Source organism: Bradyrhizobium sp. 170, from assembly GCF_023101085.1.
Lineage (GTDB): Bacteria > Pseudomonadota > Alphaproteobacteria > Rhizobiales > Xanthobacteraceae > Bradyrhizobium.
In genome coordinates this window covers 8,396,220-8,451,821 of the sequence record NZ_CP064703.1, presented here as the reverse complement: position 1 = coordinate 8,451,821, position 55,602 = coordinate 8,396,220, and the positions used below count along the sequence as shown (strand labels likewise).

At 63.5% G+C, this 55,602-nt stretch carries 54 protein-coding genes and 1 pseudogene (2 of these 55 running past the window's edge); 34 read left to right on the top strand and 21 right to left on the bottom strand.

Annotated elements, in window-relative coordinates; genetic code table 11:
• Positions 1-448: the 3' portion of a GNAT family protein gene (locus tag IVB05_RS39860; RefSeq protein WP_247781541.1), read on the top strand. It extends 131 nt beyond the left edge of the window; only the last 448 of its 579 coding nucleotides appear in the window; the start codon falls outside the window, past its left edge; the stop codon is at positions 446-448.
• Here the strand turns inward: IVB05_RS39860 and mbfA are convergent.
• The 5 genes from mbfA to IVB05_RS39835 form a co-directional block, all read right to left on the bottom strand.
• Complete coding sequence (gene mbfA, locus IVB05_RS39855) at positions 445-1,416, bottom strand: iron exporter MbfA (RefSeq protein ID WP_247781540.1); 972 nt, start codon at positions 1,414-1,416, stop codon at positions 445-447. The genes IVB05_RS39860 and mbfA overlap by 4 nt on opposite strands.
• Before the next feature lie 88 nt (positions 1,417-1,504).
• Positions 1,505-2,656, bottom strand: coding sequence for an alpha/beta hydrolase (locus IVB05_RS39850; RefSeq protein ID WP_247781539.1), 1,152 nt, complete (start codon positions 2,654-2,656; stop codon positions 1,505-1,507).
• Between the two features lie 253 nt (positions 2,657-2,909).
• Complete coding sequence (locus IVB05_RS39845; RefSeq protein WP_247787351.1) at positions 2,910-4,241, bottom strand: IS1182 family transposase; 1,332 nt, start codon at positions 4,239-4,241, stop codon at positions 2,910-2,912.
• A 163-nt stretch (positions 4,242-4,404) separates the two neighbouring features.
• Complete coding sequence (locus tag IVB05_RS39840) at positions 4,405-5,946, bottom strand: acyl-CoA synthetase (protein WP_247781538.1); 1,542 nt, start codon at positions 5,944-5,946, stop codon at positions 4,405-4,407.
• Between the two features lie 76 nt (positions 5,947-6,022).
• Positions 6,023-7,195, bottom strand: coding sequence for an acetyl-CoA C-acetyltransferase (locus IVB05_RS39835; RefSeq protein ID WP_247781537.1), 1,173 nt, complete (start codon positions 7,193-7,195; stop codon positions 6,023-6,025).
• A 150-nt stretch (positions 7,196-7,345) separates the two neighbouring features.
• Here IVB05_RS39835 and IVB05_RS39830 point away from each other — a divergent pair, with 150 nt between their 5' ends.
• The 8 genes from IVB05_RS39830 to IVB05_RS39795 all read left to right on the top strand — a co-directional run bounded on the left by IVB05_RS39830 (position 7,346) and on the right by IVB05_RS39795 (position 16,379).
• A complete protein-coding gene (locus IVB05_RS39830; protein WP_247781536.1) occupies positions 7,346-8,014 on the top strand; it encodes a TetR family transcriptional regulator in 669 nt (222 codons plus the stop codon).
• A gap of 63 nt (positions 8,015-8,077) precedes the next feature.
• Positions 8,078-8,836 carry an SDR family NAD(P)-dependent oxidoreductase gene (locus tag IVB05_RS39825; RefSeq protein ID WP_247781535.1) on the top strand — a complete coding sequence of 253 codons (759 nt, stop codon included), beginning with the start codon at positions 8,078-8,080 and terminating at the stop codon, positions 8,834-8,836.
• Positions 8,837-8,995: 159 nt separating this feature from the next.
• The gene (locus IVB05_RS39820; RefSeq protein WP_247781534.1) at positions 8,996-9,802 is read left to right on the top strand and encodes an enoyl-CoA hydratase-related protein; all 807 of its coding nucleotides are present in this window, start codon (positions 8,996-8,998) and stop codon (positions 9,800-9,802) included.
• 42 nt (positions 9,803-9,844) lie between these two features.
• Positions 9,845-11,716: an AMP-binding protein gene (locus tag IVB05_RS39815; RefSeq protein ID WP_247781533.1), complete on the top strand. Its 1,872-nt coding sequence runs from the start codon at positions 9,845-9,847 to the stop codon at positions 11,714-11,716.
• A 111-nt stretch (positions 11,717-11,827) separates the two neighbouring features.
• The gene (locus tag IVB05_RS39810) at positions 11,828-12,955 is read left to right on the top strand and encodes an acyl-CoA dehydrogenase family protein (RefSeq protein ID WP_247781532.1); all 1,128 of its coding nucleotides are present in this window, start codon (positions 11,828-11,830) and stop codon (positions 12,953-12,955) included.
• A gap of 116 nt (positions 12,956-13,071) precedes the next feature.
• Positions 13,072-14,319: an acyl-CoA dehydrogenase gene (locus tag IVB05_RS39805; RefSeq protein ID WP_247781531.1), complete on the top strand. Its 1,248-nt coding sequence runs from the start codon at positions 13,072-13,074 to the stop codon at positions 14,317-14,319.
• Between the two features lie 105 nt (positions 14,320-14,424).
• Entirely contained in the window at positions 14,425-15,669 is a 1,245-nt protein-coding gene (locus IVB05_RS39800) for an acyl-CoA dehydrogenase (RefSeq protein ID WP_247781530.1), read from the top strand.
• Positions 15,670-15,671: 2 nt separating this feature from the next.
• Complete coding sequence (locus tag IVB05_RS39795) at positions 15,672-16,379, top strand: nitroreductase (protein WP_247781529.1); 708 nt, start codon at positions 15,672-15,674, stop codon at positions 16,377-16,379.
• Positions 16,380-16,462: 83 nt separating this feature from the next.
• On the opposite strand, the gene IVB05_RS39790 is transcribed toward IVB05_RS39795, so the two are convergent.
• Positions 16,463-16,609, bottom strand: a complete 147-nt coding sequence (locus tag IVB05_RS39790; protein WP_247781528.1) for a hypothetical protein — start codon at positions 16,607-16,609, stop codon at positions 16,463-16,465.
• Between the two features lie 322 nt (positions 16,610-16,931).
• Here IVB05_RS39790 and IVB05_RS39785 point away from each other — a divergent pair, with 322 nt between their 5' ends.
• From IVB05_RS39785 to IVB05_RS39775, 3 genes are all read left to right on the top strand, one after another.
• A complete protein-coding gene (locus IVB05_RS39785; protein ID WP_247781527.1) occupies positions 16,932-17,201 on the top strand; it encodes a hypothetical protein in 270 nt (89 codons plus the stop codon).
• 13 nt (positions 17,202-17,214) lie between these two features.
• The gene (locus IVB05_RS39780) at positions 17,215-17,421 is read left to right on the top strand and encodes a DUF6494 family protein (protein WP_247781526.1); all 207 of its coding nucleotides are present in this window, start codon (positions 17,215-17,217) and stop codon (positions 17,419-17,421) included.
• Positions 17,422-17,571: 150 nt separating this feature from the next.
• Positions 17,572-17,790: an alkylphosphonate utilization protein gene (locus IVB05_RS39775; protein ID WP_247781525.1), complete on the top strand. Its 219-nt coding sequence runs from the start codon at positions 17,572-17,574 to the stop codon at positions 17,788-17,790.
• A 207-nt stretch (positions 17,791-17,997) separates the two neighbouring features.
• Here IVB05_RS39775 and IVB05_RS39770 read toward each other — a convergent pair whose 3' ends face one another.
• A complete protein-coding gene (locus tag IVB05_RS39770) occupies positions 17,998-18,696 on the bottom strand; it encodes a cell cycle transcriptional regulator TrcR (RefSeq protein WP_247781524.1) in 699 nt (232 codons plus the stop codon).
• Between the two features lie 217 nt (positions 18,697-18,913).
• Here IVB05_RS39770 and ispH point away from each other — a divergent pair, with 217 nt between their 5' ends.
• The 3 genes from ispH to rnhA are packed head-to-tail and all read left to right on the top strand — an operon-like array spanning position 18,914 to position 21,329.
• Positions 18,914-19,882, top strand: a complete 969-nt coding sequence (gene ispH / locus IVB05_RS39765) for a 4-hydroxy-3-methylbut-2-enyl diphosphate reductase (protein WP_247781523.1) — start codon at positions 18,914-18,916, stop codon at positions 19,880-19,882.
• A gap of 5 nt (positions 19,883-19,887) precedes the next feature.
• Positions 19,888-20,868, top strand: a complete 981-nt coding sequence (locus IVB05_RS39760) for a homoserine kinase (protein ID WP_247781522.1) — start codon at positions 19,888-19,890, stop codon at positions 20,866-20,868.
• Positions 20,865-21,329, top strand: a complete 465-nt coding sequence (gene rnhA, locus IVB05_RS39755; RefSeq protein ID WP_247781521.1) for a ribonuclease HI — start codon at positions 20,865-20,867, stop codon at positions 21,327-21,329. Before IVB05_RS39760 ends, rnhA begins: the two co-directional genes overlap by 4 nt.
• 244 nt (positions 21,330-21,573) lie before the next feature.
• On the opposite strand, the gene IVB05_RS39750 is transcribed toward rnhA, so the two are convergent.
• The 6 genes from IVB05_RS39750 to IVB05_RS39725 all read right to left on the bottom strand — a co-directional run bounded on the left by IVB05_RS39750 (position 21,574) and on the right by IVB05_RS39725 (position 29,292).
• Positions 21,574-22,059 (bottom strand): peroxiredoxin, encoded by a 486-nt coding sequence (locus IVB05_RS39750; RefSeq protein ID WP_108512187.1) that lies wholly within the window; start codon positions 22,057-22,059, stop codon positions 21,574-21,576.
• Between the two features lie 109 nt (positions 22,060-22,168).
• Positions 22,169-22,720 (bottom strand): DUF924 family protein, encoded by a 552-nt coding sequence (locus tag IVB05_RS39745; RefSeq protein WP_247781520.1) that lies wholly within the window; start codon positions 22,718-22,720, stop codon positions 22,169-22,171.
• 22 nt (positions 22,721-22,742) lie between these two features.
• Entirely contained in the window at positions 22,743-24,425 is a 1,683-nt protein-coding gene (locus IVB05_RS39740) for a long-chain fatty acid--CoA ligase (RefSeq protein WP_247781519.1), read from the bottom strand.
• A gap of 175 nt (positions 24,426-24,600) precedes the next feature.
• The gene (locus IVB05_RS39735) at positions 24,601-25,947 is read right to left on the bottom strand and encodes a D-alanyl-D-alanine carboxypeptidase family protein (protein ID WP_247787349.1); all 1,347 of its coding nucleotides are present in this window, start codon (positions 25,945-25,947) and stop codon (positions 24,601-24,603) included.
• 284 nt (positions 25,948-26,231) lie between these two features.
• The gene (locus IVB05_RS39730) at positions 26,232-28,010 is read right to left on the bottom strand and encodes a glucan ABC transporter ATP-binding protein/ permease (protein WP_247781518.1); all 1,779 of its coding nucleotides are present in this window, start codon (positions 28,008-28,010) and stop codon (positions 26,232-26,234) included.
• 193 nt (positions 28,011-28,203) lie between these two features.
• Positions 28,204-29,292, bottom strand: coding sequence for an ABC transporter substrate-binding protein (locus tag IVB05_RS39725; protein WP_247781517.1), 1,089 nt, complete (start codon positions 29,290-29,292; stop codon positions 28,204-28,206).
• A 241-nt stretch (positions 29,293-29,533) separates the two neighbouring features.
• On the opposite strand from IVB05_RS39725, the gene IVB05_RS39720 reads away from it, so the two are divergent.
• The 5 genes from IVB05_RS39720 (at position 29,534) to IVB05_RS39700 (ending at position 33,081) form a co-directional block, all read left to right on the top strand.
• Positions 29,534-29,941 carry a hypothetical protein gene (locus tag IVB05_RS39720; RefSeq protein WP_247781516.1) on the top strand — a complete coding sequence of 136 codons (408 nt, stop codon included), beginning with the start codon at positions 29,534-29,536 and terminating at the stop codon, positions 29,939-29,941.
• Positions 29,942-30,064: 123 nt separating this feature from the next.
• Complete coding sequence (gene hisE / locus IVB05_RS39715) at positions 30,065-30,547, top strand: phosphoribosyl-ATP diphosphatase (protein ID WP_247781515.1); 483 nt, start codon at positions 30,065-30,067, stop codon at positions 30,545-30,547.
• A 63-nt stretch (positions 30,548-30,610) separates the two neighbouring features.
• Positions 30,611-31,192: a YqaA family protein gene (locus tag IVB05_RS39710; RefSeq protein ID WP_247787347.1), complete on the top strand. Its 582-nt coding sequence runs from the start codon at positions 30,611-30,613 to the stop codon at positions 31,190-31,192.
• Positions 31,193-31,345: 153 nt separating this feature from the next.
• Positions 31,346-31,858, top strand: a complete 513-nt coding sequence (locus IVB05_RS39705; RefSeq protein ID WP_247787341.1) for a hypothetical protein — start codon at positions 31,346-31,348, stop codon at positions 31,856-31,858.
• A 254-nt stretch (positions 31,859-32,112) separates the two neighbouring features.
• Complete coding sequence (locus tag IVB05_RS39700) at positions 32,113-33,081, top strand: nitronate monooxygenase family protein (RefSeq protein WP_247781514.1); 969 nt, start codon at positions 32,113-32,115, stop codon at positions 33,079-33,081.
• An 81-nt stretch (positions 33,082-33,162) separates the two neighbouring features.
• Here IVB05_RS39700 and IVB05_RS39695 read toward each other — a convergent pair whose 3' ends face one another.
• Positions 33,163-34,650 (bottom strand): aldehyde dehydrogenase family protein, encoded by a 1,488-nt coding sequence (locus tag IVB05_RS39695; RefSeq protein ID WP_247781513.1) that lies wholly within the window; start codon positions 34,648-34,650, stop codon positions 33,163-33,165.
• A gap of 114 nt (positions 34,651-34,764) precedes the next feature.
• On the opposite strand from IVB05_RS39695, the gene IVB05_RS39690 reads away from it, so the two are divergent.
• From IVB05_RS39690 to IVB05_RS39680, 3 genes are all read left to right on the top strand, one after another.
• Positions 34,765-35,853: a substrate-binding domain-containing protein gene (locus IVB05_RS39690; protein WP_247781512.1), complete on the top strand. Its 1,089-nt coding sequence runs from the start codon at positions 34,765-34,767 to the stop codon at positions 35,851-35,853.
• A 97-nt stretch (positions 35,854-35,950) separates the two neighbouring features.
• Positions 35,951-36,688, top strand: a complete 738-nt coding sequence (locus IVB05_RS39685) for an SDR family NAD(P)-dependent oxidoreductase (RefSeq protein WP_247781511.1) — start codon at positions 35,951-35,953, stop codon at positions 36,686-36,688.
• 113 nt (positions 36,689-36,801) lie between these two features.
• Positions 36,802-37,575 (top strand): thioesterase family protein, encoded by a 774-nt coding sequence (locus tag IVB05_RS39680; protein WP_247781510.1) that lies wholly within the window; start codon positions 36,802-36,804, stop codon positions 37,573-37,575.
• A 53-nt stretch (positions 37,576-37,628) separates the two neighbouring features.
• Here the strand turns inward: IVB05_RS39680 and IVB05_RS39675 are convergent, their stop codons facing one another.
• The 3 genes from IVB05_RS39675 to IVB05_RS39665 form a co-directional block, all read right to left on the bottom strand.
• Complete coding sequence (locus tag IVB05_RS39675; protein ID WP_247781509.1) at positions 37,629-39,119, bottom strand: ABC transporter substrate-binding protein; 1,491 nt, start codon at positions 39,117-39,119, stop codon at positions 37,629-37,631.
• Positions 39,120-39,305: 186 nt separating this feature from the next.
• Positions 39,306-40,838, bottom strand: a complete 1,533-nt coding sequence (locus IVB05_RS39670; protein ID WP_247787339.1) for an ABC transporter substrate-binding protein — start codon at positions 40,836-40,838, stop codon at positions 39,306-39,308.
• Between the two features lie 100 nt (positions 40,839-40,938).
• On the bottom strand, positions 40,939-41,490 hold the full coding sequence (locus IVB05_RS39665) for a hypothetical protein (RefSeq protein WP_247781508.1): 552 nt from the start codon (positions 41,488-41,490) through the stop codon (positions 40,939-40,941).
• A 598-nt stretch (positions 41,491-42,088) separates the two neighbouring features.
• On the opposite strand from IVB05_RS39665, the gene minC reads away from it, so the two are divergent.
• The 3 genes from minC to minE are packed head-to-tail and all read left to right on the top strand — an operon-like array spanning position 42,089 to position 43,918.
• Positions 42,089-42,790 (top strand): septum site-determining protein MinC, encoded by a 702-nt coding sequence (gene minC, locus IVB05_RS39660; RefSeq protein ID WP_247781507.1) that lies wholly within the window; start codon positions 42,089-42,091, stop codon positions 42,788-42,790.
• Positions 42,791-42,809: 19 nt separating this feature from the next.
• Positions 42,810-43,625, top strand: coding sequence for a septum site-determining protein MinD (gene minD, locus IVB05_RS39655; RefSeq protein WP_247781506.1), 816 nt, complete (start codon positions 42,810-42,812; stop codon positions 43,623-43,625).
• Positions 43,622-43,918 (top strand): cell division topological specificity factor MinE, encoded by a 297-nt coding sequence (gene minE / locus IVB05_RS39650; RefSeq protein ID WP_247781505.1) that lies wholly within the window; start codon positions 43,622-43,624, stop codon positions 43,916-43,918. Before minD ends, minE begins: the two co-directional genes overlap by 4 nt.
• A gap of 70 nt (positions 43,919-43,988) precedes the next feature.
• Here the strand turns inward: minE and IVB05_RS39645 are convergent, their stop codons facing one another.
• Entirely contained in the window at positions 43,989-45,551 is a 1,563-nt protein-coding gene (locus tag IVB05_RS39645) for an AMP-binding protein (RefSeq protein WP_247781504.1), read from the bottom strand.
• A 98-nt stretch (positions 45,552-45,649) separates the two neighbouring features.
• Here IVB05_RS39645 and IVB05_RS39640 point away from each other — a divergent pair, with 98 nt between their 5' ends.
• Positions 45,650-46,630 (top strand): nitronate monooxygenase, encoded by a 981-nt coding sequence (locus IVB05_RS39640; protein WP_247781503.1) that lies wholly within the window; start codon positions 45,650-45,652, stop codon positions 46,628-46,630.
• Positions 46,631-46,861: 231 nt separating this feature from the next.
• The gene (locus IVB05_RS39635) at positions 46,862-49,204 is read left to right on the top strand and encodes a mechanosensitive ion channel domain-containing protein (protein WP_247781502.1); all 2,343 of its coding nucleotides are present in this window, start codon (positions 46,862-46,864) and stop codon (positions 49,202-49,204) included.
• A 25-nt stretch (positions 49,205-49,229) separates the two neighbouring features.
• On the opposite strand, the gene IVB05_RS39630 is transcribed toward IVB05_RS39635, so the two are convergent.
• Positions 49,230-50,684, bottom strand: coding sequence for a PLP-dependent aminotransferase family protein (locus IVB05_RS39630; RefSeq protein WP_247781501.1), 1,455 nt, complete (start codon positions 50,682-50,684; stop codon positions 49,230-49,232).
• An 80-nt stretch (positions 50,685-50,764) separates the two neighbouring features.
• Here IVB05_RS39630 and IVB05_RS39625 point away from each other — a divergent pair, with 80 nt between their 5' ends.
• Entirely contained in the window at positions 50,765-51,682 is a 918-nt protein-coding gene (locus tag IVB05_RS39625; RefSeq protein WP_247781500.1) for a DMT family transporter, read from the top strand.
• Here the strand turns inward: IVB05_RS39625 and IVB05_RS39620 are convergent.
• Positions 51,679-51,822: pseudogene (locus tag IVB05_RS39620) on the bottom strand (IS5/IS1182 family transposase); the annotation flags it as partial. The gene IVB05_RS39625 and the pseudogene IVB05_RS39620 overlap by 4 nt on opposite strands.
• A gap of 152 nt (positions 51,823-51,974) precedes the next feature.
• Here IVB05_RS39620 and IVB05_RS39615 point away from each other — a divergent pair.
• Genes IVB05_RS39615 through IVB05_RS39605 form a run of 3 tightly spaced genes read left to right on the top strand, consistent with a single transcriptional unit; the run spans position 51,975 to position 53,700 of the window.
• The gene (locus tag IVB05_RS39615) at positions 51,975-52,523 is read left to right on the top strand and encodes a GNAT family N-acetyltransferase (RefSeq protein WP_247781499.1); all 549 of its coding nucleotides are present in this window, start codon (positions 51,975-51,977) and stop codon (positions 52,521-52,523) included.
• 30 nt (positions 52,524-52,553) lie between these two features.
• The gene (locus IVB05_RS39610) at positions 52,554-52,916 is read left to right on the top strand and encodes an HIT family protein (protein WP_247781498.1); all 363 of its coding nucleotides are present in this window, start codon (positions 52,554-52,556) and stop codon (positions 52,914-52,916) included.
• Between the two features lie 28 nt (positions 52,917-52,944).
• Positions 52,945-53,700 carry an SDR family oxidoreductase gene (locus IVB05_RS39605; RefSeq protein ID WP_247781497.1) on the top strand — a complete coding sequence of 252 codons (756 nt, stop codon included), beginning with the start codon at positions 52,945-52,947 and terminating at the stop codon, positions 53,698-53,700.
• Positions 53,701-53,892: 192 nt separating this feature from the next.
• Here the strand turns inward: IVB05_RS39605 and IVB05_RS39600 are convergent, their stop codons facing one another.
• On the bottom strand, positions 53,893-54,546 hold the full coding sequence (locus IVB05_RS39600; protein ID WP_247781496.1) for a hypothetical protein: 654 nt from the start codon (positions 54,544-54,546) through the stop codon (positions 53,893-53,895).
• 150 nt (positions 54,547-54,696) lie between these two features.
• Between IVB05_RS39600 and IVB05_RS39595 the strand changes: the two genes are divergently transcribed.
• Both IVB05_RS39595 and IVB05_RS39590 read left to right on the top strand, forming a co-directional pair.
• Positions 54,697-54,945, top strand: coding sequence for a hypothetical protein (locus IVB05_RS39595; protein WP_247781495.1), 249 nt, complete (start codon positions 54,697-54,699; stop codon positions 54,943-54,945).
• Between the two features lie 129 nt (positions 54,946-55,074).
• On the top strand, positions 55,075-55,602 hold the 5' portion of the coding sequence (locus tag IVB05_RS39590) for a hypothetical protein (protein ID WP_247781494.1). It continues 144 nt past the right edge of the window; the window shows 528 of its 672 coding nt (coding positions 1-528); the start codon lies at positions 55,075-55,077; its stop codon lies off the right edge, out of view.

Below are 55,602 nucleotides of genomic sequence, written 5' to 3'. Positions count from 1 at the left end.
TTGGCCCGATGCGCCGTCCACGACGCAGGTCGAACGTTCCTTGCGCTGGATGTCCAAGGCCCACGGCTCCGGCAAGGGTTGCGCCTGGATCATCGAGATCAGCGGCTCAAAGGCGCTGGCCGGTGCGATCCGTTTCAACAGTTTCGAGAAGAAATGGCGGTGCGGCCAAATCGGCTACGAATTGCATCCGGATTATTGGGGCAAGGGCCTGATGACGGAAGCGGTGCGGGCCGTGGTCGCGTGCGGGCATGAGACCTTCAGGCTCAATCGCATCGATGCCTGGACGATGCCCGGTAATGCCGCGTCCGACCGCGTGCTGGAAAAGTCAGGCTTTCAGTATGAAGGCACGTTGCGGCAAAAGGCATGGTTCAAAGGTGCGTTCCATGATTTTCGGATGTTCGGCCGGATCTCGGGAGACGCCGCAACCGCGAACGGAGACGCGGCCTAAGCCCCGCCGATCAGTATCCCGACCGCGAGCACGATGCTGCCGCCGAGCACGATCTGGAACGCCGCCTGCAGGAATGGCGTGTCCATGTAGCGCGCGCGGATGAAGGCGATCGCCCATAGTTCGAAAAACACCACGATGCCGGCGATCCCTGTCGCGATCCAGAACGCGTTCGGCCAGGTATCCGGCACCAGATAGGGAATGGTGTGGCCGAGACCGCCGAGCGTCGTCATCAATCCGCAGGTGATGCCGCGCAGCCAGGGCGACCCGCGCCCGGTCAGCGAGCCATCGTCGGACAATGCTTCGGCAAAGCCCATGCTGATGCCGGCGCCGATCGAGGCGGCTAGTCCCACCAGAAACGTCTGCCAGTTCTGATGCGTGGCAAACGCCGCCGCAAACAGCGGCGCCAGCGTCGAGACCGAGCCGTCCATCAGTCCGGCTAACCCCGGCTGCACATATTGCAGCACGAACATGCGCCGGCGCGTCTTGTCTTCCTCGGCGCGCACATAGGGGCTGAGGATCTCGCCGGTCAGCTTCACCGCGAGTTTTTCGTGGCCCTTTTCTTCCTCGGCGAGATCGCCGAGCAAGCGTCGCACGCCGACGTCCTCGGCCCGCTCGGCGGCCTTGATGTAGAATTGCTCGGCCTGGAGCTCCATCGTCTCGACTTCCTTGCGGATGGTGTCGAGCGACAGGTTCTTGGTCAGCCAGATCGGGCGCCTTCGCAAAAATCCCTTGACGTCCTCGCGGCGGATCGGCGGCAGATGCGTGCCGAACCGCTGCTCGTACATTTCCAGCAGCCGGTGGCGATGGCCGCGCTCCTCCTCGGCCATCTCCTCGAACACCTTGGCCGAGTCGGGATAGCGTTCCGCGAGGTCTTCCGCGAAGGTCATGTAGATGCGGCTGTCTTCCTCCTCGGAAGAGATCGCTACAGCCAGCACCTCGCGCTCGGTCAGATCGGCGAAATTCTTCACGGGACAGCGCCTTTTCTTAATTTAGAATCATTCTAATATTAGCTGTCGCCGCGGTCAATTGTCGGGCGTGGCCTGGTTCGCCTTCGTTCTACACGCTCGCCTTCGCCCCTCGCAGGAATTGCGCCAGCAACCAGCTCACCTGGTTAGCCTGCTCCTGCTGCACCCAGTGGCCCGCGCCATCGACGAGATGGCAGCCGATCATCCGAGTGCAGGCCTTCTGCATGGCCTCGTACACGCCGGGGCGCTGATAGGTGCCCCAGTCCTGCTTGCCCGAGATGAAGGCAGAGCGCACATCGATGGTGCGGCCCGACCACGTCTGCAATTCCGGCGTGAACACGCCCGAGGTGCCGCAGCGATACCATTGCAGGCCGCCCTGGAATCCGTTGCGTTCATACTCGGCGCTGTAGAAGGCGAGATCGCTGTCCGGCAGCCATTTGTTGGCAGCGATTTCGGCGGCCGACGGCATTACTTCCGCCACGGTGGCGGCCATGTCCTTGGCGAGGTCCATCACGTAGTAAGTCGGTAGTTTTGCGATTTCTTCCGCGGTCCATGATTTGAGCGGGTGGGGCCTGTTGGCTTTCCAGTCCGCGCTCTTGTGATGGTAGTAGGCACGCAGGAAATCATGCACGCCCTGCGGCGCGTGGTGCATGTCGTCGTCCGCCTCGCGTGTCGAATAGTACCACTGGTAATGTTTTCGCGGGCGCGGCAGCGCCGCCAGGTCGCGATGAATGGGGTCTTCCGTTGCGGATTTGGCCGGACCGTCCACGGTGTTGAAGGGTAGCGCCGGCGGGCCGCTGAACGGCGCGCTCATCATGACAACCGAGCGAAACACGTCGGGCCGGATCAGCGCGCACCAGGCCGCGACCGAACTGCCAAAATCGTGTCCGATGACGGCGTCGACGCTGCGATAGCCGAACGCCGACACCAGCCCGAGCGCGTCGCGCACCAGATTGGTGAGCCGGAACGAGGCGAGATCACCGTCGTAATCCGGGTCCCATCCGGTGGTGCGGCCATAGCCGCGCTGGTCCGGCGCGATCACGTGATAGCCGGCTTCGGCGAGAACCGGCATCACCTTGCGCCAGGAGAAGGCGAGTTCGGGAAAACCGTGCAGCAGCAGCACGCAGGGCCGGCCACGCGTCTCGAAACCGGCTTCCAGCACGTGCATGCGCAGGCCGTTGATGTTGTCGATGTATCGCGAGCGGATGGAGGCGGGGAGCGGGATCTCGGGGAGGATTGTCATGATGTGTCCTCGTCATGGCCGGGCAAAAGCGCGAAGCGCGTCTTCACCGCAATACCCCGGCCATCCACGTCTTGTTCAGCGCGACTGTAAGGACGTGGATGCCCGGGACAAGCCCGGGCATGACGGAATATCATCCGCTTCATTCCGTAGAGCCTGTGAACCATTTGGGTTTTGCGGGTAATCGTAGCCGAGACAACGGATGACTAGCCTCGACGGTAATGTCGAGGCGGGATTTGCGGTGCCGCCGCTGTGGCTACGTTTTGGCGAGGCGGTGTCCCTGCAGGATGTTGTTGGTGAGCGCGTACCAGAGCACGACGGCGCGGACCTTGTCGATGCCGCGCACGGTCAATTGCCTGAGATCCCAATTGCGCCAGCGGGCATGGATGCATTCGCAGATCGAGCGAGCCCGGTACTGCGCCTTGCCGGCATCGCTGGCCATGCGGGCGCGCCAAGCCAGCACCCCAGGACCGTCGCCGCGCCGAGGTAAAGCGGGATCGACGCCGCTTTTGGATTTGGTCGGTGGACAGTAAACCTCGATGCCTTTGCCATGCGCCCATTCGATGTCCTCAGCGCTGCAAAACCCGCCATCGACGAGGTAGCGTCGGGGAAAGCGCTTCAGCAGTGCGTGCGTTTGTTCCAGCATCGGCCGCATCAGGCCACGATCTGATCCATTATTGTCGACCTCGACCGTGACCACGATCAGTTCGCCCGCCGCACTGGCCACCTGCACGTTGTAGGCCGGGCGGAAGCCGGCATCCGCCATCTTCATCACCCGCGCCTGCGGGTCCGTGGTGGAGGCCCAAGGCTCCTTCGGCTTCTTGCCATTGCCGCCCTTTTCGTCGAGCTGCTTTCGCTTGCGCTTGATCTCGGCCAGCGCCGTTTGCGCAGCTTGCACCCGCTCGCTGCGTTCGCGCGCTGCGCGCTCTCTGGCGGCTCGGATGCGCCGATTGCTGGCTTCCGGATCCGCATCGACCTCGCGCTTGAGCTCCTCCACCACGGCCTGGGCCTGCGCCATCTGCCGATCCAGCGTCGCCTCCCGCCGGAACGATCCGGCTCCCGCATTCGCCCGTATCCGCACTCCGTCCTGAGCCAACTTCTCCAGATCAATCAGCCCCGCCTTGCTCAGCGCCGCCAGATGTTCGCTCAGCAAGCGGTCGAGCAGATCGGCACAACCGACCCGGAAGTCCGACAGCGTGTGATAGTTCAGCGCCACCCCGCCACAGAGCCAGCGATAGACGTCATGGCTGTCGCAGAGCCGGTCCAACGCCCGCGCGCTTCCGACGCCGTCGCTCGTGGCGTATAGCCAAAGCGCCAGCAGAAGCCGTGGCGATGGCGCCGGATGGCCGGGCCTGTTCTCCCGCGCTTTGACCCGATCCTCAAGCTCACTCAGGTCGAGCCCTTCAACATAGGCCCAGATCACCCGTGCCGGATGATCTTGCCCGATCAGGCTCTCGATATCCACAGCCCGAAGTTCGATCTGGTCGCGCCTCGGCTCGCGCAGTCGCGGCGCTCCGCGTTCCGGTGCATCAGTTCCCGGCTCCGCCTGTTCCGGCAGTTCTCCAAATAGCCCGCTGCCAACCATCATCCCCTCCTGCGATTCGACCATCGCAGAGAATCACGGCCGCCTTGCGCCCCGCCATAAAAAGATTCACAGCCTCGTAGGGTGGGCAAAGCGCAGCGTGCCCACCATCACGTGCAAGCAAGTAGATGGTGGGCACGGCGCTTTGCGCCTTTGCCCACCCTTCGATTCACGCCTTCGCCGCCGGCTTCGGCCAGTATTTGTCCCGTAGATGCCGCTTCACCAGCTTACCGGTCGGCGTCCGCGGCAACTCCGCCTCGAAGTCGATGCTCTTCGGGCATTTGATCGGTGACAAATGCTTGCGGCAGAACACGATCAGTTCGGCCTCGAGTTCTTTCCCGGCCTTGGACATGTCGTGCGGCTGCACCACGGCCTTGACCTCCTCGCCCATTTCCTCGTTCGGCACGCCGAACACGGCGACATCGGAGACGGCGGGATGGGTGATCAGCACGTCCTCGGTTTCCTGCGGATAGATGTTCACGCCGCCCGAGATGATCATGTAGCTCTTGCGGTCGGTGAGGTAGAGGAAACCTTCCGCGTCGAGATAGCCGACGTCGCCGAGCGTCGACCAGCCTTTTTGATTGTAGGCCTTCTTCGTCTTCTCCGGATCGTTGTGGTAGGCGAAGGCAGGCGCATCGGCGAAATAGACCGTGCCGATTTCGCCCACGGGACGCTCCTCGTCGTTCTCGTCCAAAATCTTCACCTTGCCGACCACGGCGCGGCCGACGGTGCCGCGATGCGTCAGCCATTGCTGCGAGGTCGAGACGGTGACACCGTTGCCTTCGGAGCCGGCGTAATACTCGATCAGGATCGGTCCCCACCAATCGATCATTTTTGCCTTCACGTCGACCGGGCAGGGGGCGGCGGCGTGGATGGCGCCTTTCAGCGAGGAGACGTTGTAGTGCGTGCGCACATCGTCCGGCAGCTTCAGCATGCGCACGAACATGGTCGGCACCAGCTGCGACTGCGTAACCCTGTACTTCTCGACCAGCTTCAGAAATTCCTCGGCATCGAAATGCTCCATGATGATGGAGGTGCCGCCGAGCGTGATCGCCATCATGTTGAAGCGCAGGGGCGCCGCGTGATAGAGCGGCGCCGGCGACAGATAGATGCTGTCGGACGACATGCCGCACATGTCGGCGCAGAGAATTTTCAGGAGCGGGTTCGGCACATCGATCGCCTTGCCTTCGAACTCCTTCTTGATGCCCTTGGGCCGCCCGGTGGTGCCTGACGAATACAGCATGTCGTAGCCCGCCACTTCATCCGATATCGGCATGGCCGGCTGCGCGGCGGCTTCCTTGTCGAAGGAACGGAAGCCCGGCTCGGGCTCATCCATCATGTAGAGCAGCGGCCCGTCTACCTGGCCGACGAGGCGCCTGACCTGGTCGGCGCATTTCGGTGTGGTGATGAAGACTTTTGCGCCGCAGTCTTTCACGATGTAGGCGATCTCGTCCTGCGTCAGATAGCGGCTGATCGCGGTGTAATAGAGACCTGCGCGTTGCGCCGCCCAGCAGATTTCCATGAAGGCGAGGCGGTTTTCCATCAACAGCGCGATGTGGTCGCCGGCCTTCAGCCCAAGCGAACGAAACAGGTGCGCGCCCTGGTTCGAGAGCTCGTCGAGCTCGCGATAGGTGATCGCTTTGCCGGTCCCCGCCATCTGATAGGCGATCTTATTCGGGTAGGTGCGGGCGTGGACGGAAGGGTGGGTCATGGGGTTTCCTCAATATGAAAATGGCGAGCAGGAAGCGCACTCCCTGCTCGCCAGTCGCCAACCGCTTTTCTTGTCCTTAAAGCCGTTCGACGATCGTCACATTCGCCATGCCGCCGCCTTCGCACATGGTCTGCAGGCCGTAACGCCTGTTGTTCTGCTTGAGTGCATTGACCAGCGTGGTCATCAGCTTGGTGCCGGAGCCGCCGAGCGGATGGCCGAGCGCGATCGCGCCGCCATTGACGTTGAGCCTTGCCGGATCGGCGCCTGTCGTCTTCAGCCACGCCACCGGCACTGCGGCGAAGGCCTCGTTGACCTCGAACAGGTCGATGTCGTTGATCGACATGCCGGCCTTCTCCAGCGCCCGCTTGGTGGCGTGCAGCGGGGCATCCAGCATGATCACGGGATCGCCGCCCATCATGGTCATGTGATGGATGCGCGCCAAAGGCTTTACGCCGAGCGACTTGAGGCCGCGTTCGTTGACCACCATGACGCCGGAAGCGCCGTCGCAGATCTGGCTGGCGCTGGCGGCCGTATGCTTGCCGTTCTCGACGATCAGCTTGACGCCCTTGATGCCGTCGAGGCTGGCGTCGAAGCGGATGCCTTCGTCGATATGGTGGGTATCGGTCGAGTTGTCGGCGCGGGTGATCTGCAGCGAAACGATCTCGTCCTTGAACTTGCCGGCTTGCGTCGCGGCAATCGCACGCTGGTGGCTCTCATAGGAATAAGTGTCGAGCTGGTCCTTGGAGAGCCCATACTTTTCCGCCATCATCTCCGCGCCGGTGAACTGGCTGAACACGATGTTCGGATATTTCGCCTCGAGGCCCGGGCTCTTGTAGTGGCCAAAGCCGTTCTTGGCCGGGAGCTGCGAAGCAAGACCCATCGGCACCCGCGTCATCGACTCCACGCCGGCGGCGATCACGATGTCCATTGAGCCGGCCATCACCGCCTGCGCGGCGAAATGCAGCGCCTGCTGCGACGAGCCGCACTGGCGGTCGACCGAGGTCGCGGGCACGCTCTCGGGAAGTTTCGAAGCCATCACCGCGTTGCGGGCGATGTTGTTGGACTGTTCGCCGGCCTGCATCACGCAGCCCATGATGACGTCTTCGATCTGGGCGGGATCGACGCCTGAGCGATCGACCAGCGAATTCAGTACGGAAGCGGCGAGATCGGCCGGGTGCCAGCCTGCGAGACGTCCGCCCTTGCGGCCACCCGCGGTACGCGCGGTGGCGACGATATAGGCCTCGGCCATGTCTGTTTCTCCCTGATTGTTCTGATGGGGTGTTTTGAAAGATGGGCCGGATTTAAGGGGCACTGCGGGATTTAGTCAATCAATCAATTAACTCTTGAGTGCAGCCACGGCATGCGCTTATGTGCGGCCCGGATTTCCGGCAGGCAGGGAATGGGAACACCGTTGAATACCAGCGTACCGACCAGGCTTCCGGGCGGTAAAAACAGCACCGCCGAAAAGCTGCTTGTCGCGGCGAGCGAGCTGATGATCGAGCGCGCCTCGATCGAGGTGTCGCTGTCCGATATCGCGCAGAAGTCGGGCGTCAACGCAGCCCTGGTGAAATACCATTTCGGCAACAAGGACGGGCTGTTGCTGGCGCTGCTGGCGCGCGACGCCGAGACCGAGATGTCGCAGCTCGAATATCTCATCAGCCAGCCGATTTCGCCGACCGCAAAACTCAAGCTGCATATCGGCGGCATCATCCGCGCCTATTACCAGTTCCCATATATGAACCGGCTGATCCACTACCTGCTGCACGAAAGCAGCACGGAAGCGGCCGACGAGGTGTCGAAGTTTTTCGTGGCGCCACTCCTGGAATTCCAGCGGCGGCTGCTCGCGGAGGGCATCAAGGCCGGCGAGTTCCGCAACATCGATCCGGTGATGTTCTACACCAGCCTGGTTGGCGCTTGCGACCACCTGTTTTTCGGCCGCCACGCGATGTCGCGGGCGACCGGTGTCGGCCCGGTCACCGACGAGGTCTGCCGCGAATACATCAAGCATATGGAAGCGCTGATCTGCGGCGGCATGTTGAACGGGAAAGAGGCAGGGGCTGCCGGATGATGATCGCGACGCTTCAGTAGTCTAGGAATCCAGAAAAGAAACTCCCAAGGAAAGGTTGTTACCATGCAGTTGCAAGACGTAGCCGTTCTCATCACCGGCGGTGGCTCTGGCCTCGGTGCCGCTACCGCCCGCGCCATGGCCGCCAAGGGCGCGAAAATCGGCGTCATCGACCAGAACAAGGAAAACGCCGAGAAGGTCGCGGCCGAAGTGAATGGCGTCGCCCTCCACGCCGACGTGACCGATGAAGAGGCGATCAAGGCGGCGATTGCCAAGGCCGAAGCCGCGCATGGCATCGCGCGCGTCTTGATGAACTGCGCCGGCATCGGCGGATCGCAGCGCACCGTCGGCAAGGACGGCGTCTATCCGCTGGCAAAATTCGTCCGCATCATCAACGTCAATCTGATCGGCACTTTCAACGTGCTGCGCCTGTTCGCCGAGCGGCTGGCGACTGCGCCGCCGATCGGCGAGGAGCGCGGCGTTGCCATCAACACCGCGAGCGTCGCGGCCTATGAAGGCCAGATCGGCCAGATCGCCTATTCGGCATCGAAGGGCGGCGTCGTCGGCCTGACGCTGCCGGCCGCGCGCGACCTCGCCAGCCTGAAGATCCGCGTCAACACCATCGCGCCCGGCCTGTTCCTGACGCCGCTCTTGATGGGCCTGAACGAAGAGGCCCGCAAGAGCCTCGGCGCCCAGGTGCCGCATCCGGCCCGCCTCGGCGATGCCGCCGAATACGGCGCGCTCGCGGTCCACATCGTCGAGAACCCGATGCTCAACGGCGAGACCATCCGCCTCGACGGCGCGATCCGTATGGCGCCAAGGTAGGCACACTCTATCGTCGTCCCCGCGAAAGCGGGGACCCATACTCCGCGGCGGTTCCTTGTTGCAGAAGGTCTCTGCCACCATGCCTCATCGATACGACACGGCGTATGGGTCCCGGCTCGCGCTTCGCTTGGCCGGGACGACGATGGATGGGAGATCCGCGTGACGCAATCGCTGCTGATCGAACATCATGACGGCGTCGACCGGGTCACGCTCAATCGCCCGGATAGCCTCAACGCGCTCGATCCTTCGCTGATCGACGCACTCAACGCTTATTTCGAAAGCCTGCAGCGCAACCGCTCCACCCGCGTTGTCGTGTTGAAGGGCGCCGGTGCTTCCTTCTGTGCCGGCCTCGATCTCAAACATGCGATGAAGCGCCGCGCCGGGCAGCAGGAGCCGCCCGGCGTGACGGAGTCGCTGGATTCGCAGCGTCGCATTGCCGACATCGTGATGTTGATGCGGCGCTGCCCGCAGCCGATCATCGCGCTGATCCAGGGCGCGGCGGCCGGTGGCGGCTTTGCGCTGTCGCTCGCGGCTGACATCCGCATCGCCGCCAAATCGGCGCGGATGAACTGCGCCTTCATCAAGCTTGGCCTCGGCGGCTGCGACATCGGCACTTCCTATTTCCTGCCACGACTGGTTGGCGTCTCCGTCGCGTCCGAACTGATCCTCACCGGCCGCTTCATCGGCGCCGAGCGCGCGCTCGCGGTCGGCCTCGTCTCTGAAGTCGTCGAGGAAGGCGCGCTTGATGCGGCAGTCGAACCTTACGTCGATGCGATGATGACGGCTTCGCCGGTGGGCTTAAGGCTGTCCAAGGAATGCCTCAACATGAGCGTCGATGCCGGATCGATCGAGGCCGTGATCGCGATGGAAGACCGCAATCAGGTGCTGTGCAGCCGCTCGGAAGAATTCAACGAAGGCATCAGGGCCTTTCTCGAAAAGCGAAAGCCTGTCTATATCAAGCGATAGAACTTGAAGATCCGCAAAGGACCGAATTCCGGGAGACGCAATATGAGTGGGAGTGCTGCCGCAGTGTTGACCAAGCCGGCCTTTCGCAAGATCGAATGGCTGGCGCGCGACATCGCGGTCGAGCGTCGTCCCGATGGCGTCATCATTCTGAAGTCCCGCATTCCGCTGCAGCCTTACGCGAAGCATATTCCGGCCTCGCTCGCGAAATGGGCAAAGCAGGCGCTCGAGCGCATCTGGCTGGCGCAACGCGGCGGCGCCGATCGGCAGTGGCGAAAGGTTTCTTACGGCGAAGCCAAGCGCATCGTCGACGGGCTGACGCAGGGCCTGCTCAATCTCGGCCTCGGCGAAGGCCGTCCCGTTGCCATCCTGTCAGGCAATTCGATCGAGCACGCGCTGATGACGCAGGCCGCGATGCAGGCGCGCTCTCCGGCAGCGCCGGTGTCGCCAGCCTATTCGCTGATGAGCCAGGATCATCTCAAGCTCAAATATCTGTTCGACCTGATCAAGCCTGCGGTCGTGATGGTGCAGGACGGGCCGACCTTCGAGAAGGCGCTGAAGGCGCTCGATCTCACCGGCGTCACCGTCGTGCATGTCCTGCGGCCCTGCGAGGGCATCAAGAGCGTGTCCTTTGCCGATCTCTCTGCAACGCCGGTGACGAAAGCGGTCGAGGACTCGATTGCGAAAATTACGCCTGATACCGTCGGCAAGCTGCTGTTCACATCGGGCTCGACCGGGATGCCGAAGGCCGTCATCAACACGCAGGAGATGATGTGCGCCAATGCGGCGATGATGATGCAGGTGCGCCCACGCGATCCCAGCGGGCCAATTGCGACCGTGCTCGATTGGATGCCGTGGAATCACACCATGGGCGGCAATGCCGCGTTCCATCCGATCCTGGTCGATGGCGGTACGCTCTATATCGATGACGGCCGGCCGGTGCCCGGCCAGCTCGAAGAGACCATCCGTAATTTGCGCGAAGTGTCGCCGACCTATTATGCCAACGTGCCCGCCGGTTACGCGGCGCTGGCGGCCGCCATGGAGAAGGACGATGCGCTGTGCCGCAGCTTCTTCAAGAATCTAGGCATCATGGCCTATGGCGGCGCGCGGCTGCCGGATGATCTCTACGACCGCATGCAGGCGCTGGCGGTGAAGACCACCGGCGAGCGCATCGTGTTCTATACGGGCTGGGGCTCGACCGAGACCGCGCCGACCTCGACCGGCACCTATTGGGACACCGAGCGCGTCGGCCTGATCGGCCTGCCATTCCCCGGCGTCGAACTGAAGCTGGTGCCGTGCGGCTCGAAATACGAGCTGCGTCTGCGCGGCGTCAACGTCACGCCAGGCTATTTCGGCCAGCCCGATCTGACGAAGAAGATGTTCGACGAGGATGGTTTTTACTGCATCGGCGATGCCGGCGTATTCGTCGATGACAACGATCCGCTGCAGGGCATCATCTTCGCCGGCCGCGTGGTCGAGGATTTTAAACTCACGACCGGCACCTTCGTCCATGTCGCCTCGCTGCGCACCGACGCGATCGCGGCCGCCACGCCTGTGGTGCACGACGCGCTGGTGGCCGGGCAGGACCGGGAGTTCATCGGGCTATTGGCCTGGCCAAATCTGCACGCCTGCCGGCAGATAACAGGCAATCCCGATGCGACGTTTGAAGATGTGGTCAAGCATCCCGAGGTAATCGCCTGCCTGAAGCGTGGACTGGAAGCGCACAACGCATCCGCCACCGGCAGCAGCATGCGGATCGCGCGCGCGATGCTGATGGCCGAGCCGCCCTCGATCGACGGCAACGAACTTACCGACAAGGGCTACATCAACCAGCGCGCCGGCCTCGAGCGCCGCGCCGCGCTGGTGGAGAAGTTATATGCCGATAAGCCGGGAGACGACGTGATCATTTTGAACTGACCGTAGGATGGGTAGAGCGCAGCGAAACCCATCACTCACAACCAAACCATTGATGGGTATCGCTTCGCTCCACCCATCCTACAGAGCCACCATCAACCCGAGTAACACGCCATGAACTTCGATTTCTCCGACGAACAAAAGCAGATGCGCGATGAGGCGAGGAAGTTTCTCGCCGAAAAATGCCCGCCGAAGGCCGTGCGCGAGGTGCTCGACGGCAAGGCGCCGTATGACAAGGCGCTGTGGAAGGGTCTCGCCGAGATGGGTTTCCTCGGCGTCGCAATCCCCGAAGCGTTTGGCGGCGCGGGCGCCGGCCATCTCGAGCTTTGCGTGATTGCGGAGGAAATGGGCCGCGCGAATGCGCCGGTGCCGTTCTCCTCCACCGTCTATCTCGCCGCCGAAGCGCTGCTGCTGGCAGGCTCCGACGCGCAGAAGCAGAAGTGGCTGTCGAAGATCGCGAGCGGCGAGGCGATCGGCACGCTGGCGCTGTTCGAAGGCAAGGGCAATCCGTCGCCGAAGGCGATCAAGCTGCAGGCCTCCGGCGGTACGCTCACTGGCATGAAGAAGCCGGTGCCGGATGGCGCGATCGCCGATTTCGCGGTCGTTGCCGCGCGCACCGGCTCGACGGGGCGCGATTCCGATATCTCGCTGTTCCTGGTCGACCTGAAGGCCGGCGGCGTGGAAGTAAAGTCGCTGACCAATGTCGATCCCACACGCGGCCAGGCCGAACTCACCTTCAAGAACGCCAAGGCCGAGCCGCTGGGAGCAGCCGGTGACGGCTGGAGCATTTTGACCCAGGTGCTCGACCGCGCGGCCGTGCTGCTCGCGTTCGAACAGGTCGGTGGCTCCGATCGCGCGCTCGAAATGGGCCGCGACTATGCGCTCGATCGTATCGCCTTCGGTCGGCCGATCGGCTCGTTCCAGGCGGTGAAGCACATCCTCGCCGACATGTATGTCTCGGCGACGCTGGCGCGCTCGAATTGCTATTACGGTGCCTGGGCGCTCTCGACCAATGCGTCGGAATTGCCAGAAGCGGCTGCGGCTGCGCGGATCAGCGCGACGCAGGCGTTCCAGCACTGCTCCAAGAATAACATCCAGGTTCATGGCGGCATGGGCTTCACCTGGGAGTTCGACTGCCACATGTACTACCGCCGCGCCAACACGACCGCGCTGACGCTCGGCAGCCTGTCGTACTGGGAAGATCAATTGATCGACCGCATGCGCAAGAAGAACGCGGCGTAAGTTTGTGAGAACCGTAGGATGGGTAGAGCGCAGCGAAACCCATCAAACCGCAGGCTGAGGACGATGGGTTTCGCTTCGCTCTACCCATCCCTACGAAGCCGCCGAGGATTGAAAACATGAACTTCGACGATACCCCGCAGGAAGCCGCGTTCCGCGCTGAAGCCAAGGCATGGATATCAGCCAACGCGCCGAAGCAGTACGAGGAAGAGCTTCGCAAATCCTCGCTCGGCCGAACCGCGCTCAAGGGCGCCAACATTCTCGAGGTCGCAAAGGCCTGGCAGAAGAAGAAGGCCGATGCCGGCTGGGCCTGCCTGCATTGGCCAAAAGAATATGGCGGCCGCGGCTCATCGCCGATTGAGCGCGTGATCTGGCAGCAGGAAGAGGGGCCGTTCGGCAAACTTAGCGGCATGTTCATCATCGGTCACGGCATGTGCGGGCCGACCATGATGGCGTTCGCGGGCGAGGAGCAGAAGCGGAAGTACCTGCCGCCGCTGGCCTCGGGCGAAAAGGTCTGGTGTCAGTTGTTCTCCGAACCCGCTGGGGGTTCCGACGTCGCAGGCTTGCGCACCCGCGCCGAGAAGAGCGGCGACGACTGGGTCATCAACGGCCAGAAGATCTGGACCTCGGGCGCGCATTACTCCGACTACGGTATCCTGCTCACTCGTACCGATCCGAACGTCGCCAAGCACAAGGGCCTCACCATGTTCTTCCTGGACATGAAGAGCCCGGGCGTCGAGGTGCGGCCGATCAAGCAGGCCAGCGGGCAATCCGATTTCAACGAGGTCTACTTCACCGACGTCAAGATCCCGGACTCGCAGCGGCTGGGCGCCGTCAATGACGGCTGGAACGTGTCGCTGACCACGCTGATGAACGAGCGCATGTCGATCGGCGCGGGCGTGTCGACCGGCTTCCCGGAACTGTTCGACTTCTGCAATAGCCTGATGCTGGAAGATGGACCCGCGATCGAAGACCGCAGCGTTCGCTCGAAGCTAGCGACCTACGCGGTGAAGGCCAGCGGCCTCCGATACACCAGCATGCGCGCGATCTCGGCGCTGTCGAAAGGCGAGCGTCCCGGTCCGGAGAACTCCATCGGCAAGTTGGTCGCGGGATCGATGGTCCAGGAAGTCGCGATGTACGCGCTCGACCTGCAGGGCGCCGCCGGCGTGCTGAGCGGGCCTGAAGACGCCGAGGTCGCCGGCAAATTCCAGGCGATGCTGCTGCGTGCGCCGGGCACCCGCGTCGAGGGCGGCACCGACGAGATCATGCGCAACATCATTGCCGAGCGCGTACTTGGCCTGCCCGGTGACATCAGGGTCGATAAGGACGTGCCGTTCAACGAGATCCCGACCAAGGGCCGGGCGTAAAGATTCGTAGGGTGGGCAACGCGCAAGCGTTGCCCACCGCGTCACACTCAAATGGTGGGCTCGCTTCGCTTAGCCCACCCTACGAAGAACAAAAAGGAAGCCGCCATGAACTTCGACGATACCCCGCAGGAAGCCGAATTCCGCGCTACCGCTCGCAAATGGATCGACGCCAATGCGCCGAAGCAATACGAGGCGGAGCTGTCAAAATCCTCGCTCGGCCGGATCCGGCTGGAGAAGGAAGAGATCGTCGACGTCGGCAAGGCCTGGCAGAAGAAGAAGGCTGAAGGCGGTTGGGCCTGCCTGCACTGGCCGAAGGAGTATGGCGGCCGCGGCGCGACCCCGATCGAGAAGGTGATCTGGCAGCAGGAAGAGGGCGTCTACGGCAAGCTGACGCAGCCGTTCCAGATCGGCGAAGGCATGTGCGGCCCGACGGTGATGGCGTTCGGCAGCGAGGAGCACAAGCGTCACTATCTGCCGAAGCTCGCGTCCGGCGAACATATCTGGTGCCAGCTGTTCTCCGAGCCGGCCGGCGGCTCCGACGTGGCGGGGCTTCGCACGCGCGCGGAAAAGAAGGGCGACAACTGGGTCGTCAACGGCCAGAAGATCTGGACCTCGGGCGCACATTATTCCGACTACGGCCTTCTGATCACGCGCACCGATCCCAATGTGCCCAAGCACAAGGGCCTGACGATGTTCTTCCTCGACATGAAGAGCAAGGGCGTCGAGGTGCGGCCGATCAAGCAGGCCAACGGCATGCAGGAATTCAACGAGGTCTACTTCACCGACGTCGTGATTCCCGATCACCAGCGTCTCGGCGCGGTCGGCGACGGCTGGAACGTGTCGCTGACCACGCTGATGAACGAGCGCATGTCGATCGGTTCGCGGCTTGCGACTGGTTTCCCCGAAATGTTCGAGTTCTGCTCGAGCCTGATGACCGATGACGGCCTCGCGATCGACGATCCCGCGACGCGCTCGAAGCTTGCGAGCTGGGCGGTGAAGGCGAGCGGGCTGAAATACACCAGCTACCGCGCCATCTCCTCGCTGTCGAAGGGCGAGCGGCCGGGGCCCGAAAACTCCATCGGCAAGCTGGTCTCGGGCACGATGCTGCAGGATATCGCCACCTATGCGATGGATCTGCAGGGCACAGCCGGCGCGCTGACCGGCGCTGACGAGCAAGAGGCGAGCGGCCAGTTCCAGCAGATGCTGCTCTCGTCACCCTCGATGCGTATCGCCGGCGGCACCGACGAAATCCTGCGCAACATCATCGCCGAGCGCGTGCTGGGCCTGCCCGGCGATATCCGCGTCGACAAGGACGTGCCGTTCAACAAGATCCTGACCAAGGGGCGCTGACCATGGACGCGGCAGCAAAGGCGCGTTACGAGACGGAAGATCGCATCGGCGTGCTCGAGGAGCTCTTGAACGAGCGCTATTCCGTGCGCGCGTTCCTGCCGCAGGAGGTGCCGCGCACGACCATCGAGCACATTCTCGAGGTGGCGCAGCGCACGGCATCCTGGTGCAACAGCCAGCCATGGCAGGTGCTGATCGCGAGTGGTGAAGCCAAGGAGCGTTTTCGCAAGGCGATCTATGCCGAGGCGGCCTCCGGCGCCAAGGACGACCATGATTTCACGCCGCCGCGCGAATATCTCGGCGTCTATCTCGACCGCCGCCGCGAGAGCGGTTTTCAGCTCTACAACACGCTCGGCATCGCACGCGGCGACAAGATGGCGTATGCGAAGCAGGCACTGGAGAATTACAATTTCTTCGGTGCGCCGCACGTCGCGATTATCCACACCGACGAGCCACTCGGCATCTATGGCGCGGTCGATTGCGGCGCCTATGTCGGCATTTTCATGCTGGCGGCGCAGGCGCTCGGCCTCGGCACCATTCCGCAGGCCGCGCTGGCGCGGCATTCCGGGTTGATCCGGCGGCACTTCAAGCTGCCCGACGATCGCAAGGTGGTTTGCGGCATTTCGTTCGGCTACGCCGACCACGCCCAGAAGGTGAACAGCTACCGCACCTCGCGGGCGAGCGTTGCCGATACCGTGACGTTCATCGACTAAAAACAAAAAACGCTCCAGACCGTGGAGCGTCAGGCGAGTATTCAGCGGTACGGCTTCAATTCAGGCCGTCCGTTTATTGGCGTTTAGCAGCGCTGGCCGTTCGACAGCCGGCACTGGCCGCTGCCCGGTTGGCTCTTCGGATCGGACGCCTTCTGCGCTTGCGCGATGGAGCTGGCAGCAATCGAGCCGACGGCAAGAATGGCGAGGACAAAAGCAGCAATACGAAACATCCAGTTACCTCCAATATCAAAGAAGCACCAAAACGGTGCAAATCGAAACCTACGGAGATGGATGGCCGGGTCAATACGCTATTCTGATGCCGGATGGCTTGATCCTTCCCCGTGTCCCAAACGTCGCCGAACGCCTGGAACACAGAAGAATCAACGTCATGCGCCTCGTCTGCAGACATAAAACCGGCCAGCCGCGGGCTTGACCGGGGCATTCATCGGCTGCAAAGCAGGCTGCCATCTTTTCGATGGATTGCAGGGTCATCCCCGGTCAGGTCGGGGACAGGCGCCCGGCAATGACGAGATGAAAAACGGAAGGCCTCCAATGAAATTTGGACCCGCAAAGCACGTCATCGCGCTCCTGCTGGCAGCGCCATTGCTCACCGGTTGCCTGGAGCGCGGCCAGCCGACTATGGCCGACACCAGCGCCGACGACGACGCATTCTGCCGCGCCAACAATGTCGCCGCAGGTTCAAACGATTATGTCAATTGCCGCAAGAATCGCGACGTACAGCGCGGCAATGCCAATGCCCGCGCCGACCGTGCCCAACGCAATCTCGCCGAGCAGATGCTGAACAATCCGGTCAGGCCGTAATCAGGAGGCCATCATGAACGAAGACGTTTTCAACGCCAGCCTGCGCAAGTTTCTGAAGAAAGTCGGCATCACCTCGCAGCGCGAGATCGAAAAAGCCGTGCGCGATGCGATGGAGGCCGGCAAGCTCAAGGGCAATGAGAAGCTGCCGGCGAAGATGGTGCTGACCATCGGCGGTGTAGCGCTCTCGCATGAGATTGATGACGAGATCGAGCTGGGATAGCACCCGAGCGGGTGACTTGTCCGCCGTAGCTCAACGAGCGAAGGCGGATCCAGTATTCCAGAGAAATCAGTTTTGAATCGAGAGGCCGCGGCGTACTGGATGCCCCGCCTTCGCGGGGCATGACGCCCTTTCTTGCAGAGAAAGCATCACATGGACATCAAGGTCAGGGATTCCAACGGCGCACAGCTCGCGGAGGGCGACACCGTCACGCTGATCAAGGATTTGAAGCTGAAGGGCTCGTCCACCGTGCTCAAGCGCGGCGCCGTGATCAAGAACATCCACCTCACGGACGATCCCGACGAGATCGAAGGCCGCACCGACAAGGTCAAGGGGCTGGTGCTGCGCACGGAGTTTTTGAAGAAGGCGTGAGGGTGCTGCGTTGAGCACCGCCGTCATCACCCGCGAAGGCGGGTGATCCAGTATTCCAGAGAAATCAGTTTTGAATCGATAGGCTGCGGCGTACTGGATGCCCCGCCTTCGCGGGGCATGACGGTGATGGTTGTACTGCCATGCTCTCAAAACAAAAAACGCGGCAGGTTGCCCCGCCGCGTTCAACATCAGCCGTAGCCGATAACCTTATTCCTCGTCGTCGTCCTGCTTCTTGCCGCCGATCGTCTTCAGCTTGGCGAACACGGCGTCGACGTTGAGGTCGTCTTCCGTCTTCTCGCTCGGCTCGAATTCCGGCTCCTTCTTGGTGGTCTCGGAGGCCGGCAGCAGCGTCGCGCCGCCGTAAGCCGCAGGCACCGGCTTTTCCTTGGCCGCGCGCTGCACTTCGAAATCGAGCTCGATCTGCGAGCACAGGCCGAGCGTCACCGGGTCCATCGGGGTCAGCGTCGAGGCATTCCAGTGGGTGCGGTCGCGCACGCTCGCGATGGTGGTCTTGGTAGTGCCGACCAGACGCATGATCTGCGCGTCCTTCAATTCGGGGTGGTTGCGGACCAGCCACAGGATCGCGCTCGGCCGTTCGTGGCGACGCGACACCGGGGTGTAGCGCGGGCCCTTCTTCTTGGCGGCCGGCGGCAGGACAACCTTGCTCTCGCCGAGCTTGAGGCGGTAATTCGGGTCTTTTTCGCCCTTTTCGATCTCGTCGCGGCTCAATTGGCCGGTCGAAATCGGGTCCATGCCCTTGATGCCCTGGGCGGCGTCGCCATCGGCGATGGCACGGACCTCAAGGGGGTGCATTTTGGTGAAATCGGCCACCTGGTCGAAGGTCAGCGCGGTATTGTCAACCAGCCACACGGCAGTCGCTTTTGGCATCAGCGGTGCATTGCTCATGGCAAATCTCCTTTGTGCCTCGCCCACCTCTTTTGGAGGCGAAGCCTATGGTCATCGGTGATGACGGGAATTAGGGCGCTATATACGCCTTCCCGGGGTATTGGCGCAATGGTCTGCTAAAGTGCCTTGACAGAGCCCGAAAGCAGTCCCAAGTCCTTATACGAACTGGCCGTTCCCTGCCCGCCGGCAAGGGGTGATTCGGTCCCCGAGATAGCCCATGCCAGCGAAACCAGACCTCAGAATCGTGCTTTGTTCTCCCCGTGGCTTCTGCGCCGGGGTGGTGCGGGCCATCGATACCGTCGAGCGGGCGCTCGCCATCTATGGCGCTCCCGTCTATGTCCGTCACGAGATCGTGCACAACCGCTACGTGGTCGACAGCCTGAAGACCAAGGGCGCGATCTTCGTCGAGGAACTCGCCGAAATTCCCGACAATACCAACGCCCCGGTGGTGTTCTCTGCCCATGGGGTTCCCAAATCGGTTCCGGCCGACGCCCGCGCCCGCAATTTCTTTTCGCTGGACGCGACCTGCCCGCTGGTCACGAAAGTGCACCGCGAGGCCGCGATTCATTTCAAGCGCGGCCGCGAAATACTGCTGATCGGGCATTCCCACCACCCCGAGGTGGTCGGCACGCTTGGCCAGTTGCCGGCCGGCGCGGTGACGCTGATCGAGACCGCGGAAGACGCCAAGACGTTCACGCCGAAGGACCCGGACAACCTCGCTTTCGTGACCCAGACGACGCTGTCGATCGACGACACCGCCGAGATCGTGGCCCTCCTTAAGGAGCGTTTTCCGAACATCAACGGGCCGCACAAGGAAGACATCTGCTACGCCACCACCAATCGCCAGCTCGCGGTCAAGAAGGTGGCGCCGGTGGTCGATGCGCTGATCGTGGTCGGCGCGCCGAACTCGTCGAACTCGCAGCGCCTGCGCGAAGTCGCCGAGCGCGAGGGCTGCCCGGTCTCGGTGCTGGCGCAGCGCGCCAGCGATCTCGACTGGTCGCGCTTCGAGGGCATCAAGAGCCTCGGCATTACCGCAGGCGCATCCGCGCCGGAAGTGATCGTCGAGGAGATCATGGGCGCCTTCGCCGAGCGCTTCGAATTGCATGTGGAGACGGTGTCGGCCGCGGAGGAGAACGAGTTTTTCCCGCTGCCGCGTTCGCTGCGGCCCGAAGCTGCCGCCGAGTAGTCGCGATGGCGGTTTACACCGACGTCGCCGCCGAAGACCTCGCGGAGTTCCTGACAGGCTACGACATCGGCGAGTTGCTCTCCTACAAGGGCATCGCCGAGGGCGTCGAGAATTCCAACTTCCTGCTGCATACCAGCAAGGGCGCGTTCATCCTCACGCTCTATGAAAAGCGCGTGGCGGTGGATGACCTGCCGTATTTCCTGTCGCTGATGGCGCATCTGGCCGAGCGCGGCGTGCGTTGCCCGCAGCCGGCGAGGAATCGCAAGGGCGAGGTCTACAGCGAACTGGTCGGGCGTCCCGCGGCGATCATCAACTTCCTCGAAGGCGTGTGGCCGCGGCGGCCCAATGCCTCCCATTGCACCGGCGTCGGAGAAGCGCTCGCGAAGATGCATCTGGCGGGGCGGGATTTTCCGATGTTCCGCAAGAATCCGCTGTCGGTCGAGGGCTGGCGGCCGCTGTTCGATCTCGCAGCCCCGCGTGCCGATGGCGTCGCGCCCGGCTTGCAGGATTTCATCGCGCGTGAGCTCGATCATCTCGAAGCGTGCTGGCCGAAAGATCTGCCGCCCGGCGTCATCCATGCCGACCTGTTTCCCGACAACGTGTTCTTCCTCGGCGACAAATTGTCGGGGCTGATCGACTTCCCGTTCTCCTGCAATGACATGCTGGCCTACGACGTCGCGATCTGCCTGAACGCGTGGTGCTTCGAGGCGGATCATTCCTTCAACGTCACCAAGGCCCGCGCACTGCTCAATGCCTATGGCCGCGAGCGCCAATTGTCTGAGGCCGAGCAGGAGGCGCTGCCGCTATTGGCGCGCGGCGCGGCGCTGCGTTTCCTGCTGACGCGGCTGGTCGATTTCCTCAACGTGCCGCCGGGCGCGCTGGTCAAGCCAAAAGACCCGCTCGAATATGTCCGCAAGCTGCGCTTCCACCAGAATGTCGCGAGCGTGCGCGATTACGGCCTGACCCAGCCAGGATGCGTCGCTTGAGCGAACTGCCTCACGTGACGGTGTTCACCGACGGCGCCTGCTCGGGCAATCCCGGCCCCGGCGGCTGGGGCGCCATCCTGAGATTCGGCGACAAAGAGAAGGAACTGAAGGGCGGCGAGGCTCACACCACCAACAACCGCATGGAGCTGATGGCGGCGATCTCGGCGCTGGAAGCGCTGAAGAAGCCGTGCGTGGTCGACCTCACCACCGACAGCCAGTACGTGCGCCAGGGCATCACCGCCTGGATCCACGGCTGGAAGAAAAACGGCTGGCGGACATCAGACAAGAAGCCGGTCAAGAATGTTGAACTATGGCAGCGGCTCGATGCCGCGCTGAAACCGCATCAGGTGCGCTGGCACTGGATCAAGGGCCACGCCGGCCACGCCGAAAACGAGCGCGCCGATCAGCTGGCGCGTGAGGGCGTGGCGATGGCGCGGTTACAGGAGAGGGTGGGGAAGTAGGATTGCGCTCGTAGGGTGGGTAGAGCGCAGCGAAACCCACCATCCCGATCCACCGAACGAAGTTGATGGGTTTCGCTGCGCTCTACCCATCCTACGGGATGCCGCGATAGCCAACAGCCGTCATCACCCGCGAAGGCGGGTGATCAAGTGTTCCAGAGACATCAGTGATAGAAGCGAGAAGCCGCGGCGTACTGGATCGCCTGGTCAAGCCGGGCGATGACAGTGTCGCGCGTGGCTATTCAGCTTACAGCTGCCCCAGCAGCGTATCGCCGCCGGAAACCTCGACCTTGCCCGGCGCCGGCTCGAGGTTGAGCTTCTTCACCACGCCGTCGTCGACCAGCATCGAGTAGCGCTTGGAGCGGATGCCGAGGCCGTTGCCGGAGGCGTCGAGCTCCATGCCGATCGCCTTGGTGAAGTCGGCATTGCCGTCGGCGAGGAATACGGCTTCGTCGCGCTGGTCGGTGTCGCGCTTCCAGGCGTTCATGACGAAGGCGTCGTTGACGGAGACGATGGCGATGGTGCTCACGCCCTTGTCCTTGATGGCATAGGCGTTGAGGAAGATGCTCGGCAGGTGCATCTTGTGGCAGGTGCCGGTATAGGCGCCGGGCACCGCAAAAAGCGCCACCTTCTTGCCCTTGAAAATATCGTCGGTGGTTTTGACCTGCGGACCTTCCGCCGTCATCACGCGAAACTTGGCTTCCGGCAGCTTGTCGCCAACTTGGATCGTCATCGTCAATTCTCCCTCAATGAGCGGATAGTTTCTTAGACCGGGCAGGCGGCCGGTACAATATTCAGGCCAGGCGAAACGGCAACGGTTGAGGCCGTTCACGCTTCCGTCATCACGGCGAAAAGCCGCCTTCGTCCAGGAAGACCTGCTCCTCTGGCGTGGTCGCGCGGCCCAAAATGTGGTTGCGGTGAGGAAAGCGCCCGAAGCGGCGGATGATATCGGCGTGGCGTTCGGCCCATTTCAGGCTTTCGGTATGACCGGCCGCGCGTGACAGCTCGATGCAGCGCAACTGGTCGGCCAGATGCTCCGAATGCATGAAGGGCAGATAGAGGAATTCACGTAGAGCGCCATCGATCCGCGTGTCCACGCCGCGTTCGATGGCGCGATGCGCCACCTCGCGCGCCTCGGCGTCGCTGGCATAGGTCCTGATATCGCCGCGGAACATGTTGCGGGGAAACTGGTCGAGCACGATGACGAGCGCCAGCGCGCCGTCATCGCTTGCTTCCCATGACGATAAGTCGCCCGCCGCCGCCTTTTGCCACAGCCCGAGAAAGCGCTGGCGCACTTCTGCGTCGAACGCGTCGTTGCGCGTGTACCAGCGCTTGGGGCCGGCGTCACGCCAGAAGGCCAAAATACCGGCGGGCGTGACGGAAGCTTCAACCATCGACAGTAAGCCCGTACGCCCCTTACGCCGCGGCCTTCTTCTCGTCGCGCAGTTCGCGGCGCAGGATCTTGCCGACATTGGTCTTGGGCAGATCGGTCCTGAACTCGATCTGCTTGGGGACCTTGTAGGCGGTGAGCTGCGTGCCGCAGTACTTGATGACGTCGTCGGCGGTCAGGTTCGGGTCCTTCTTGACGATGAACGCCTTCACCGCCTCGCCCGATTTCGCGTCGGCGACGCCGATCACGGCACATTCCAGCACGCCGGCATGGCTTGCGATCACTTCCTCGATCTCGTTTGGATAGACGTTGAAGCCGGAAACCAGGATCATGTCCTTCTTGCGGTCGACGATCTTGGTGTAGCCCCGTTCGTCCATCACGCCGATGTCGCCGGTGCGGAAGAAGCCGTCCGCGGTCATCACGTTCGCGGTCTCATCCGGGCGGTTCCAGTAGCCGGCCATCACCTGCGGGCCCTTGGCGCAGATCTCGCCGGCTTCGCCGAGCGGCACTTCCTTGCCGTCGTCGTCGCGGATCGAGATGTAGGTCGAGGGGACCGGAAGGCCGATCGTACCGGAGAACTCCTCGATGTCGGCGCGATTGCAGGTCAGCGTCGGCGAGGTCTCGGACAGGCCGTAGCCCTCCGACAGTGCGCAGCCGGTGGTCTTCAGCCATTTCTCGGCCACGGGCTTTTGCGTCGCCATGCCGCCACCATTGGAGATCTTCAGTTTGGAGAAATCGAGCTTGTCGAACCCCGGTGTGTTCAACAGGCCGTTGTAGAGCGTGTTGACGGCCGGGAAAAAGCTGACTTGGTACTTCGACAACTCCTTGACGAAGCCGGCCATGTCGCGCGGGTTGGGAATCAGCAGATTGGTGCCGCCGGCGCGCACTCCCAGGAGGTAGCACGCGGTCAGTGCAAAGATGTGATAGAGCGGCAGCGCGCAGACGATGATCATCTGGTCGACAACCGGCGGCTTCTTCAGCGCCGGCTGCAGCCAGGCGTCGTTCTGCAGCACGTTGGCGAGGATGTTGCGGTGGAGCAGCGTGGCGCCCTTGGAGACGCCGGTGGTGCCGCCGGTGTACTGCAGGAAGGCGACGTCATCGAGCGTGAGCTTCGGCTTGTCGAGCTTCTTGCCGCGGCCGGCGGCGAGCGCATCATTGAACGAGACCGCGCCCGGAATCGACCAGGCCGGCACCATCTTCTTCACCTTGCGGACCACCAGATTGACGATCACGCCCTTGAAGCCAAGGAGGTCGCCCATGCTGCCGACGATCACGTGCTTGACCGCGGTCCTCGCGATCACCTGCTGCACGGTGGTGGCGAAATTCTCCAGAACGATGATCGCTTCCGCACCGGAATCCTTGAGCTGATGCTCGAGTTCGCGCGGGGTGTAGAGCGGGTTGACGTTCACCACCGCGTAGCCTGCGCGCAGCACGGCGGCGGTCGAGACCGGGTATTGCAGCACGTTCGGCATCATCAGCGCGACGCGGGCGCCCTTTTGCAGGCCCTTGCTCTGCAGATAGGCGCCGAGCGCGGCCGACATGTCGTCGAGGTCGCGGTAGCTGATCGACTTGTCCATGCAGATGAACGCCTTGCGGTCGGCGAACTTCGCAAAGCTTTCTTCCAGCAGCTCGACCAGCGATGAGTACTGAGTGACCTCGATATCGGCTGGCACGCCGGCCGGATATTGCTTGAGCCAGATCCGCTCCATGGTATTTCCCCTCTGGTTGTTTCCCTGTTTCCTGGCCGGGCACGCCTTGTTTTCGGCAGTATTGTGAATGCCGCCGCCGATGGCAAGCGGCTGCGCGCTATCGACGCATTCATCGACCTAAAATAGCGGCTCGAACGGCCGAGAAAACTGCCTTATTGCGCGGCTTCGCGGCCCGTTAACCAGCCGGCTTGGTTTCGCCTTTGGGCTTGGCGGCGGCCTTCGGCTTGGCCGGCTTCGGCGCGGGCTTGTCCCCGGCGGCGGCGGCGGCAGGCTTGGCGGCTGGCTTTCTGTCGGCCGTGGCAGCCGGCTTGGCAGCGGCCTCCGGCCTGGCGTTCGCATGCCTGACCGCCGCCGGCTTGGCGGCCGGCTTGGCGCTGGCTTCAGCCTTGGGGGCGGCGGCGGGCTTCTTCGCTGCAATCTTCGATGTCTTGCCGCGCCTTGCCGGCGTCTGCTTTTCGGTGTCCGCCGCAACGGCCGCGATCAAGGCGGGGCCGGTCTTGGTCGGCCCGGTATAGACCGGGATCGGCTCTGAGGGCGCGGCCGCCGCAGCCATCAAGTCCGAGGGCTTGGCCATCGGCGGCTGCAGTCCGGCGGTGAAGAACGTCACGGCGCTCTCGCCACCCGAAGCGCTGGCATTGGCAGCGACGACGTCCTCGTCCTCGTCGGTGGCCGGCCGCTTGCGCTTGCCGTTGCACATCTCTTCGCGCAGGTTCGGCGGCGTCGCATCGATCGGAACCAGACTGTCGACGGTGCCGAGCGCGGGCTTCAGCCAGCCCAGCCCGTTGCCGCCGAAGCCGCGCTCCAGCAATTGCGCCGCGCGAACCGCGCGCGCCTGCCCCGAGGATGCGCCGAGCACGACAGCGATCAGCCGCTTGCCGTTGCGTGTCGCGGAGGCGACCAGATTGTAGCCGGAAGCGCAGATGAAGCCGGTCTTGAAACCGTCGGCGCCCGGATAGCGTCCGATCAGCTTGTTGAAATTCTGCGTCACCCTGCGACCGTAACGGATCGAGGGAATTTGCATGAAATATTCGTATTCCGGCAGGTCGCGAATGACCGCGCGCGCCAGGATCGCGAGATCGCGCGCCGAGGTGATCTGTCCGTCTGCCGGCAGGCCGTTGGGATTGACGTAGCTCGTCTGCGTCATGCCGAGCTTTTGCGCGGTCTGGTTCATCATGCCGGAGAAGCCGTCGACCGATCCGCCGACGCCTTCGGCGAGCACCACGGCCATGTCGTTGGCCGACTTCACCATCATCATCTTCAGCGCGTTGTCGACGGTGACCTGAATGCCCGGACGAAAACCCATCTTGGACGGCGACTGCGAGGCTGCGACCGGCGACACCGTCAGCACGGTGTCGAGCGACAGACGCCCTTCCTTCACCGCCTTCAGTGTGACGTAGGCCGTCATGATCTTGGTCACCGAGGCGGGATACCAGGGCATGGTGGCGTTGTCGGCCTGCAGGACCTTGCCGGTATCGGCTTCGACGACCAGCAGCGCTTCGGCGTGCACGGCGCGCGGCGTCATGACGGCAAGCGCCGCCACGAGGAAAATCCAGTTCAACGACGAATGGCGTGGCAGCAGGCGAAGAAAATGCACTTTTCCGTTCCGGTCCTTTGAGACCCGCCTTCGAAAAGGAGGTCCTCGAGATCTAACGTTCGGGTTTCAAGCGTGTCCGGCACCGTCGCTTCGCGGCAAGGCGCAAACCTATACCGGCTTGGCGGGCCAGAACAGAGGCCGGGTAATTAAATCGTGGACGAAATCGTCGCAAATTCGGCAATGTCTAAACCGTGATGGCGCTCACGCAGGCCCTATTTGGCCTCGATTCCGGCGCGCGGGCTCTGCTGCACCATGAACTGGGCCTTCGCGAGTTCCGCAAAGCGTCCGCCCTTGGCCACCAGTTCATCGAAAGTTCCACTTTCGATCACGCGGCCGTTGTCGAACATCAGGATGCGGGTGGCGTTGCGGATGGTCGAAAGCCGGTGCGCGATCACAAACGTGGTGCGGCCCTTCATCACCTCGTCGAGGGCCGCATTGACCTTGGCCTCGGTGACCGCGTCGAGCGCGCTGGTTGCCTCGTCGAGGATCAGGATCGGCGGGTCTTTCAAAAGCGCGCGTGCGATCGACAGGCGTTGCCGCTCGCCGCCGGACAGCATGCGGCCGCGCTCGCCGGCATGGGTCTCGAATTTCTTGTCGCTGCGCTCGATGAATTCCAGCGCCTGCGCCCGGCTTGCGGCGAGGCGCATTTCCTCCTCGGTGGCGTCCGGCTTGCCGACCTGCAGATTCTCGGCGATCGAGCGGTTGAACAGCAGCGCCTCCTGGAACACCACGCCGATGTTCCGCCGTAGTGCCGTCAGCTTCAGGCCGCGGATATCCATGCCGTCGATCTTGATGATGCCGGATTGCGGATCGAACGCGCGGTGCAATAGCGCGATCGCCGTCGACTTGCCCGCGCCGGTTGGGCCGACCAGGGCGATGGTCTGGCCGGGCAGCGCGGTAAACGAAACGTCTTCGACCGCGGGCCGCTTGCCGTCATAGGAAAACGAGACGTCGTGGAATTCGATGAGGCCGGAGAGACGCCCGGTATCCATGGCATTGGGCCGGTCGCGCACCGCAGGCACCGCGTCCAGCACGTCGAAGAATTCCTGCAGACGCGGCGCTTCCATGAACACGCTGTTGATGAAGCTCACCACCTGTTCGAGCTTCTGGATCAGCATGGTCGCGAAGCTCACGAACATCACGATCTCGCCGACCGTCGTCTGTCCCTGTGCGTGCAGGTAGATGCCGACGGTGAAGATCGCGAGCACGGTGATGGTGGTGGAGGCGCGGGTGATGACGGTGACCAGCGCCCACCAGCCCAATACCGGCATCTGCGCGGCGAGCAGCTTGTCGGCGACGAAGCGCAAGCCCTGAACTTCGGCATCGATCCGCACGAAGCTCTGCACCAGCGCGACATTGCCAAGCGCGTCGGAGGCGCGCGTAGACAGATCGCTGTACTGCGCCTCGACCTCGCTCTGCATGCCGTAGGTCTTGCGCACCACCAGCGTGGTCAGCACGGTGAACACCACGCACAGCACAAATAACAGGATCGCCATCCGCCAGTTGAGGTAGAGCGCGAGCGGCAGCAGCACCACCAGCGACAGGATGGCGGCAAAGTGCTCGCGGAAGAAGGCGAGCCAAAGCCGCCAGAGCGAGTCGGTGCCGTTCAGCATCACCTTCATCAGCCGGCCGGAATGGGTGCCGGTGTGGAAAGTCAACGGCAACTGCATGATGTGTTCGAAATAATCCGTCAGCACCGCCTGGCGCTGGCGGTGCGCCAGCTTGTCGGCGTGGAGCGCGACAATGGCGCTGCAGCCGATGGTGAACAGGCCGAACGCCACCCAGGCCGCCAGCAGCGGCCAGGCCGAGTTCGAGGCGAGCGGGCCGGTCTGCGGTTTGCCGGAGAGCACATCGACGATCTTGCCGAACAGCACCGGCTCGGCGAATTGCGCGCCGGCCAGCAGCAGGTTGGCGACGGCGAGAATCCAGCCCAGCCGCGCCTCCTTGCCGAGCAGCTCGAGGACACGGGTGTAAAGGCGCAGCATGGACATTCGGATAAGGACTCAAAGGAAGCGATCAGCGGCCACTATACTAATCAGGGATCGCGGTGGAGAACCAGAGCGGGATGAATTTTGTTCAATCGCTTTTATCCCTAATCGCTTGCGGACAACACGCCCACCGACCTCATCCCTGCGCAACGGCTTTGCCGTTGGCGCCTCCTCGCCATGAGGAGTTACATTTTACTCAATTGATCACGCGACCGTTGAGCGGCGGCAGGAACTGGTCGTCGAAGATGTCGGAGGCCTGCGGCCGCTTCTGAAACTTGAAATCTTCCGCGACCTGGTCAATCGAGCGTTCGAATCGCGCCGGATCGATCGCGCCGATGCCGTTGCGTTTCACTTCGCTGGTCAGGATGTTGTCGCGCAGGATGCTTTGCAGGCGTTCGAGTTCGAGGTCCTTTGAACCGCCGTCCATGCGATTGGCGACTTCGGTCGCGGCGCCTGCAGGGTCCTTGACGGTAAGATTAAGGCCGCCGATCACGGCCCGCACGAATCCCTTCACCGCCTCGGGCTTGGCGGCCGCCAGCGCCGGATTGACGATGACGGCGAAACCATAGGCCTCGCAGCCATAGTCGGCGAATTTCAGCACCGCCAGATCGTCGGCCGGCACGCCGCGGTCCCTCAAATTGATCGCCGACAGATAGGAGAATCCGGTCACGGCATCGATCTGGCCTGCCGACAGCATCGGCTCGCGCACCGCGGCGCTGATGCTGCTCTGCTTCACGCTCTTGATCTTGATGCCGTTCTGGTGGGCCACCGCCGGCCACAGCCGGACCGACAGATCGCCTTCGGCGACGCCGAGATTCTTGCCCTCGATGTCAGTCAGCGCGCGGACGCCGCGGCTCTTGCGGGCGATGATGGCATAGGGCGCCTTGTTGGACAGGACGAACACCGCCTTGATCCTGGGGCCGCCCTGCTTGTCCTTGTCGCGAAAACGCATCAACGCGTTGATGTCGACCAGCGCAAAATCGCTGGTGCCTGCCGCGACGCGCGCAATCGCATCCGACGATCCACTGGCGATGTTGATCGTGACCGCAAGCGCTTCCGCGCCGAACAGGCCGCCGGCTGCGGCCATCACGAAAGGGGAGGCTGCGGCATCGATCGGACGATCGAGCGAAAACTGGATCGCAAGCGGAGGCCGGGGGTCGTCCGCGGCCAGGACATTGCTCGCCATGATGCCCGCAACTGCGCACAGCCCGGCAAGGGAAGCCAAGAGAATACTCGAGAGAACGCTCAGGCGGGAGCGGATGGCCTTGGTCCTGACAGCACGCATCGAGATTACATCAGCACGAGGTGGGACAAGTTGCCGCGTCGGCGATGACTGCTTCGTGACATCGCCAACGGCATGAATCGCCCTTGGGCGAGCCATTCTGCAGCATCTAACCTGAACGGTCGATGACTGCCACGATTTTGCCAGGGATCGTTCAGCTGCCGTTCGGATTGGGGAACCTAGTATTCGCTCTGTGGTTAGCTATCTGAGGCCTGTCGGGCCAGCTTCCACGGAGGATGTCGAGATGTTTGCGCGAAAGGGTATGTTTTCATCGATCGGCCGCGCCGGCGCGGTGGCGACGGTCCTGGCGGTGGCGCTGACGGCAGTCGAGCCGTCGATGGCCTTCGCCGGCTCCGCGACGTCAGGCAAGGACGTCACGGCGTCGACCGGGACCAGCGACGCAACCGATATCAGCGCGCGCCGCAGGTATTATCGAGGTGGCGGCGGCGGTGCCGCGGCCGCGGCGGCCTTCGCTGGCATCGTCGGCACCGGGCTCGCGATCGCGGCCACCCAGAACCGCCGCGACTACTACTATGACAATGGCTACTATGGCGGCGGCTACTATGGCGGCGGCCCGGCCTATTACGGCAGCCCGGGCTATTACTCGCCTGGCCCTTACTACGGCCGCAGGCACTACTATCACGGCTGGTAAACGCGACCGCTAAAATCGCAACCGTTAAGATGAATCCACCGGCCGTCCCGGCCGGTGGGTTTTTTTATGGTTGCAGGGGCGGCCGTTAACACGCTCGCCACGGCTTTGCGTTAGGTTCAGAGAATGAGTGATTCGCTCGAACGGCTTTATCAGGCTGTCATCGCAGCCAAGGATCTCGATCCGGCCACGTCGCGAACGGCGCGGCTGTTTCAGCGCGGCCCCTCCAAGATGGCCAAGAAGCTTGCCGAGGAAGCCATCGAAGTCGTCATCGACGCCGTCAACGGCAAGACCGAGGCGGTGGTCCGCGAGAGTGCCGATCTGCTCTATAACCTGACCGTCCTGTGGGCTTCGGCCGGCGTGAAGCCGGAGGACGTCTGGCGCGAAATGGAGCGGCGCGAGGATATGCTCGGCATCGCCGAGAAGCTGCCGAAGTCGGCGGTCAAAATGCCCAAAGCTTTGGCGAACAAGGCGCTACCTGCCAGGGCGCCACCTGCCAAGGCTTTGCCGAAGACTTTGCCCAAGGAGTTGTCCAAGGCGACGGCGTCCCCCGTGGTCCGGCGGCGAATTGTCGCGCTGGAAGGCCGCTCCTTGCGTAAACGGCACTAATTCCTCTCGAATTCCGTCCTTTTCCGGCATGGACAAATCCGCCGCATGATGGTTCATGCGGCCATGCTGAAACGGACCTACGACTGGTGCATCGACGCCGCTGACAAGCCCTACGCGCTGTGGATCATGGCGGCCGTATCCTTCGCGGAAAGCTCGTTCTTCCCGATTCCGCCCGACATCATGCTGCTGCCGATGTCGCTGGCGCGGCCGAAGAAGGCATGGTGGTTCGCGACCGTCTGCACGATCTCTTCCGTCGCCGGCGGTGTGGTCGGATACGCGATCGGCGCGCTGCTCTACGATTCGATCGGGCACTGGCTCATCACCCTTTACGGCCTTAGTGACAAGGTCGAGACCTTCCGGGCCTCCTATGCCGAGTGGGGTGCGGTGATCATCCTGCTGAAGGGCCTGACGCCGATCCCCTACAAGCTCGTCACCATCACCTCGGGCTTCGCGGGCTACAATATCTGGCTGTTTATCCTGTGCTCCGTCGTGGCGCGCGGCGGGCGCTTCTTCATTGTCGCCGTCCTGCTCAACCGCTACGGCGACCTGATCCGGAGCGAGCTGGAAAAGCGACTCGGCCTGTGGGTCGCCATCGGGGCGGTTGTACTGGTGCTCGGTTTCGTCGTTGCGTTCAAGTTGATCTAGATCGCGTTCACGCTGATCTCGATCGCGTTTACGCTGATCTAGCGCTTGGCCGGCATCCCGGCTTCAGGCTACGTTCGTGTCATGTCCGATCGAAGCGGCCGTCTGTTCACATTATTCGGGCCGCAATTTGCGACGGCGAGCCTCGTCGCATCCATGCTGGCGACCGCTCCCGAAGCCGCCTGGCCGCAGGCCGCGCCTCCGCCCTCGCTCGGCCTGCAGTCGCCGGCCCAGCAACCCCTGCCGGCTCAGCCCGAGCGGCAGCAGATCGAGCCCTCGCCGCCGCGCGACGAGAACCCGGGCCTGATCAACGAGATCGGCAAGCTGTTCGAGAAATCCAAATCGCTGCTGCCGCCGCTGAAGAGCCCGAGCGAGACCATCGACGATTTCAACGCGCGCACCAAGGACGCCGGCCAGAGCCTGTCGAACATGGCCAAGCCCTCGACCATGGTGAGCGGGCGGGCGGCGTGTCTCGTGTCGGCCAACGGCGCGCCGGACTGCAAGGCCGGCGCCGACCGGCTGTGCCAGAGCAAGGGTTACAAGGAAGGCAAGAGCCTCGACACCGATGCTGCCGAGAAATGCTCGCCGAAAGTGTACCTGCCGGGCTACAAGCGCCAGCCGGGCGACTGCAAGAACGAAAATTACGTGACGAGGGCGCTATGTCAGTAGCGCATGAACCGGACCCGGAGGGCCACGTCAGTGCAAAGTGGGCACCGGTTTTCCCTCGGGACCAACGCGAAGCGTTTGCCCGGAGATCATGCGCAAACAAAAAGCTGGCGCGGAATGACGTTTCGCAGAAAAGTCATTCCGCGCCAGCGGCAAAACGCAATACTTGACACTGGAAAGATTGCCTTGTTGGTATGACGTCTGGCATCTCTACGGCGATGCCTCATCCGCTTGAATAAACCGAAGGATCGTTTCGAATGTCCATGCCTGCCTTGTTCAAGGGCCGTCTGTCGCTACCCGTGATCGGTGCGCCGCTCTTCATCATTTCCGTGCCGGATCTGGTGATCGCACAATGCAAGGCGGGTGTGGTGGGGTCGTTCCCGGCGCTGAACGCCCGGCCGCCGGCGCTGCTCGACGAATGGCTGGCGCGGATCAAGGAAGAGCTTGCGGCCTACGACAAGGCGAACCCTGCGCGGCCGTCGGCACCGTTTGCGGTGAACCAGATCGTGCACAAGTCGAACAACCGGCTCGATCAGGATCTGGCGCTTTGTGAAAAGCACAAGGTGCCGATGATGATCACTTCGCTCGGCGCGCGCGAGGAACTCAATCAGGCGGCGCATGGCTGGGGCTGCATCGTTTTCCACGACGTGATCAACCAGAAGTTCGCGCACAAGGCGGTCGAGAAGGGCGCCGACGGATTGATCCTGGTCTCGGCCGGCGCCGGCGGCCATGCCGGCGAGATTTCGCCGCTGGCCTTCGTGGCGGAGACGCGGGCCTGGTTCGATGGTCCGATCGCGTTGTCGGGCGCGATTGCAAACGGCCGCGCCATCCGCGCCGCGCGCATACTGGGCGCCGACTTTGCCTATATCGGCTCCGCCTTCATCGCCACCAGGGAGGCCAACGCCGTCGAGGGCTACAAGCAGATGATCACGACCTCGACCGCCGAAGACATCGTCTATTCCAACCTGTTCACCGGCGTGCACGGCAATTATCTGAAACCGTCGATCGTTGCCGCCGGCATGGATCCTGACAATCTCCCGACCTCGGATCCCTCGAAAATGAGCTTCGGTACGGACGCGTCGGGCGAGCGCGCCAAGCCAAAGGCCTGGAAGGAAATCTGGGGCTCCGGCCAGGGCGTGGGCAGCGTCGCCAAGGTCTTGCCGGCTGCCGAGCTGATCGCGCGCTTCAAGAAAGAGTATGACGAGGCGGTCGACCCCGCATTGTAACGGGCGTGGCGCCCTCTCCCTTACGAGGAGAGGGCGGCCAGGTGAGGCCTTGAAAGTTGCCTCGGCAGTCGCGTGCGGCGCTCACACGTTCAGATTCATCCAGACCGCCTTCGGCTCGGTAAAATTCTCCAGCGCGGCCGTGCCGTGTTCGCGGCCGAATCCTGAATCGCGCACGCCGCCCCATGGCAACCGCACGTCGGTGTAGCCATAGGTGTTGATCCAGACCGTTCCGGCCTTCGCCTGTTTCGCGAAACGCTGCACCCGTCCGATGTCGCGGCTCCAGACGCCGGCCGCAAGGCTGTAGGCCGTGCCGTTGGCGATGCGGAGCGCTTCGGCTTCATCTTTGAACTTGATGACGCTGACCACGGGCCCGAAGATTTCTTCCTGCGAGATGCGCATCTCATGTTGGACGTTGGCGAACACCGCCGGGCTGATGAAGTAGCCGCGGTCGCCGACACGCTCCCCACCCGTCGTCAGAAAGGCGCCTTCGTTCCGGCCGATATCGACGTAATCGAGGATGCTCTTCATCTGCTTCTCGGAGATCACCGGCCCCATCGCCGTGGCGCGATCGGCGGGATCGCCGATGCGGATGGCCTTGGCACGCTGCGTCAGCCGCTCGACCACCTCGTCATAGACCTTCTCATGGGCCAGTACGCGTGAGCCGGCCGAGCAGACCTGCCCGGCGTTGAAGAAGATTCCCGAGGCCGCCGCCTTGCTGGCCGCCTCGATATCGGCGTCGTCGAAGATGACGTTGGCGGACTTGCCGCCGAGCTCGAGCGACACGCGCTTGAAGTTGCCGGCAGCGCCGCGCAGAATTCCGCGGCCGACGCCCGGCGATCCCGTGAACGTCACCTTGTCGACATCAGGATGATTGACCAGCGCGTCGCCGACCACGCGTCCGGGGCCGGTAACGATGTTGAGAACGCCGGGCGGCAATCCGGCTTCGAGCGCCAGCTCGCCGATGCGCAATGCGGAAAGCGATGTCAGCTCGGCGGGCTTCATCACGATGGTGCAGCCGCAGGCCAGCGCCGGCGCCAGTTTCCACATCCCGATCATCAGCGGGAAATTCCAGGGCACGATGGCGGCAACCACGCCAACCGGCTCCCGCATGGTGTAGGTGAGCGCTTCTTCCCGCGTCGAGACCACCTCGCCGCTGATCTTGTCGGCCCAGCCGGCATAGTAAGTCAGCGTATCGATGGCGGCGGGGAGGTCCTGCCGCAGCACGCCCGCGATCGGCTTGCCGGCATCGAGGCTTTCAAGGGCTGCGATCTCATCGGCGTGCTGCTTCATCAGCTCGGCCAGACGGAGCAAAATCTGGCCGCGTTCGGAGGCGCGCATGCTGCGCCAGGGGCCCTCGAAGGCGCGCCGCGCCGCCGCCACCGCGCGATCGACGTCGGCCTCGTTGCCTTCGGCCACCGTCGCGATGACCTGTTCGTTGGCCGGATTTAGGGTCTTGAACGTGCGGCCGGAGGCGGACGGGACGTGCTGGCCGTCGATCAGCAGCAGCCGGGGCTTGGCGGATGCGATGGCGGGGACGGACGCGCGGTCATAATCATATGCAATAGACATCATATTTCCTCCGTTGTTGTGCTTGAAATTAGGAGGAGATAGCCTTTTGTAAATATGATATGGTGTGCCTATGCCTCGCAAAGATATGCAGTCAATTTCATAAAGTGAGCGGCCATGCATCACGTCGAGATCGAGACGGTCTGGCGATTTCACAAGGAAGGCAGCCCGGAGACGGCGGTGGTGATGCTCGGCGTTCTCAATGAAATCCGGAAGACCGGGAAACTCACCAGCGCGGCGAAGCACGTCCAGCTCTCCTATCGGCATGTCTGGAATCTGGTCGAGCAGTGGTCCGATTTCTTCGGCGTGCCGCTGGTCGAGACCCACCGCGGCAAGGGCACGGCGCTCACCGCCTTCGGCGAAAAACTGGTCTGGGCCGGGGAGCGCATGCAGGCGCGGCTTGGTCCGCAGCTCGAAAATCTCGCGCAGGAACTCGTGACCGAGATCAAGCCGTTCCTGCATCAACGCCCGTCCGTCATCCGCGTTCACGCCAGCCACGGTTTTGCGGTGTCGAAATTGCGCGAATTGCTGGACCGTGAACCCGGCATCGGCGTCGATCTGCGTTATGTCAGCAATCAGAATTCGCTGGTGTCGCTGGCGCAGGGCGCGTGCGATCTTTCCGGCGTGCATCTGCCGCGCGGCGAATTGCGCGCGCAGGGCATTCGGGCCTGCAAGGAATGGCTCGATCCGCGCGAGGACCGCGTGATCAGTTTCGTGACGCGGGAAATGGGGCTGATGGTCAAGCGCGGCAATCCGCTGAAGATCGCCTCGATCAGAGATGTCGTCGAGCGCAAGGCACGCTTCGTCAACCGCGACCATGATTCCGGCACGCGGCTGCTGTTCGATCAGTTGCTGGCGCTGCACAAGGTCGACGAGGCCAGGATCAACGGTGCGCAGCAAATGGAGTTCACCCACGCCGCCGTCGCCGCCTATGTCGCCAGCGGCATGGCGGATGTGAGTTTTGGCGTCGAGGCCGCCGCCCGGCAGTTCGGGCTCGATTTCATCCGGCTGCTGACGGAAGACTATTTCTTCGTCTGCAAGCGCACATTTCTGGAGACGGAGCCGATGCGGCGCGTTCTCGACATCATGAAGGGGCGCGAGTTCCAGGATGGGGTTGCGAGCCTGCCCGGCTACGCCGCAACCAGCACCGGAACGGTCAATACCGTAAAGGAGTTTCTGGAGAGCGTGGGGTCGAACGCAACCTGATATTCTGCCCGGGCGCCGTTCACGTGGTCAGCGTTTCGACTCCGGCGCTTCCGCAGTGATATGATTGCATCCGCCTTTGACGTCAGGTGAGGTTTCGATGGCAAGCGGACAGGATCTGGGCGCGCATGTCGCGCTGGTGACGGGCGCGTCCCGCGGCATTGGTGCGGCGATCGCATGGGCTCTGGCCGAGGCCGGCGCCGCGGTCGTGGTCAATTACCGCGAGCGGGCCGATGATGCCGAGGCCGTCGTCGCCAGGATCAAGGCTGGCGGCGGCCGCGCCATCGCGGTGGCGGCCGACGTCTCGCAGGCTGCGGCCGTTGCCAGAATGGTCGACCAGGTTGCTTCCGCGCTCGGCCCGATCGATATCCTCGTCAACAATGCGGGCATGGCGATCGTGCGCGGCGTCGATGATCTGACCGAGGACGATTTCGATCGCACCATCGCGGTCAACCTGAAATCGGCGTTCCTCTGCACGCAGGCCGTGTTGCCTGATATGCGGGCGCGCAAATGGGGCCGCATCGTCAATATCTCGTCGGGTGCTGCGCGCGGCGCCGGCGCCATCGGCGTGCACTACAACGCCTCCAAGGCCGGCATGGAAGGGCTGACGCGAGGCTATGCCGCGCGGCTCGTCAAGGAAGGGATTACCGTCAACGCGGTGGCGCCGTCGCTGATCGCAACCGACATGATGGGTGGCCGGACCGATCTCGCCCGCAACATCCCGCTCGGCCGCATGGGCCAGGCCGAGGAAGTGGCGCAAGCCGTCGCGATGGTGCTCGGCAACGACTACATGACCGGACAGACCATCGTCCTCAATGGCGGCATGGCGTTCATCTGAGGCGCGCCGTCTCCTGCGCATGACGCACGGCGCTTTGCCCGCCACGGCCTCGACTCGTTCCGCCGAAGCAGGCAAGAAGCGGTTCCCTTTGATCGACAGGAACCCCCCACGCAATGGATGCAATCTTTCGTGTTGACGGCAACGACGTCGTCACCAGCCCCTTTGCCGCGGGACCATGGGACCCGAGCATGCAGCATGGCTCGCCGCCGGCGGCGCTGGTCGTGTGGGCGGCGGAACGGATTTCGACTGCCGTCCCGATGCGGATCGCCCGTGTCACCGTCGACCTGATGCGCCCCGTGCCGGTGGCGCCGCTGACGATCGAGAGCGAGGTATTGCGCGAGGGGCGCAAGATCCAGCTTTGCGCCGTGAGGCTGCTCGCCAAAGGCGTCGTCGTGGTCGGCGCGACCGTGCTGAAGATCAAGGTGCAGGCCAACGAACTGCCGCCGGAGGCTGCTATCGGGCCGGTCCAGCTACCGGGGGCGGACCAATCGCGCGTCGAGAACGTTGATTTCTCCTCGAGCCCTTTCGTCACCGGTATGTCGCTGCGCGCCGCACGCGGCCGGTTCGGCTCGCCCGGTCCCGGCGCGATCTGGTACCGCGTCGACCGGCCGATCGTGCAGGGCGCACCGGTCTCGCAGGCGATGCGGGCGATGGCGGCGGCGGATTTTTGCAACGGCACCTCGGCCGTGCTGGACTTTCGCGAATGGACGTTTCTCAACGCCGATCTCACCGTGAATTTTTCGCGCGAGCCGGCCGGCGACTGGATCCTGCTCGATGCCGAATCCTGGATCGGTCCGGACGGCGCGGGGCTCGCCATGGCGCGGCTCGCCGATGAGCGCGGCTATTTCGGCCGCGCCATCCAGAGTCTTGTCATCGAGAAGCGCTGAGCGCAGACAGACGGCGTGGTGAGGCTGCGGTCACAGCGATCGCGGCTTCCTGATCATTCGAGATCGACCGGCTGGAAGCGCCCGGTTTCATCGAGCGCCGTGCCCCAGATCTTGTGCGAAGCCTGGTGATCGGAGCGGGCAAAGGAAAGCGGCACCCCGAGGCCGAGGTCGAGATTGCGCGTGCTCTCCAGCGCATCGACCAGCTTTTCGGTATCGAGCTGCGCGCCGGCGCGCTTGAGCCCGTCGATCAGGATGTTCGCCGCCACGAAACCTTCCAGTGACGCGTAGTCGGGCGCCTCGCCGGGAAAATACTTCGCCAGCGCGTTCTTGTATTCGAGCACCGCGCTCGAATGGCCGGAGACCGCCGGTACGACCTGCGTCACGAGGACGCCTGTCGTGTAGCGCGGCCCCAACAGCTTCAGCTCGTCGGCGAGCGATGAGCCGCCGACGCCTGAGATACTGGTGAAGATCATCTCGGGATACAGGTTGCGCGTCTTCTCGATGAATTTGGCGGCAGCCCGATAGGAGGCAGACATGATGATCGCCCTGACCGGCACCTTTTGCAGTCTCAACGTGTTGACGGCCTCGTCGACCTCGATGGTGTTGCGCGGGTAGTTGAGCCGCAGGATGGCGCTGTCGTTGATACCGAGCGCGCGATACGCCTTGGCGACGCCGGCAAACCCGGCATCGCCGAGATCGTCCTGCTGGGCGAACACGGCGATCTGCCGGACCGGGATGCGGCGCATCTTCACCAGATAGCGCACCGCGGCGTCGGCTTCCTCGGCATAGCTCGGACGGTAGTTGAAGACATAGCGATCCGGAGGATCGCGGCGCACGACATTGCCGCCGGTGTAGGCCCCGAAGAACAGCATCCGCCGCTCCAGCGCGTAAGGAACCGCGACCGCTGCGGTCGCGGTGCCGATGCTGCCGACGAGGCCGAAGATCTGGTCCTTCTCGTAGAGCTGTCTCACGGCCTGGAGCGTGCGCGCCGGCTCGTTGCCGTCATCGGCGGCGATGATCCGCAGCTTCCGTCCCCCGACGCCTCCGGCGTCGTTGACCTGGTTGAAGGCGGTCTCGATGCCGAGCTTCATCTGGCGGCCACGCTCCCTTACCGGGCCGGTGAAGGCCGCCGTGATGCCGAACCGGATTTCGTTGTCGGATATGCCGCGGACCGCATTGACCGGATTTCCGAAGCTGACCGCGGGCGCCGGCGCCGCGGCGAAAGCCGGTGCGGCGGGGGCGGCAGCGGCTGCGGCCGGAGGCGGCCCGGATGGAGTGAGCGACTGTTCGAGATCCACCAGCCGGCGTTCCGCCAGCCTGCAATCCGTTCTGCCCGACGTCACCGCGTTGCGGCCGTCCGCGACGCTGCGATCGAACAGTTGGGCGAGGTCGGAGCGCTGGGCCTCGTTGGTCGCGGCATCCCGGATCACCGCCGCGAACTTTTCGATGATCGACTGGATTCGAGGTCGTGCGACATCGGGGCAGGCCAGCACCGAACCGATCACCGGCCCGACGCGGCCGGCAAGGTCGCGTACGAGCTCCATCTTGTCGCCGGGGGCCGCTTCTGCGGCTGTTATGAAAAAGGCACTAAGTAAAAACGAAGTCCAACGCAGCTTCACTAAAATACGCACGACACAACTCTTGGGCTTGAAGTTTCTTGAAATTCCGGCGAGCCGCATCGAGGGCGCAATAATTGCCCTGACGATGCGACTTCACCGGTAACGTTTTGATCATTCGAGCTCGAGCGGCTGATAGCGTCCGCTCTCATCGAGCGCCGTGCCCCACACCTTGTTCGAGGCCTGGTGCTCGGAGCGGCCGAAGCTCAGCTGGGTCCCGAGACCGAGGTCTAGATTGCGCATCGTCTCCAGCGTGTCGATCAGCTTCTCCGTATCGATCTGCGGGCCGGCCCGCTTGATGCCCGCGATCAGGACGTTGGCGGCAACATAGCCCTCGAACGAAACGTAGTCGGCCGCTTCGCCTGGGAAATATTTGGCGAGCGCGTTCTTGTATTCGAGCACGGCGGATGAATAGCCCGACACCGCCGGCACCACCTGCGTCACGATCACGCCGTTGGTGTAGCGCGGTCCCAACAGCTTCAGTTCTTCGGCAAGCGCAGTGGAGCCGACGAACGAAACGTTGGAGTAGATCATCCCGGGATAGAGGTCGCGCGTCTTCTCGATGAACCTTGCCGCGGCCCGGTAGGTCGCGACCATGACCACCGCCTTGATCGGCGGCTTCGCGAGCTTCAACTGGTTAATCGCGTCGTCCACGTCGACAGTGTTTCGCGCATAGTTGAGCCGAAGGATCGCGCCGTCGTTCACGCCCATGGAGCGGAACGCCTTCGCGACCCCTGCAAATCCGGAATCGCCGTACGAATCCTGCTGCGCAAAGACCGCGATCTGGCGCGGCTGCAGTCGGCGTATCTTGACGAGGTAACGAACGACCGCGTCGGTTTCCTGAACATAGCTGGCGCGATAATTGAAGACGTAGCGATCCGGCGGATCGTTGCGCAGGATGTTGGAGCCGGTGAAGGCCCCGAAGAACAGCATCCGGCGTTCGAGCGCATAGGGGATCGCCACCGCCGCGGTCGGCGTGCCGACATTGCCGACGATGCCGAACACCTGGTCCTTTTCATAGAGCTGCTTCATGGCTTCGCCGGTGCGCGAAGGCTCGTAGCCGTCGTCGGCGGCGAACAATTTCAGCATCCGGCCGTCCACGCCGCCGCCATCGTTGATCCGGTTGAAGGCGGTTTCGATGCCCAGTTTCATCTGGCGTCCCAGCTCGCGGGCCGAGCCGGAGAAGGGCGCGGCGATGCCGAAACGGATTTCCTTTTCGCCGATGCCGCGCGGCAGCGGTCCAGCCGGCACGTTGGCCGTCGGCGCGGTCGCTGCATTCGCAGCGGTCGCCGCGGCGGCAGGCGACGGGCCGATGACGCTGGAGAGGCTCGGTCCGGAGATCGAGCGTTCGAGATCGGCAAGCTGGCGGTCGGCCCGGATGCAATCGATCTTGCCCGAGCTCACGGCGGCGCGTCCTTCGGCCACGGTGCGATCGAACGTCTGGGTAAGGTCGGAACGCTCCGCTTCGTTCGACGAGGCCTCCCGGATCACCTGTGAAAATTTGTCGATAATGGTCTGGATGCGGGGACGCGCGATGTCGCGACAGGCCTGTGCCGAGCCGATCACGGGGCCGACGCGGCCGGCAAGGTCGCGCACGATCGTAATGTCGCCGGCGGCTTGCGCGCTGCCTGCGATGCCGAAGAGCATGGCTCCGGCCAACAAGGTGACGCGGAGCGAGGTCATGGCAGACCTTGAGAACAAGATCGCCGAAAGTCGGTTCTCGGGCATGGTCAGCCCTCCGTCTGGATTATGGGTTGGTGCGTTGTGGCGTGGCCGGATCCGGCTTCTCGCGCCACTGCATGAACTGCTTGAGCAATTGGCTGTCCTGCTCGGACGCCGCCGGAGCGCTCGGCGGCGTGGAGGCGAGAAGAGCCTGGAATTCGTTGATCGCAGGCTTTGGCGAAGCCTCGGTGGACTGGAACAGGGTGGTCTTGATCGACTGCGCGACGCTGGAGAACGTCGACGTCGACGGCTCACCGTCGCTCTGCCGCGAGCCGGGCACGGCGACGACGAAGAACAGCGCCACCAGAGCCGCGACGCCGATGGCGGCGGCGAAGCGCGCGGCGACGGTCCACAATGCTTTCTTCGACTCCAGGCCGGGTTCGTGCATCACCTCGGGATCGAGGGGATGGCGCAGCGCATCGGATACCGCGCTCTCGAGCTGGGAGTCGAAGGACACCGGAGAAAACGGCGTCTCGGGGCTTGCGCCGCGCGTCACCGACCGCTCACGTAACGAGCGTGGCGCGTAGTACAGGGGATCGCGGGGATTGAGATGATCCTGCTCACTCACACTACTCATACGCTTACTCCTCATGACACTTGGCGGATTAGCACTGGGCGAATTGGTTGGCGACGAAACGGCTGCGGACGTATTGGACAGGAGTTCCAGCTCATGGAGGAGGTGCGCGGAGGAATCCACGTCCGCTCTCCACCCAATGCTAAGTTTGGTTGGAGCTTTTGAATCAAATTGTGGGGCGTCGTCCCTGCGTCCGACGACACCTGTCTGCGAGATCATATCCCGCGACCACACCCTCCCCACGGCTTCCACTGCCTTAAGTCCCCTGCCGGCAAATGTCCGTCTGCCCGACGGAACGAGCTGCCAGACCCTGGAGTCCGCCAGCCACACATAAGTTTGTTGGAACCGCGCGAGGACTAATTTAGGTCGGAAACGTGACGAAAGTAAGTTGAGCTCCTGTTAACTACAACTCACGAGACCCCTGTTTACAAAGGCTTGACGCGCACCGCCCGCGGTCAGCAGCAAGAATCGGCCACAAATGCGCCGGATTCGCCGCCTGTTGCGCGCTTTTCTGCGCGCAGCGCGCGTTGTCGCATTAATTACTCGTTAACCAAGTTCGCCGATTGTTAACCATTCACTAAGAAAGGCGAGTCGAAACATCATGGACGTCCGAGCGGATCCCACGCGACAACTGGTCCGGCTACGCGGCCGCTCCTATGTCGCGTTCGTATTCAGCCCCGTCGTGCCGATCGTGGAATGGCTCGCCGAGATCGACGCGACGCTGGCGCGCTCGCCGGGCTATTTCGTCGGCAAGCCGATCGTGCTCGATCTCGCAGCCGTCGACCTCTCCAGTTCCGCCATCGCTCATCTCGTCGGCAGCCTCAACGAGCGGAGCATTCGCGTCCTCGGCATCGAGGGTGTGGACGAAGAACGCCTCGCGGCGAACATGCCGCCCCTGCTGACCGGCGGCCGCGCGTGCGTGATCACGCGCAGCGAACCGGCGCAGAAGTCCGAGCCCGAAGCCAAGCCGAAGCCGAACTCGCTGCTGCTCGAAAGCCCGGTGCGTTCGGGGCAGTCGATCGTCTTCATGGAGGGCGATGTCACCGTGCTCGGCTCGGTTGGCTCCGGCGCGGAGATCGTCGCCGGCGGATCGATCCATATCTACGGGACGTTGCGCGGCCGCGCGATGGCGGGCGTCAACGGCAATTCCAATGCGCGAATCTACTGCCAGAAAATCGAGGCCGAGCTGCTTGCGATCGACGGCTACTACCAGACTGCAGAAGAAATCGACGTCTCGCTTCGCAACCGCCCGGCGCAGGCCTGGCTGGAAGGCGACACCATGAAAATTACCCCGCTGAATTAACCGGCTAAGGAGATCACGTATGGCCAAGGTCCTGGTCGTTACCTCAGGCAAGGGAGGCGTTGGAAAGACCACCTCTACCGCCGCGCTCGGTGCGGCGCTTGCCCAGGGCGGGCAAAACGTCGTGGTGGTCGATTTCGACGTCGGCTTGCGCAACCTCGATCTCGTGATGGGCGCCGAACGCCGCGTGGTGTTCGACCTCATCAACGTGGTGCAGGGCGTCGCCAAGCTGCCGCAGGCCTTGATCCGCGACAAGCGCCTCGAAAATCTCTGGCTGCTCCCGGCCTCCCAGACGCGGGACAAGGATGCGCTGACCGACGAGGGCGTCGGCCGCGTCATCGCCGAGCTCAGGAGCCGGTTCGACTGGATCCTGTGCGACAGCCCGGCCGGCATCGAGCGCGGCGCGACGCTCGCCATGCGCTATGCCGACGAAGCCGTCATCGTCACCAATCCCGAGGTTTCCTCGGTGCGCGATTCCGACCGCATCATCGGCATGCTCGATTCAAAGACGGTGAGGGCGGAGCGCGGCGAGCGCGTGGAAAAACACGTGCTGATCACCCGCTACGATCCGGCGCGCGCGGCGCGCGGCGAGATGCTCAATATCGACGACATCCTGGAAATCCTCGCGACACCTTTGCTCGGCATCATCCCCGAGAGCCAGGATGTCCTGAAGGCGTCCAACGTCGGCACGCCGGTGACGCTCAACAATGCCGAGAGCGCGCCGGCCCGCGCCTATATCGACGCCTCGCGCCGCCTGATGGGCGAGCAAGTCGCCATGGTCGTGCCGGCCGAGCGCAAGGGTTTCATGGATCGGCTACTGGGTCGGAGGGCCGCATGAGCATGAGGCTGCTGCGGCTGTTCGGCGGCCGCGAAAAGACGGCCCCGGTTGCGCGGGAGCGGCTGCAGATTCTGCTGGCGCACGAGCGCGGGCTGCTCGGCCAGTCCGACCTGCTGGTCACGCTGCGGGAGGAGATTCTCGCGGTGGTGTCGAAACACATACAGCTCGATCCCGACAAGGTGATGGTCAAGCTGGAGCGGGGCAAGGCCGTCTCGACGCTGGAAGTCGACATCGAAGTGCCCAACAATTTCGACAAGGCGAAGGCGGCCATCGAGAGGCGCATGGCCGGCTAGGAGATCTTTCATGTCCCGGATGCTGCGCCTCGCGCCGCGTCCGTGACACGATCGCTCCACCGTGTGAGGCCTATCCCACCATCCGATCCCGGCCGGTCCAGAAGCCGGCCTTCAGTACTTTCTTGTCGACCTTGCCGACGCCGGTCATCGGCAACTCGGTGACGAACTTGATGTGTTTTGGCGCGTGCGCCGAGCCCTTCTTGGCCTTCACCAGGTTGATCAGCTCATCCGCATTCGGCTTCGCACCTTCGCGGGCCACGATCACGGCGGTGACGGCCTCGCCCCATTTGTCGTCGGGGACGCCGACCACGGCGACCATCGCGACGTCGGCATGCTGCGACAACACATCCTCGACCTCGCGCGGAAAGATGTTGAAGCCGCCGGAGACGATCATGTCCTTCTTGCGGTCGAGGATGAACATGTAGCCGCGCTCGTCGAACCGCGCGATGTCGCCGGTGTGCAGCCAGCCGCTCCTCAGCGTTTCCGCCGTCGCGTCCGGCCGCTTCCAGTATTCGGCCATCACGTGGCTGCCGCGAACGCAGATCTCGCCGGCCTCGCCGGTGGCGACTTCCTGGTCGTCATTGTCGAGAATCTTGACCTGACACGCGGCGATCGGAAATCCGCAGGACAGGAACAGCTCCGGCGTCCTGGGGTCATGATCCGCCTTGCGCAGCACCGACACCGGATAGCACTCGGTCTGGCCGTAAAGCTGCGAGAACACCGGCCCGATGCGCTCGATGCCCTCGACCAGCCGGCTCGGTGACATCGCGGAAGCGCCATACAGCAACAGTTCGAGCGAGGAGAGGTCGGTCTTGTCGAGGGAGGGATGATCGAGCATGACGTAGATCATCGTCGGCACGAACAGCGTAAAGTTGATCTTCTCGCGCTCGATGGTCTCGAACACGGCTTCAGGATCAAATCCCTTCAGCATGTGCACAGTGCCGCCGCGCATCAGCGTCGGCAGAATTTTGGTCCCCGCGACATGGCTGATCGGCGCCACCGTCAGATAGCTCGGGGTATCCGGAATTTCGAAATCGGCCAGGATCGCGTTGGCCCAACCGCCATACTCACGGTGATGGCGTAGCGCGCCCTTGGATTTGCCGGTGGTGCCGCCGGTGTAATTGAGCGTGGCGATATCGTCAGGCCCGGCGAAGTTGCGTGCGGTGGCGCTGCCTGCCGCTTCGATCGCCTGCAGCAGATCGGCGCCGTAGTCGGCCGGGCCGAGTGTGAAGACGGTTTTCAGGCCTGATGCCCTCGCGGCGAGCTCGCCGCCGCGATCGCGGAACGTGACGCCGTCGACGACCAGTATCTGCGCTTCGGAATCTTCCAGCTGAAACAGTTGGTCGTCCAGCGACCCCAGCGGATGCAGCCAGGTGATGGCAAACTGCGACAGTTGCGCGGCGCAGCCGGCGCACCAGGTGTCGGCACGGTTGGCGGTGAGAAACGCGATGCGGGTGCCGGGCGCAAAGCCCAGTTGCGTGAAGACGCTCTGGATGCGGCCGATCATCTCGGTCGCGCCGCGATAGGTGATCGATCCGCCCGGCCAACTGAACGCGGTCCGCTCGGGGTAGCGCGCCAGCGCCCGCAAGGTCTGTTCGCACGCCGCCGGAAACGCATAGAGCGGATTGCTCATTCTTTTCTCCCGCCTGTTTTGTAATTGGCCTTCGCTCGTGCCAATATTCAATGAACGCTAGCATAACAAGAAGTCTGCTCAAGTCGGGAAGAAGCACTTTGCCAGCAATCGATCTGCTTTCGCGCTTCCGCGACCGCCTCAGCCTGCCGCTGATCGCGGCGCCGATGTTTCTCGTTTCCGGCACAGACCTTGTGGTAGCCGCGTGCCGCAACGGCGTGATCGGTTCGTTTCCGACGGTGAACTGCCGCAGTCCCGAACAACTGGACGAGTGGCTGACGGATATCGATATCAGGTTGAAGGCGCATGCGAATGCAAGCGGCAAACCGTCAGCCCCGGTCTGCGCCAACCTGATCGTGCATCGCTCCAATGCGCGGCTGGGGCAGGATCTTGAGGTGCTGCTGCGGCACCAGCCCGAAATGGTGATCACCTCGGTCGGTTCGCCCGCGCCGGTAATAGGACCGTTGCATGACGCCGGTGCGCTGGTGTTTGCCGACGTCGCCTCGATCCGCCATGCCGAGCGTGCCGTTGCCGCGGGTGTGGACGGGCTTGTACTGCTGACGGCCGGCGCCGGCGGCCAGACCGGCTGGCTCAATCCCTTCGCGTTCGTGCGCGCGGTGCGGGCGTTCTTCGACGGTCCCTTGGTGTTGGCGGGCGGCATCGCCGACGGTCACGCGTTGCGCGCCGCGCAGGCGCTCGGCTGCGATCTCGCCTACATGGGCACAAAATTCATCGCCACGCGCGAGAGCATGGCGGATGTCAGATACAAGGAGTTGCTGGTTGCGAGCAGCGCCGACGATATCCTGCTGACGTCGGCCTTCACGGGATTGCAGACCAGCATGCTGCGGCCGTCGATCGAGGCCGCCGGACTTGATCCGGATAATCTGCCGCTGCGCGGCGCGATCGACATCGGCAAGGACATCGACATCGGCGCCCGCGAGAACCGTCCAAAACGCTGGAAGGATATCTGGAGCGCGGGACATTCCGTCTCGGGCGTAACGGAGCTGCTTTCGGTCGATGAGCTGGTGGCGCGCACGTCAGCGGAATTTCGCGAGGCCGCCGCGCGCGTCAGACTTGATTAGGGCGTTGCGCTTCTCCCCGCATTTTACGGCAATGGAAAAAGTTCCCGGCGATTAAGCGCTGCGGCATTTCTGTGATGCTGTAATGCCAGGCGAAATGCCAAAAGAAAACCGTCGCTACGGCAAACTTCCGACACAGGACGACGGCGAAAACAGGCACCCGACATGACGCACGCACGAGGGCGAGGCCGATCCCGGTTTCGCCGTCGGGCGCATTTTTCCAAAGAGGTCTTCGTGTCGCTCAAACTCCTGTCGTCGATTCTCTTCGCCAGCGCCTTGCTTATTGTTCCGGCTTTCGCTCAGCCCGGCGCTGCCCCGGCTGCCCCTGCCGCCGATAAGGCTGACGTGCTTTCGCCCGATCAGGCGAAGCGGGCGCTCGAGACCCTTTCCGACGACAAGAAGCGCGCGCAGGTCATCGAGACGCTGCGTGCGATCGCCAATGCCTCGCAGCCGCCGCAAGCCGCGGCAGCCGAGCCGAAATCCGCGATACCGCTGACGGCGGACAGCCTTGGCGCACAGCTCCTGCTTTCGGTGTCAGAGCAGGTCGGCGAGATCTCGCGCGAGGTCGCCGACATTGCGCGGACGCTGACGCATTTCCGGGCGTTCTATTACTGGTTCGTGCGGACCGCCAACGATCCGTCCGCCTATCATCAACTGCTCGATATCGCCTGGAAGCTGGCGCTGGTGTTCATCTGCGCTTTTGCGGCCGAGTGGCTGGTGTTCCGCCTGATCAAACGGCCGGTGGCGCTCCTGGAAGCGCGGCTTCCGCAAATGGCGCAGGCCCCGGTGCAGACGCTGGCGGTATCCGATCCGCCATCGTCTGCGGCAGACGTTGCCGCGGCACCCGCGCTGCAACGGCGGCGCCTCAGCCTGGCGCGCACCTGGCAGTCGCTGGTCAGGCTGCCCTTCGTGCTGGGACGTCTCGTGCTTGAATTGCTCCCGGTGCTCGTCTTCATCGGCGTCGCCACGATGTTGCTGGGCACCGGAATCGGCGATCTCTCAACCACGCGGCTTGTGATCCTTGCTGTCGTCAATGCCTATGCGCTGTCCCGCGCGCTGATCTGCGTCGTGCGGGCGCTGGCCGGACCGTTCGGCCTGTTTCGCGTTCGCGCCGAAACCGCCGCCTATATCGAGATATGGGCGCGGCGCATCGTCACCGTCGCGGTCTCGGGCATCGCCTTCGCCAACGTGGCGCTGCTGCTGGGCCTGCACCGCGCCGGCTACGCAGCGCTGCTGCGCATGGTGATGCTGGTCGTGCATCTCTTTGTCGTCGTCGTCATCCTGCAGTGCCGCCGCCAGGTCGCCGACGCCATCCGCGCGCCGGCCGGCCGCGCCGGCGCTGCGGCCAGGGTGCGCAATCGCGTCGCCGGCCTCTGGCATTATCTGGCGATTGCGCTCGACCTCGCATTGTGGACGGTGTGGGCGCTGAACATCCGCAATGGCTACGCGCTGCTGCTGCAGTATTTCGTCGGCACCGTTGCGGTCGCACTGATCGCTCGTCTCGCCACCATCCTGGTGTTGAGCCTGATCGACCGCGGCTTTCGCATCAGCCCGGATCTGTTGCGCCGCTTCCCGGGCCTGGAGACCCGCGCCAACCGCTATCTGCCGCTGTTGCGCAACATCGTCTCGACGGTGATTGGCTTCATCGGCCTCGTCGCGCTGCTGGAGGTCTGGGGCGTCGACGCCATCGTCTGGTTCTATGGCGGCCAGATCGGCAGCCGGTTGCTGTCGGCGGTGGTGACCGTCGGCATTGCCGCGCTCGCTGCGGCGGCGATCTGGGAAATCAGCAACGCGCTGCTGGATCGCAAGATCAATGCGCTTTCGCGCGAGGGCCATTACGCGCGCGCGGCGCGGCTGCGCACCTTTCAGCCGATGCTGCGAACGGCGTTGCTGTGCGTGATCGTCATCGTGGTTGGCCTCACCGCGCTAAGCGAAATCGGCGTCAATGTCGCGCCATTGCTCGCCGGCGCCGGCATCGTCGGCATCGCCATCGGCTTCGGCTCGCAGAAACTGGTGCAGGATCTCATCACCGGGCTGTTTCTCCTGCTCGAAAACACCGTCCAGGTCGGCGACAATGTCACGCTGTCAGGCCTGTCGGGCGTGGTGGAAAACGTCTCGATCCGCACCCTTCGCCTGCGCTCCGGCGACGGCTCGGTGCACATCGTGCCGTTCAGCGCGGTGACGACGATCACCAATTCGAGCCGCGGCGCCGGCAACGCGGCCGTCAGCGTCAACGTCTCCTACAAGGAAGACACTGACCGCGCCGGCCAGATACTCAAGGACATCGTCACCGAGATGCGCCGCGAGCCGGAATTCCAGCACCTGATCCGCGGCGATCTCGAACTGTGGGGCGTCGACAAGGTGGACGGCTCGATGGCCTCGATCGTCGGTCAGATTCGCTGCACCGATGCCGGCCGCTGGCCGGTGCAGCGGGAATTCAACCGCCGCATGAAGCGGCGATTCCAGGAATGCGGCGTGGAAATCGCGCCTACAGCTCAAACCATTCTCATGCAGGTTCCGGCGCCCGCGGCTGCCGAGGTGGCCGCGAATGCGACGCCGAGGCGCGCGGCCGGCTAGTTCGCCACGAGTCCGGCCATGAGTCCTAGCGGACGATCCGGCCAAGGATGCGCGCGGCCTGGTCGATCTCCTTTTCATTCCATGCCGCGAAGCCGAGAAACAGGCCGCGCTCACCCGTCCTGTGATACAGCATGTCTGACAGCGGCCGGCTGACGACGCCGGCTTCGAGCAGCCGCGCTGACAGTTTCTGGTCGTTCGCCGGCCCATTGCATCGCGCCAGCAATTGCATTCCGCCGGCCGGAGGCTCGACGCTGAGACGGTCGCCGGCTTCAGCGGCAAGCGCGTGCAGCATGCGGTCGCGCCGGCCTTTGTAGAGCCGCGTCACTCTTCTGATGTGGCCGAGATAAGCGCCTGAACTGATGAAATCGGCCAGCGCTTCCTGCATCGCAATCGACGTCAGCATGCCCATGTGCCGCTGCGCGATCTCGAACACATCGATCAGCGCTTCGGGCACGACAAGGTAGCCGATGCGGATGTCCGCATAGGTCGACTTCGAGAATGTGCCGAGATAGAAAATGTGTGGCGACGGCGCGAGCCCCTGCAACGCGGCCACCGGGCGCGCTTCGTAGTGGAATTCGCCGTCATAGTCGTCCTCGATGATGCAGGCGCTGGTAGCTTCGGCAAAACGAAGAAGTTCGAGGCGTCGGCCGATCGGCATCAGCCGCCCCGTCGGGTACTGGTGCGACGGGGTGACGAAGATCAGGCGAGGGCCGTGCTTGCGTGCGCCGACCGTCATGCCTTGCGCATCGAGCGGAATGGCCGAGACGATGGCGCCGGCGGCCCGCAGCGCGACATGGGCGCCGCCATAGCCGGGGCTTTCGATCCAGGCGTGATCGCCCCGCTCGAGCAGCGCATTGGCGACCAGCGTCAGGCCGGCCTGGGCGGTCGGCACGATCAGGATCTGGGCCGGCTTGGCCTTGATCCCGCGATGTACCGCCAGGTGCTGCAACAGCGCCTGCTGCAGCGGCGGATGGTTGATGGATCTATCCTGCCGCGACAACGCGTTGCGCGCCGCCCGCCGCAGATGGCGGCTCCAGAGGTCGTGCGGGAATTCCCGCTCATCCGCCAGCCCCGGCTGGAACGGCCGCGGACGCCCGGCATGGACAGGCGGCCAGTTCGTGATGTGCAGGTCGCGCGCCCAGGACGACAGCTTCAAACGGCCGGCGGCGCCGTTGCCCGGCAATGGCGGTTTGCCGCCGTCGAGCGACAGGCCTTTGGCCACCGCCGGACGACGGCCGGCCGAAAGGCTCAGATAGCCTTCCGCGGCCAATTGCTCGATCGCAAACGAGACGGTGTTGCGCGACACGTCGAGCGATTGCGCCAGATGCCGGCTCGACGGCAGACGTCGGCCGGGCGCGAGGCGGCCGTCCGTGATCAGCCCGCGCAACTGGTCGGTGAGCTGGCGCATCAGCGTGTCGCTGCCGTCGCGCGACAGATGGAGCATTCCGGGCAACAGCTCGTCCATAACTGGCCCTGTCATTTTGCCAAGACTGGTTCTTTTACTAGAGCCAGTTGGAAGGCTAGGCAATCCAGATCGGTTCGTGACGGGACGCGTTCGAGATGGCCAGTGGACTTTCAAGCCGCAGCGCGGCGGTGCTGCTTGCCGCGGTCGTGCTCGCATGGGGGACGAACTGGCCGGTGACGAAGATGATCGTCCAGGACGTCACCCCGCTTTGGGCGACGGCGCTGCGCTGCGTGATTGCCGCCGCGGTGCTTGCGCCGCTGCTATGGCTGCAGGGCGATTTCATCATCCCCCGGCGCGGCGACCTGCCGGTCGTGTTCTGCACCGCGGTCCTGCATCTGGTGGCGTTTTCGGCGCTGGTCGCCGCCGGGCTGCAATTCGTGCCGGCGGGCAGGGCGATCGTGCTCGGCTACACCACGCCGCTATGGGTCGCGATCGGCGCCGCCATGATCCTGTCGGAGCACATCACGCGCTGGCGCGCGATCGGCATCGTGTGTGGTTTGGCGGGCCTCGCAGTCATCTTCAATCCGCGGACGCTGAACTGGGGCGACCGCGACGCGCTGTTCGGCAGCGGCCTGATTCTGCTTGCCGCATTCTGCTGGGCCGGCAACATCGTCTACGTCCGGGCGCACAAATGGATTTCGACGCCCTTTCAGCTCGTGTTCTGGCAGGTATTGCTGGCGGCCGCGCTGCTCTCGACCATCGCCTGGATCACGGAAGGCGCGCCGCAAATCGTGTGGACCGCGCGTCTCGCCGCCCTGATGCTCTATAGCGGGATCGTCTGCACGGCGTTCGCCAACTGGGCGATGACGATGGTGAACCGGAGCCTGCCCGCCGTCACCACCTCGCTGTGCCTGCTGGCAACGCCGCTGCTCGGGATCATCAGCGCAACCGTGATGCTGAACGAGCCGCTCGAGCCGTCGCTGTTTCTGGCGATGACGCTGATCATCGGCGGCATCGCGCTCGGCACCGTCGCGGGCGGATGGCCGCAGCGCGTAGCCGAGGCAAAGCGCTAGGTCGTGGACGCGTTAACGCGCAGCCACAGCCGTATCGACGCAAGCTGGACGAACGCGAGGTAATTGGCCGCGAGTTTGTCGTAGCACGTCGCGACACGCCGGCAGTGCTTGATCTTGTTGAAGAACCGCTCGACCAGATTACCATCAAACCTACTTCTGCTTTTGGCGGAACAGCGGACATGGCCGAACTTGCCAAGGTTGGCCCCGGGCGCGAATGAACCCGTTGCGGACATGGAGGAAGACCGCTAGGTAGAACTAGCGGTATCGCTCATGTTCGGGGGCAAATTCTTGCATGACTGACCCAGTTAAGAAGCTGGCGCCAACTCTCCGCGAAGCTACCGAAAAAGATCTTCCGGCGATCCTGGCGATCTACAACGAGGTGATCGCCACCTCTACGGCGGTGTACAGTCTGGAGCCGTCGACGCTAGAGGAACGGCGGGCCTGGTATCGCTCTCGGTCCTCAATGGGCTTTCCCGTGCTTGTCGCGACAGGTTCGATTGATGGTGACGTCCTCGGGTTTTCCTCATTCGGAGAATGGAGAGGCACGTGGCCGGGATATCGGTACACGGTCGAGCATACTGTTCATGTCCGGCACGATGTTCGCGGCGGAGGAGCCGGCCGCGCTCTTGTCGAGGCTTTGTTTCCGCGTGCGCTTGCGTTGGGCAAGCATGTGATGATCGGAGGCATTGACGCCACGAACAACGCCTCCATCCGTTTCCATGAGCGCCTTGGTTTCGAGCGTGTTGCTGCTTTTCGCGAGGTCGGACACAAATTTGGCCGCTGGCTCGATCTATTATTCGTGCAGCGGTTTCTCGACGCGCCTGGCTCCACGCGATCCTGACAACGTCCACAATTGAGGAGAGTTGAAGCCATGGCCGCGGAGCATTGCGAATTGTGCCGGCCCGAGAATCTTCTGCTGGAGGGCTCTCTCGCTTACGTTCGGTTCGACAACAACAGCCTGAGCCGTGGCCATGTCCTGGTGGTTCCGCGCCGGCACGTTGCGAGCTACTTCGATATGACCGTCGCGGAAAAGACCGAAATTCAGGCACTGCTCGATCGCGCGCAGAGCAAGATTGCGGCAGATCTTTCGCCGGATGGCTACAACATCGGCGTGAACATCGGCCGAGCCGCCGGGCAGAACCGAATGCACGTCCATGTGCACCTGATACCGAGATATAGCGGTGATGTCGGTGATCCGAGTGGCGGCATCAGGTGCGTCCTCTCGAACAAATGACCGAGACTACAACAGCAGAGTTGAGCCGATGAACCTTGGGCTTGAAGGCAAGACCGCGCTCATAACCGCCGCCAGCGGCGGCATTGGTCGCGGCATCGCGGAGGCACTCGCAGACGCCGGTGTGCGCGTCGCCATCAGTGGACGCACCAGAGCTGCGCTGGAGGAGGTGGGCGGAGCGCTCGCCGCGCGTGCTGGCGGTCGCCCGGTGATCGTGGTGGGAGACGTTTGCGCGCAAGGCGGCCCAGCTCAAATCGCGGCTGACGCTGCGGCGGCACTAGGCGGTCGGATCGATATCCTCGTCAATAACGCCGGTGGCGCCCGTCCGGCCACCGGCAGGGTCGATGATGCCTTTTGGGACGAGGCAATGACGCTCAACTTCCTCGCGGCGCGTCGGCTGACCGATCTCATTGCCCCGGAGATGAAAGCCCGAAACTGGGGGCGGATCGTCAACATCTCGGGCGCGCTTGTCGCTCCTAAACTCAACGGAGCAGCGCCGGCCAAGGCGGCTCTCGTCAGCTGGTCAAGAACCCTTTCGTCAGAACTCGGTCCCTATGGCGTCACCGTGAACACGATCGCACCAGGTCGTATCAACTCGGCACAGATTCAAAAATTGCATCCCACAGAGCAATCGAGGGCGGACTTCATCAAGCAGAACATCCCCGCTGGCTACTTCGGGGAGCCTTGTGACATCGGGCATCTGGTGGCGTTTCTCGCCTCTCCGCTGGCCCGCTACATCAATGGCGCTGCGATCCCAGTCGATGGCGGCGCGGTGCGGCGAGTGTAGAGCGGCTACACTGGACCACACGATGTTGAGATGGAGTACCTCTTGCAGCAGACAGGATGTCCGCTGCCCTCTCGATCTCGACGATGGGAACATCACGGTCGCAGATCAACCTGGACGGTCGGTTATTCGCCCCGGCAACGGTCGCCGGTGCATCAGCGCAGCGTTCGGCCATCAACTGATTTGGGTCCAGAACTAATTCGCCACGAAATACCAGTCCTTGTCGTAGCGCACGAGCTGGCTCGGCGGCTTGTCCTCGAACTCGAAGAATTTCCTGGGGTCGCCGTCCGGCGGCACGCGCAGGAAGCCGGTGAAATAGTGCTTCAGGCCGCGCGAGGTCAAGAACAGCACGTAGGTGCCTTCGTCCGTCTCATCGACGACGATGTCGTTGCCGCCTGCGGAAACATTGGGCTCGCGGTCGCCGAGCGCGATCAGGTTATTGTTGTAGCTGACATTGGGGCTGAGTTCGCCAGCCTCGATCCGCGCCACGATCCGCTCGCGGTTTTCCCGATGCCAGTAGAAATTCTGCTGCAGGGCGATCTGCTGCAGCGGCGCATAGACCAGCGCGGCGAGTGTCGAGGCGCACACCAGGAAGGGGAGGGCGAACTTCAGTCCGCCTTTTCGGATGCGGAGCAGCAGCGTCGTCGACCACAGCGCGCAGCCGCAGAAGATCAGCGCCATCAGCGGCAGGACCACGAGCAGGACTAAGCCGGACGGCCAGTCCGCCATCGCCAGTTCGAAGGTCGCGACCGACAGCGTGAAGGCTGAAATCGCGATGGCCGCCACCAGTGCGGCGCAAACCGACGGCCCGGCCGCGGCCATCGTCGTCTGGGGTGTCGTTCCCGCCATGCCGGGCTGTTCCACTCCGCCGTTCGCTTAAGGTCCCGGCCCGTGCCATTGCGAGCTTTAACGCGCCGTTAACCATATCAGCCCCAACAATAGCCCCAGAGGATGGTCGCCGTCACGGCCGGCCGGACGGCAAATCGAAGGGGTAAAGGAATGGATATCGATCAGTATCTTGCTGCCAAAACCCCGGCCACCCTCCCCGAGATCACCCGGCGGGTGATGTTTGCGCTCGATCGGCATCCGCTGTGCCGCGGTATCGAATTCGAGGTCGTCAGCATGCCCCGCAGCCGCAAGAGCAACTGGACCGTCACCCTGCAGGCGATCACCCCCGACGCCCTGTGGGAGGCGTCCGATATCGTTGCCGACATCCAGGACGCCTACGAACTGGCCGCGGCGGCCTGATTCCGGGCTGTTTCGGGACGATTTCCCCAGGTTTTTGATCGCGTTACGGCTCCGATCGGCATCGTAACGCCTCAATTGTCATCCAGTTTTCGGCAAAAGGGCCAAACGTCGGCGGCAATGGAGACCTTTTTGACCAAAACGATGACCATCGTTGCGCTGATCTGTTTTCTCGTGGTCGGCGCCGCGGCCACTGCCATTCTCGGCCGCGACAGCGTGCCTTCGGCGCCGCCCCAGCTGGCTGCCGCTTCTACGGCTGCCGTCCAGGCGCCGGTGTCGAACAAGGAAAACAAGAAGGACCGGCTTGCCGTCGTGAGCTACGCGCTGGCTGCCTATGAGTCGCCGCAGACGACCGCGGCGCTGAGCGAGCCGTTGCGCCAGGCCTATGCATCGACCGCCCCTGTCGATATCGGTCTGCCGAAGGAAGTTGCGCCTGCCGCGGCACAGGCCCCTTCGCCGCCGAAGCCCAAGGCTGTCGCAAAACCCCAGCCGCAGAAAAACTACGCGCTCCTGAGCGACGTCCAGATCGCCGGAATCAAGGATCGCCTGAAACTGTCCGCCTCTCAGGAATCCTACTGGCCGCCGGTGGAAACCGCGCTGCGCGCCGTCGCCCGCAAGATTCATGCGGGCCGGCAGGCCAACCCGAACGCTTCAGGCGTG

Bases quoted from the DNA above. Each gene is read 5' to 3' on its own strand.
- IVB05_RS39830 (WP_247781536.1), top strand. From the start codon at position 7,346: ATGGGAACACCGTTGAATACCAGCGTACCGACCAGGCTTCCGGGCGGT.
- minC (WP_247781507.1), top strand. From the start codon at position 42,089: ATGGACGTCCGAGCGGATCCCACGCGACAACTGGTCCGGCTACGCGGC.
- IVB05_RS39810 (WP_247781532.1), top strand. From the start codon at position 11,828: ATGAACTTCGATTTCTCCGACGAACAAAAGCAGATGCGCGATGAGGCG.
- IVB05_RS39735 (WP_247787349.1), bottom strand. From the start codon at position 25,947: ATGACGCCGCGCGCCGTGCACGCCGAAGCGCTGCTGGTCGTCGAAGCC.
- IVB05_RS39800 (WP_247781530.1), top strand. From the start codon at position 14,425: ATGAACTTCGACGATACCCCGCAGGAAGCCGAATTCCGCGCTACCGCT.
- IVB05_RS39835 (WP_247781537.1), bottom strand. From the start codon at position 7,195: ATGGCCGAGGCCTATATCGTCGCCACCGCGCGTACCGCGGGTGGCCGC.
- IVB05_RS39745 (WP_247781520.1), bottom strand. From the start codon at position 22,720: ATGGTTGAAGCTTCCGTCACGCCCGCCGGTATTTTGGCCTTCTGGCGT.
- IVB05_RS39720 (WP_247781516.1), top strand. From the start codon at position 29,534: ATGTTTGCGCGAAAGGGTATGTTTTCATCGATCGGCCGCGCCGGCGCG.
- IVB05_RS39815 (WP_247781533.1), top strand. From the start codon at position 9,845: ATGAGTGGGAGTGCTGCCGCAGTGTTGACCAAGCCGGCCTTTCGCAAG.
- IVB05_RS39725 (WP_247781517.1), bottom strand. From the start codon at position 29,292: ATGCGTGCTGTCAGGACCAAGGCCATCCGCTCCCGCCTGAGCGTTCTC.
- IVB05_RS39805 (WP_247781531.1), top strand. From the start codon at position 13,072: ATGAACTTCGACGATACCCCGCAGGAAGCCGCGTTCCGCGCTGAAGCC.
- IVB05_RS39795 (WP_247781529.1), top strand. From the start codon at position 15,672: ATGGACGCGGCAGCAAAGGCGCGTTACGAGACGGAAGATCGCATCGGC.
- IVB05_RS39770 (WP_247781524.1), bottom strand. From the start codon at position 18,696: ATGAGCAATGCACCGCTGATGCCAAAAGCGACTGCCGTGTGGCTGGTT.
- IVB05_RS39600 (WP_247781496.1), bottom strand. From the start codon at position 54,546: ATGGCGGGAACGACACCCCAGACGACGATGGCCGCGGCCGGGCCGTCG.
- IVB05_RS39785 (WP_247781527.1), top strand. From the start codon at position 16,932: ATGAAATTTGGACCCGCAAAGCACGTCATCGCGCTCCTGCTGGCAGCG.
- IVB05_RS39845 (WP_247787351.1), bottom strand. From the start codon at position 4,241: ATGATGGTTGGCAGCGGGCTATTTGGAGAACTGCCGGAACAGGCGGAG.
- IVB05_RS39740 (WP_247781519.1), bottom strand. From the start codon at position 24,425: ATGGAGCGGATCTGGCTCAAGCAATATCCGGCCGGCGTGCCAGCCGAT.
- IVB05_RS39695 (WP_247781513.1), bottom strand. From the start codon at position 34,650: ATGTCTATTGCATATGATTATGACCGCGCGTCCGTCCCCGCCATCGCA.
- IVB05_RS39700 (WP_247781514.1), top strand. From the start codon at position 32,113: ATGTCCATGCCTGCCTTGTTCAAGGGCCGTCTGTCGCTACCCGTGATC.
- minE (WP_247781505.1), top strand. From the start codon at position 43,622: ATGAGCATGAGGCTGCTGCGGCTGTTCGGCGGCCGCGAAAAGACGGCC.
- IVB05_RS39825 (WP_247781535.1), top strand. From the start codon at position 8,078: ATGCAGTTGCAAGACGTAGCCGTTCTCATCACCGGCGGTGGCTCTGGC.
- IVB05_RS39595 (WP_247781495.1), top strand. From the start codon at position 54,697: ATGGATATCGATCAGTATCTTGCTGCCAAAACCCCGGCCACCCTCCCC.
- hisE (WP_247781515.1), top strand. From the start codon at position 30,065: ATGAGTGATTCGCTCGAACGGCTTTATCAGGCTGTCATCGCAGCCAAG.
- ispH (WP_247781523.1), top strand. From the start codon at position 18,914: ATGCCAGCGAAACCAGACCTCAGAATCGTGCTTTGTTCTCCCCGTGGC.
- IVB05_RS39705 (WP_247787341.1), top strand. From the start codon at position 31,346: ATGCTGGCGACCGCTCCCGAAGCCGCCTGGCCGCAGGCCGCGCCTCCG.
- IVB05_RS39710 (WP_247787347.1), top strand. From the start codon at position 30,611: ATGCTGAAACGGACCTACGACTGGTGCATCGACGCCGCTGACAAGCCC.
- IVB05_RS39665 (WP_247781508.1), bottom strand. From the start codon at position 41,490: ATGAGTAGTGTGAGTGAGCAGGATCATCTCAATCCCCGCGATCCCCTG.
- IVB05_RS39790 (WP_247781528.1), bottom strand. From the start codon at position 16,609: ATGTTTCGTATTGCTGCTTTTGTCCTCGCCATTCTTGCCGTCGGCTCG.
- IVB05_RS39675 (WP_247781509.1), bottom strand. From the start codon at position 39,119: ATGGAGCTCGTACGCGACCTTGCCGGCCGCGTCGGGCCGGTGATCGGT.
- IVB05_RS39780 (WP_247781526.1), top strand. From the start codon at position 17,215: ATGAACGAAGACGTTTTCAACGCCAGCCTGCGCAAGTTTCTGAAGAAA.
- IVB05_RS39645 (WP_247781504.1), bottom strand. From the start codon at position 45,551: ATGAGCAATCCGCTCTATGCGTTTCCGGCGGCGTGCGAACAGACCTTG.
- IVB05_RS39750 (WP_108512187.1), bottom strand. From the start codon at position 22,059: ATGACGATCCAAGTTGGCGACAAGCTGCCGGAAGCCAAGTTTCGCGTG.
- IVB05_RS39615 (WP_247781499.1), top strand. From the start codon at position 51,975: ATGACTGACCCAGTTAAGAAGCTGGCGCCAACTCTCCGCGAAGCTACC.
- IVB05_RS39680 (WP_247781510.1), top strand. From the start codon at position 36,802: ATGGATGCAATCTTTCGTGTTGACGGCAACGACGTCGTCACCAGCCCC.
- IVB05_RS39625 (WP_247781500.1), top strand. From the start codon at position 50,765: ATGGCCAGTGGACTTTCAAGCCGCAGCGCGGCGGTGCTGCTTGCCGCG.
- IVB05_RS39760 (WP_247781522.1), top strand. From the start codon at position 19,888: ATGGCGGTTTACACCGACGTCGCCGCCGAAGACCTCGCGGAGTTCCTG.
- IVB05_RS39670 (WP_247787339.1), bottom strand. From the start codon at position 40,838: ATGCTCTTCGGCATCGCAGGCAGCGCGCAAGCCGCCGGCGACATTACG.
- IVB05_RS39630 (WP_247781501.1), bottom strand. From the start codon at position 50,684: ATGACAGGGCCAGTTATGGACGAGCTGTTGCCCGGAATGCTCCATCTG.
- IVB05_RS39850 (WP_247781539.1), bottom strand. From the start codon at position 2,656: ATGACAATCCTCCCCGAGATCCCGCTCCCCGCCTCCATCCGCTCGCGA.
- IVB05_RS39775 (WP_247781525.1), top strand. From the start codon at position 17,572: ATGGACATCAAGGTCAGGGATTCCAACGGCGCACAGCTCGCGGAGGGC.
- IVB05_RS39690 (WP_247781512.1), top strand. From the start codon at position 34,765: ATGCATCACGTCGAGATCGAGACGGTCTGGCGATTTCACAAGGAAGGC.
- minD (WP_247781506.1), top strand. From the start codon at position 42,810: ATGGCCAAGGTCCTGGTCGTTACCTCAGGCAAGGGAGGCGTTGGAAAG.
- IVB05_RS39730 (WP_247781518.1), bottom strand. From the start codon at position 28,010: ATGTCCATGCTGCGCCTTTACACCCGTGTCCTCGAGCTGCTCGGCAAG.
- IVB05_RS39605 (WP_247781497.1), top strand. From the start codon at position 52,945: ATGAACCTTGGGCTTGAAGGCAAGACCGCGCTCATAACCGCCGCCAGC.
- IVB05_RS39840 (WP_247781538.1), bottom strand. From the start codon at position 5,946: ATGACCCACCCTTCCGTCCACGCCCGCACCTACCCGAATAAGATCGCC.
- IVB05_RS39610 (WP_247781498.1), top strand. From the start codon at position 52,554: ATGGCCGCGGAGCATTGCGAATTGTGCCGGCCCGAGAATCTTCTGCTG.
- IVB05_RS39685 (WP_247781511.1), top strand. From the start codon at position 35,951: ATGGCAAGCGGACAGGATCTGGGCGCGCATGTCGCGCTGGTGACGGGC.